This window comes from Loktanella sp. DSM 29012 (assembly GCF_900110705.1).
In the GTDB taxonomy this organism is placed as follows: domain Bacteria; phylum Pseudomonadota; class Alphaproteobacteria; order Rhodobacterales; family Rhodobacteraceae; genus Loktanella; species Loktanella gaetbuli.
The window spans coordinates 1-57,671 of record NZ_FOEJ01000007.1; the positions used below are offsets into that span (position 1 = coordinate 1).

General features: G+C 60.3%; 47 protein-coding genes, 1 tRNA gene and 4 pseudogenes (1 of these 52 running past the window's edge). 33 read left to right on the top strand and 19 right to left on the bottom strand.

The window, feature by feature from the left end; translation table 11 throughout:
* Positions 1–430: 430 nt before the first annotated feature.
* From BMX27_RS14520 to BMX27_RS16910, 3 genes and pseudogenes are all read right to left on the bottom strand, one after another.
* On the bottom strand, positions 431–2,041 hold the full coding sequence (locus BMX27_RS14520; RefSeq protein WP_090160746.1) for an AAA family ATPase: 1,611 nt from the start codon (positions 2,039–2,041) through the stop codon (positions 431–433).
* A 201-nt stretch (positions 2,042–2,242) separates the two neighbouring features.
* A pseudogene (locus BMX27_RS14525) lies at positions 2,243–2,407 on the bottom strand (integrase); the annotation flags it as partial.
* A 253-nt stretch (positions 2,408–2,660) separates the two neighbouring features.
* Positions 2,661–2,912 carry a hypothetical protein gene (locus tag BMX27_RS16910; protein WP_177172739.1) on the bottom strand — a complete coding sequence of 84 codons (252 nt, stop codon included), beginning with the start codon at positions 2,910–2,912 and terminating at the stop codon, positions 2,661–2,663.
* 60 nt (positions 2,913–2,972) lie between these two features.
* On the opposite strand from BMX27_RS16910, the pseudogene BMX27_RS14530 reads away from it, so the two are divergent.
* The 4 genes and pseudogenes from BMX27_RS14530 to BMX27_RS17140 all read left to right on the top strand — a co-directional run.
* Positions 2,973–3,257 (top strand): annotated as a pseudogene (locus BMX27_RS14530) (integrase core domain-containing protein); the annotation flags it as partial.
* A 182-nt stretch (positions 3,258–3,439) separates the two neighbouring features.
* Entirely contained in the window at positions 3,440–13,627 is a 10,188-nt protein-coding gene (locus tag BMX27_RS14535; protein ID WP_090160748.1) for a beta strand repeat-containing protein, read from the top strand.
* A 13-nt stretch (positions 13,628–13,640) separates the two neighbouring features.
* Positions 13,641–17,102 carry a TonB-dependent receptor gene (locus BMX27_RS14540; RefSeq protein ID WP_090160749.1) on the top strand — a complete coding sequence of 1,154 codons (3,462 nt, stop codon included), beginning with the start codon at positions 13,641–13,643 and terminating at the stop codon, positions 17,100–17,102.
* Between the two features lie 112 nt (positions 17,103–17,214).
* A pseudogene (locus BMX27_RS17140) lies at positions 17,215–17,302 on the top strand (IS5/IS1182 family transposase); the annotation flags it as partial.
* Positions 17,303–17,697: 395 nt separating this feature from the next.
* Here the strand turns inward: BMX27_RS17140 and BMX27_RS14545 are convergent.
* Genes BMX27_RS14545 through BMX27_RS14555 form a run of 3 tightly spaced genes read right to left on the bottom strand, consistent with a single transcriptional unit; the run spans position 17,698 to position 20,694 of the window.
* Positions 17,698–18,462 (bottom strand): ABC transporter ATP-binding protein, encoded by a 765-nt coding sequence (locus tag BMX27_RS14545; RefSeq protein WP_090160752.1) that lies wholly within the window; start codon positions 18,460–18,462, stop codon positions 17,698–17,700.
* Entirely contained in the window at positions 18,456–19,517 is a 1,062-nt protein-coding gene (locus tag BMX27_RS14550) for a FecCD family ABC transporter permease (RefSeq protein ID WP_090160754.1), read from the bottom strand. Before BMX27_RS14550 ends, BMX27_RS14545 begins: the two co-directional genes overlap by 7 nt.
* Positions 19,518–19,563: 46 nt before the next feature.
* Entirely contained in the window at positions 19,564–20,694 is a 1,131-nt protein-coding gene (locus BMX27_RS14555) for an ABC transporter substrate-binding protein (protein ID WP_090160757.1), read from the bottom strand.
* A gap of 123 nt (positions 20,695–20,817) precedes the next feature.
* On the opposite strand from BMX27_RS14555, the gene BMX27_RS14560 reads away from it, so the two are divergent.
* A complete protein-coding gene (locus BMX27_RS14560) occupies positions 20,818–21,579 on the top strand; it encodes a class I SAM-dependent methyltransferase (RefSeq protein ID WP_090160759.1) in 762 nt (253 codons plus the stop codon).
* A 267-nt stretch (positions 21,580–21,846) separates the two neighbouring features.
* Here the strand turns inward: BMX27_RS14560 and BMX27_RS17145 are convergent, their stop codons facing one another.
* A complete protein-coding gene (locus BMX27_RS17145; protein ID WP_090160761.1) occupies positions 21,847–22,218 on the bottom strand; it encodes an HNH endonuclease in 372 nt (123 codons plus the stop codon).
* Positions 22,219–22,247: 29 nt separating this feature from the next.
* Between BMX27_RS17145 and BMX27_RS17050 the strand changes: the two are divergent.
* Positions 22,248–22,470, top strand: a pseudogene (locus BMX27_RS17050) (transposase); the annotation flags it as partial.
* Between the two features lie 111 nt (positions 22,471–22,581).
* On the opposite strand, the gene BMX27_RS14570 reads toward BMX27_RS17050, so the two are convergent.
* Positions 22,582–22,656: transfer RNA gene (locus BMX27_RS14570), tRNA-Asn, on the bottom strand.
* A 203-nt stretch (positions 22,657–22,859) separates the two neighbouring features.
* Here BMX27_RS14570 and BMX27_RS14575 point away from each other — a divergent pair.
* The 3 genes from BMX27_RS14575 (at position 22,860) to BMX27_RS14585 (ending at position 27,680) form a co-directional block, all read left to right on the top strand.
* Positions 22,860–23,942 (top strand): TRAP transporter substrate-binding protein, encoded by a 1,083-nt coding sequence (locus BMX27_RS14575; protein WP_056036409.1) that lies wholly within the window; start codon positions 22,860–22,862, stop codon positions 23,940–23,942.
* A 108-nt stretch (positions 23,943–24,050) separates the two neighbouring features.
* Entirely contained in the window at positions 24,051–25,013 is a 963-nt protein-coding gene (locus BMX27_RS14580) for a TRAP transporter small permease subunit (protein ID WP_090160763.1), read from the top strand.
* 21 nt (positions 25,014–25,034) lie between these two features.
* Complete coding sequence (locus BMX27_RS14585) at positions 25,035–27,680, top strand: TRAP transporter large permease (RefSeq protein WP_090160765.1); 2,646 nt, start codon at positions 25,035–25,037, stop codon at positions 27,678–27,680.
* Positions 27,681–27,739: 59 nt separating this feature from the next.
* On the opposite strand, the gene BMX27_RS14590 is transcribed toward BMX27_RS14585, so the two are convergent.
* Positions 27,740–28,279 (bottom strand): CBS domain-containing protein, encoded by a 540-nt coding sequence (locus tag BMX27_RS14590; protein WP_090160768.1) that lies wholly within the window; start codon positions 28,277–28,279, stop codon positions 27,740–27,742.
* Between the two features lie 159 nt (positions 28,280–28,438).
* On the opposite strand from BMX27_RS14590, the gene BMX27_RS14595 reads away from it, so the two are divergent.
* The 10 genes from BMX27_RS14595 to BMX27_RS14635 all read left to right on the top strand — a co-directional run bounded on the left by BMX27_RS14595 (position 28,439) and on the right by BMX27_RS14635 (position 36,484).
* The gene (locus BMX27_RS14595) at positions 28,439–29,368 is read left to right on the top strand and encodes an ABC transporter ATP-binding protein (RefSeq protein ID WP_090160770.1); all 930 of its coding nucleotides are present in this window, start codon (positions 28,439–28,441) and stop codon (positions 29,366–29,368) included.
* On the top strand, positions 29,365–30,126 hold the full coding sequence (locus BMX27_RS14600) for an ABC transporter permease (protein ID WP_090160772.1): 762 nt from the start codon (positions 29,365–29,367) through the stop codon (positions 30,124–30,126). The genes BMX27_RS14595 and BMX27_RS14600 overlap by 4 nt, the downstream gene beginning before the upstream one ends.
* A gap of 38 nt (positions 30,127–30,164) precedes the next feature.
* A complete protein-coding gene (locus tag BMX27_RS14605) occupies positions 30,165–30,959 on the top strand; it encodes a S49 family peptidase (protein WP_090160774.1) in 795 nt (264 codons plus the stop codon).
* Positions 30,960–31,127 (top strand): hypothetical protein, encoded by a 168-nt coding sequence (locus BMX27_RS16915; protein ID WP_177172740.1) that lies wholly within the window; start codon positions 30,960–30,962, stop codon positions 31,125–31,127.
* Positions 31,124–32,080: a calcium/sodium antiporter gene (locus BMX27_RS14610; RefSeq protein WP_090160776.1), complete on the top strand. Its 957-nt coding sequence runs from the start codon at positions 31,124–31,126 to the stop codon at positions 32,078–32,080. The genes BMX27_RS16915 and BMX27_RS14610 overlap by 4 nt, the downstream gene beginning before the upstream one ends.
* Complete coding sequence (locus BMX27_RS14615) at positions 32,077–32,856, top strand: SDR family oxidoreductase (protein WP_090160778.1); 780 nt, start codon at positions 32,077–32,079, stop codon at positions 32,854–32,856. Before BMX27_RS14610 ends, BMX27_RS14615 begins: the two co-directional genes overlap by 4 nt.
* Positions 32,857–33,151: 295 nt before the next feature.
* On the top strand, positions 33,152–35,023 hold the full coding sequence (uvrC, locus tag BMX27_RS14620; RefSeq protein ID WP_090160780.1) for an excinuclease ABC subunit UvrC: 1,872 nt from the start codon (positions 33,152–33,154) through the stop codon (positions 35,021–35,023).
* Positions 35,024–35,134: 111 nt separating this feature from the next.
* Complete coding sequence (gene pgsA, locus BMX27_RS14625; RefSeq protein ID WP_090160782.1) at positions 35,135–35,797, top strand: CDP-diacylglycerol--glycerol-3-phosphate 3-phosphatidyltransferase; 663 nt, start codon at positions 35,135–35,137, stop codon at positions 35,795–35,797.
* 1 nt (position 35,798) lies between these two features.
* Positions 35,799–36,044, top strand: a complete 246-nt coding sequence (moaD, locus tag BMX27_RS14630) for a molybdopterin converting factor subunit 1 (protein ID WP_090160784.1) — start codon at positions 35,799–35,801, stop codon at positions 36,042–36,044.
* Positions 36,044–36,484, top strand: a complete 441-nt coding sequence (locus BMX27_RS14635) for a molybdenum cofactor biosynthesis protein MoaE (RefSeq protein ID WP_090160786.1) — start codon at positions 36,044–36,046, stop codon at positions 36,482–36,484. The genes moaD and BMX27_RS14635 overlap by 1 nt, the downstream gene beginning before the upstream one ends.
* Here the strand turns inward: BMX27_RS14635 and BMX27_RS14640 are convergent.
* Positions 36,471–37,040, bottom strand: coding sequence for a DNA-3-methyladenine glycosylase I (locus BMX27_RS14640; protein WP_090160788.1), 570 nt, complete (start codon positions 37,038–37,040; stop codon positions 36,471–36,473). The two genes, BMX27_RS14635 and BMX27_RS14640, sit on opposite strands and share 14 nt — an antisense overlap.
* Positions 37,041–37,122: 82 nt before the next feature.
* Between BMX27_RS14640 and BMX27_RS14645 the strand changes: the two genes are divergently transcribed.
* From BMX27_RS14645 to BMX27_RS14660, 4 genes are all read left to right on the top strand, one after another.
* On the top strand, positions 37,123–37,926 hold the full coding sequence (locus BMX27_RS14645; protein ID WP_090160790.1) for an EAL domain-containing protein: 804 nt from the start codon (positions 37,123–37,125) through the stop codon (positions 37,924–37,926).
* Between the two features lie 96 nt (positions 37,927–38,022).
* Complete coding sequence (locus tag BMX27_RS14650) at positions 38,023–39,198, top strand: acetyl-CoA C-acetyltransferase (RefSeq protein WP_090160792.1); 1,176 nt, start codon at positions 38,023–38,025, stop codon at positions 39,196–39,198.
* Positions 39,199–39,383: 185 nt separating this feature from the next.
* Positions 39,384–40,106, top strand: a complete 723-nt coding sequence (gene phbB, locus BMX27_RS14655) for an acetoacetyl-CoA reductase (RefSeq protein WP_090160794.1) — start codon at positions 39,384–39,386, stop codon at positions 40,104–40,106.
* A 72-nt stretch (positions 40,107–40,178) separates the two neighbouring features.
* Positions 40,179–41,042 carry an aromatic amino acid exporter YddG gene (locus BMX27_RS14660; protein ID WP_090160796.1) on the top strand — a complete coding sequence of 288 codons (864 nt, stop codon included), beginning with the start codon at positions 40,179–40,181 and terminating at the stop codon, positions 41,040–41,042.
* Here BMX27_RS14660 and BMX27_RS14665 read toward each other — a convergent pair.
* From BMX27_RS14665 to BMX27_RS14675, 3 genes are all read right to left on the bottom strand, one after another.
* Complete coding sequence (locus BMX27_RS14665) at positions 41,039–41,203, bottom strand: YdcH family protein (RefSeq protein ID WP_083484400.1); 165 nt, start codon at positions 41,201–41,203, stop codon at positions 41,039–41,041. The two genes, BMX27_RS14660 and BMX27_RS14665, sit on opposite strands and share 4 nt — an antisense overlap.
* 119 nt (positions 41,204–41,322) lie before the next feature.
* Positions 41,323–42,087: a tRNA1(Val) (adenine(37)-N6)-methyltransferase gene (locus tag BMX27_RS14670; RefSeq protein ID WP_090160798.1), complete on the bottom strand. Its 765-nt coding sequence runs from the start codon at positions 42,085–42,087 to the stop codon at positions 41,323–41,325.
* Complete coding sequence (locus BMX27_RS14675) at positions 42,084–42,299, bottom strand: putative signal transducing protein (RefSeq protein WP_090160800.1); 216 nt, start codon at positions 42,297–42,299, stop codon at positions 42,084–42,086. The genes BMX27_RS14670 and BMX27_RS14675 overlap by 4 nt, the downstream gene beginning before the upstream one ends.
* A 48-nt stretch (positions 42,300–42,347) precedes the next feature.
* Here BMX27_RS14675 and BMX27_RS14680 point away from each other — a divergent pair, with 48 nt between their 5' ends.
* Entirely contained in the window at positions 42,348–43,346 is a 999-nt protein-coding gene (locus BMX27_RS14680; protein ID WP_090160802.1) for a polyprenyl synthetase family protein, read from the top strand.
* Here the strand turns inward: BMX27_RS14680 and BMX27_RS14685 are convergent.
* From BMX27_RS14685 to BMX27_RS14695, 3 genes are all read right to left on the bottom strand, one after another.
* Positions 43,322–44,200: a 4-(cytidine 5'-diphospho)-2-C-methyl-D-erythritol kinase gene (locus tag BMX27_RS14685; RefSeq protein ID WP_090160803.1), complete on the bottom strand. Its 879-nt coding sequence runs from the start codon at positions 44,198–44,200 to the stop codon at positions 43,322–43,324. The genes BMX27_RS14680 and BMX27_RS14685 overlap by 25 nt on opposite strands.
* Positions 44,197–45,891: a tetratricopeptide repeat protein gene (locus BMX27_RS14690; protein ID WP_090160805.1), complete on the bottom strand. Its 1,695-nt coding sequence runs from the start codon at positions 45,889–45,891 to the stop codon at positions 44,197–44,199. The genes BMX27_RS14685 and BMX27_RS14690 overlap by 4 nt, the downstream gene beginning before the upstream one ends.
* 109 nt (positions 45,892–46,000) lie before the next feature.
* Positions 46,001–47,647, bottom strand: coding sequence for an electron transfer flavoprotein-ubiquinone oxidoreductase (locus BMX27_RS14695; RefSeq protein WP_090160807.1), 1,647 nt, complete (start codon positions 47,645–47,647; stop codon positions 46,001–46,003).
* Between the two features lie 188 nt (positions 47,648–47,835).
* Here BMX27_RS14695 and greA point away from each other — a divergent pair, with 188 nt between their 5' ends.
* The 8 genes from greA to BMX27_RS14735 are packed head-to-tail and all read left to right on the top strand — an operon-like array spanning position 47,836 to position 54,001.
* Positions 47,836–48,306 (top strand): transcription elongation factor GreA, encoded by a 471-nt coding sequence (greA, locus tag BMX27_RS14700; protein WP_056036460.1) that lies wholly within the window; start codon positions 47,836–47,838, stop codon positions 48,304–48,306.
* Between the two features lie 8 nt (positions 48,307–48,314).
* Positions 48,315–49,268: a hypothetical protein gene (locus tag BMX27_RS14705; protein ID WP_090160809.1), complete on the top strand. Its 954-nt coding sequence runs from the start codon at positions 48,315–48,317 to the stop codon at positions 49,266–49,268.
* On the top strand, positions 49,268–50,191 hold the full coding sequence (locus BMX27_RS14710) for an AEC family transporter (protein WP_090160811.1): 924 nt from the start codon (positions 49,268–49,270) through the stop codon (positions 50,189–50,191). Before BMX27_RS14705 ends, BMX27_RS14710 begins: the two co-directional genes overlap by 1 nt.
* Positions 50,192–50,239: 48 nt before the next feature.
* Complete coding sequence (gene fghA / locus BMX27_RS14715) at positions 50,240–51,067, top strand: S-formylglutathione hydrolase (RefSeq protein ID WP_090160813.1); 828 nt, start codon at positions 50,240–50,242, stop codon at positions 51,065–51,067.
* Positions 51,064–51,513, top strand: a complete 450-nt coding sequence (locus tag BMX27_RS14720) for a YaiI/YqxD family protein (protein WP_090160815.1) — start codon at positions 51,064–51,066, stop codon at positions 51,511–51,513. Before fghA ends, BMX27_RS14720 begins: the two co-directional genes overlap by 4 nt.
* Positions 51,514–51,525: 12 nt before the next feature.
* Positions 51,526–52,146: an HAD family hydrolase gene (locus BMX27_RS14725; protein WP_090160817.1), complete on the top strand. Its 621-nt coding sequence runs from the start codon at positions 51,526–51,528 to the stop codon at positions 52,144–52,146.
* Positions 52,143–53,045: an ornithine cyclodeaminase family protein gene (locus tag BMX27_RS14730; protein ID WP_090160819.1), complete on the top strand. Its 903-nt coding sequence runs from the start codon at positions 52,143–52,145 to the stop codon at positions 53,043–53,045. Before BMX27_RS14725 ends, BMX27_RS14730 begins: the two co-directional genes overlap by 4 nt.
* Positions 53,042–54,001: an alpha/beta fold hydrolase gene (locus tag BMX27_RS14735; protein ID WP_090160821.1), complete on the top strand. Its 960-nt coding sequence runs from the start codon at positions 53,042–53,044 to the stop codon at positions 53,999–54,001. The genes BMX27_RS14730 and BMX27_RS14735 overlap by 4 nt, the downstream gene beginning before the upstream one ends.
* Here the strand turns inward: BMX27_RS14735 and BMX27_RS14740 are convergent.
* On the bottom strand, positions 53,938–55,065 hold the full coding sequence (locus BMX27_RS14740) for a GGDEF domain-containing protein (RefSeq protein WP_090160823.1): 1,128 nt from the start codon (positions 55,063–55,065) through the stop codon (positions 53,938–53,940). The two genes, BMX27_RS14735 and BMX27_RS14740, sit on opposite strands and share 64 nt — an antisense overlap.
* Positions 55,066–55,194: 129 nt before the next feature.
* Between BMX27_RS14740 and zapE the strand changes: the two genes are divergently transcribed.
* The gene (gene zapE / locus BMX27_RS14745) at positions 55,195–56,259 is read left to right on the top strand and encodes a cell division protein ZapE (protein ID WP_090160825.1); all 1,065 of its coding nucleotides are present in this window, start codon (positions 55,195–55,197) and stop codon (positions 56,257–56,259) included.
* Positions 56,260–56,379: 120 nt separating this feature from the next.
* Here the strand turns inward: zapE and BMX27_RS14750 are convergent, their stop codons facing one another.
* Both BMX27_RS14750 and BMX27_RS14755 read right to left on the bottom strand, forming a co-directional pair.
* Positions 56,380–56,907: a hypothetical protein gene (locus BMX27_RS14750; protein WP_090160827.1), complete on the bottom strand. Its 528-nt coding sequence runs from the start codon at positions 56,905–56,907 to the stop codon at positions 56,380–56,382.
* A protein-coding gene (locus BMX27_RS14755; RefSeq protein ID WP_256212581.1) for a bifunctional folylpolyglutamate synthase/dihydrofolate synthase crosses the window boundary here: on the bottom strand, positions 56,894–57,671 show its 3' portion. The gene runs 488 nt beyond the window's last position; 778 of the gene's 1,266 nt are visible here — the last part of the coding sequence; the start codon falls outside the window, past its right edge; it ends in the stop codon at positions 56,894–56,896. The genes BMX27_RS14750 and BMX27_RS14755 overlap by 14 nt, the downstream gene beginning before the upstream one ends.

Genomic DNA, 57,671 nt, shown 5'->3' on the forward strand with positions numbered 1-57,671 from the left:
GGCCTGACACCGCGCGAATATGCTAACCGGTCAAACGAAGACCAAAACCTGAACAGAGCTAACTCATAAATGAGGACTCTCTGGGGAGCAGGTCATCTGCGGTCGCGAAGCACCCGCGCAGGCTGAACCGAACCAGACGTTCAGCTTTAACTGGCCGCTGAAAAAGTCAGGCGCAGCCCACGACACCGGCAAAACAGGGCGATTTTTCCGCTCTTTCGTCGAGCTGATGAAAACCTCTTGTGACCGGCATCGATCAGCACCACGAGAACAGCTGTTCAAAATCCTTTTTCAGCGGCCTGTAAACTAATTGTGGCACCATTCCGCTGCTCTGCAGGTCCATCTTGAGTCCATAGCAACGTAGTTGCGCTCGGCTCGAAATGACGTGATCTGTAATTAGCCGCTCTTTCCGGAACCCTGTTTCCGCCAATCTTCACCTATCCAATTGATCAAAAAGGTTACCAAAGAGACCTCGTACGAACGCCAATGCATCATTGTCTTGTGACAATAGGCGGCGAACCGCTTTCTCGTAGTCCTCGATCCTTCGGAAACCGAGTTTGCCTGAGATGTCGGCCAGCGCGGCGGATTCCCGAACTGGACATTTGGTGAGTATCGTCTCCCAGTCGTTGTCTGCCACCGCAGCATCAAGCTCCACCTTTCGTGCCGCGTGGATTGCTTGGGCGTCGTTGGCAATCGTGATTGTTTGGCCATCCATTAGATCATCGTCATTTGGTAGCTGGTCCAAGATCAACTTCCTGACCGCTTTCTTGGCTACCTTCTGACTTAGACGGTCTGTGTGATCGGCAATAGCAGCAACGCCGGCATTCAACGCTCTCTCGGCTATTATGGTTGGATCATCACCGGATACGTTCGCTTGGCGCGCAGCGATCCCCCTGATGATATGCGGATGAAAATAGATCGCCTCGACCGAATAAAACGGAAGTGCGTGAGTACCTTTTTGACGTTTGACTTTGATTTGATCTGGCGAGTAGCCATCGCCATCAGCGATTCCGAACGCCCGCAACCAGTGGAAGCCTTCTCCCGCTCGACTCCCGACGACAGCCTGCTCAACATCGCGGCAATTTCCTTTGGGGATAACAGAAACCATAGGGAAGATCAGGCTGTATAGGGGCTTGTCCAAGCTGCTCTCGGTTCCTTCAACGAACAGTATTTTCCGGCGCGCGCCAAGAAGGTCGCGTTTTAGGATGTCGTCAATCGGCGTCTCTGCGGGAAGTTCATCTGCCTCCCAGCCTTGGACGTTTTGACCGTCGAAGTTGCACGACCGTGGCAACAGCGTCCTCGCGCCCGTAACCTCTAAGGGTAGATCATGGTCGTGGGTTGAGATAACGAAGCCACAGTCGGATCGCCGTTCAAAGAGTTGGCTTAGGAGCGGGGAGATGATTGAGCGGTGCAGATGTCGCTCGGGTTCGTCGATAATCAGAAGTGTTCCAGGTGGAGCAGTCAAGACGTTACCTGCAATAAGCAATGCATTGCGTTCGCCGTCTGAAAGCTCTGCCGCGCTGTATTCGGGCCCGCCGTCCTTGCTCGCCATCACGCGCTCGTTTTTCTGGATACTGATTATAATCGGGATATTCGACTGCTTAAGCAATTCGTTAATGATTGCGATAGGCGCTTCCACCTTGGCAGCTTCCGCCAAACGGCCCATGTCTCCGGCATCGTAGGCGGCTTGCATTGAACGCGCGCGGACGTTTTCTGCGTCTATCAATTCATATATCGTCATGCTAGCGCGCTGTGCGGCATAATGATCTCGGTAACGGGCTTCTTGTGCCTGGTCCGTGTTCTTGATGCTTTGCTCAGTTTGGACCTTCTTGGCAGGCGTCATGTCCAACGCGTCTGTGTTCATCCATGTCTGGCGGTGCGCCGAAATTTTCCTAACGTTATTCCGATTTTGGCTCGCGAAGTGGTGCATCAAACTCGACTTTCCGGTACCGTTCGCACCAAGAACGAATAGCATTTGACCGGGCTCGAGTTGGAGCTGCGAGATCTCGGCGTTTTGAGCAGGGAAGTTCAGGTTGAACGGCATCGGATAACTCGAGGTGTAAAAAAGGTCTGCATAACATAAGGTGTATGGCTACCAATGGGAATCTCTAGTTAGCTGCCTAGAGCCGAGCTCTTTCACCATTCCTGGCGCATCGAATGGCAGGTCTGGTGATGCTGCGACGCTGCGTTGGACCTTTCCCTAAACGGCAGCTGTGGGCCGGCCGCGACAGCCGGCCCGCCCTGTTCAGATTTCCACCGCTTCGGCGATCGCGAGCGCACCTTCCAGCTCAACACCCAAGTAACGCACCGTGCTATCCATCTTTGTGTTTCCAAGGAGGAGTTGCACCGCCCGCAGGTTGCCGGTCTTCCGGTAAATCTGCGCGACTTTCATGCGCCGCGTAGAGTGGGTGTCGCCGATTGACTATGAAATGAAACAACAGAAAATGAACATGGCAGGCGTCTAGGAACCTAGGGGCACCTCAACCTTCGCATAGGCCCGCCGGGCATTCGGCTTACTGCGTCGCCGCAGGTCGGCTCTGGCTCCACTGCGTCCTCTTCGACGAAGTGGGTAATCGCCCCCCCGGGAAACGGTCTCGATGCCATACGACCTCCCATCCTCTTTCTCGTACGGTATCTCAGGCGCTTTCGATTTGCGGATGAGCTCACAGGGCTTCGACGGTTTCGGCCTCGGGGAAAACTTTAACAACGGTTCGTTTAAGACCTTGCATGCGACTGATAAGTTTCTCGCGGACATCGCAGGATACGACGAATGACGTGTTGAGATCGGCACAGGAAAGCGCAAACGTGACCTCTTGGCCAAATACATCATGGTCCGTGACCATAACCAAATGCTCATCGTTTCCTACCGCATCCATACGATCCTGACGGACAACGCGATCGAGTTCGCCGAGCATACCCGCAACCGCAATACCGCATCATCCAGGTAGATGCGGTTCGACATGATCTGCGAGGCAAATGAGATTGAGCATAGGCTCACCAAGCCCAACCACCCGTGGACCAACGGTCAGGTCGAAAGAATGAACCGCACAATTAAGGACGCAACCGTCAAACGCTATCACTACGACAGCTATGATCAGCTGCACACACCTCGCAGACTTCATGGCAGCCTAAAACTTACTCGCCGGCTCAAGACCCTCAGCGGGCTCACGCCCTGCGAATACATCTGCAAAATCTGGAAGTCAGAGCCAGACAGATTCATCGTCGATCCGATCCACCGAATGCCCGGACTGAACACCTAAGGCAAAGCATGGCGTTGCCAAAAGGAAACAGCAAATTTCACGTTGTGGGTTTTTGATTGAGCCAGACACAATTTTTTGCGCTACTGCCTTCGTCAGGTGCCATTTCAAGAGCACCCCAATGCAAGAGCGGCGTTGATGGCGGTGCGCACCGCCGGAGTTCTACAGGTAACGGATCAGTATCAATGTTGGAAAACCGCAAGGCGGATCTGTTTGTGCTTGTTAGCCGGATGATTGCGCTGCTGCTTTTGTCTCTGCTGTTTTTTGTGCCAACGATCGCCGCCGCGACACCCTTTACAATGACAGTACCAGGCACAGGTGTGCAGCTTCCGGCCGAATACCCAGAGGCCGGCGGCGTGGCCATCGTGATGACGGGCGTCAACGGCAACATCTATTACCAGTTTTCAAATCCGGACGGGGCGTTTGTTGGTTTCCAGAATGACGGCAATCCTGCGCGGTTTCGTGGCAACCCGTTTACTATCAACGATCCCATCGCGCTCGACTGTGGATTCCGCGATTGCAGCGGATATTTCGGTGGTGCCATCGCCCGTGTTGATATCCGATTTTCAGCCTTTGACGGCGACACCCAAGTCGGCGGATTTGATCGCAACGACATCTTTCTGATCCTCAATGGCTTCAATGTCGGCAATTGGTCGAATGTCACCACCCAAAGCACAAACGAGGCGGGCACAACCAGCTTTGGCCAGCAGCAGGGCTTTGGCAACGAGACATTTGATACAGGGTGGTTTTCCAGCACAAACGCGGCGCTTCTGGCGAATATCCTGCAAACGAACCAGACGCTGTCGCAGGTCTTTGACCGTGATCCCAATGACAACTTCTGGAACTTCACCTTTGGCGCATCCTTGCCGCGAGAGGACCTACGGACCGTCGCGCCGGGGTATGAATTCGAAAAAACGATTGATCCCGCCGATGTGACCTACAGCCAGGTCGGCGACGTCATCGATTACACCTATGTGGTGCGCAACATCGGGTCGGTCGATATCGACGACATTACGGTTCAGGATGACCGTATCCCGAACGTGGTCTGTCCTGCGCCGCCGCAGAACTCTTTGCGCCGAACGCGTGGCAACGATCCCGCCGCAAACGAGCTGACCTGTACGGGCACCTACACAATCACCCAGGCCGATATCGACGCTGGCACAGTCACCAATATCGCGACCGCGAACGGCACGCCTGAATTCGGTCAATTGGGCGCGGTCAGCGATACCGCGACGACGACCGGGCCCGCCCAGAATAACGCAATCACGCTGGAAAAGGTTGGCGCGCCAGATCCGTTTGGTCCGGTCGGGTCGCAGGTGACCTACACTCTGACAGCGCGCAATACGGGCAACACGACCCTGCGCAATTTGCTGATCACCGACCCCAAGACACCGGGGCAGACATGCGAATTCCCGACGCTTCTGCCGCTATCCGCAGATAACACAACGAACGCGGCCAGCTGTACTGTGACCTATACGGTCAAACAGGCGGACGTTGATGCGTTCAACAATGACGGTGACCCGCTCCAAAATACCGCAACGGTTCGCGCGACGCCGCCGGGCGGTGCCGCCATCACGGCCACCGCGTCAGAATCCTTACTTGGTCAAGTTGCGGTAGTTGATCTGACGCTGGTGAAATCAGCGTTGCAATCGACCTATGACGCCGTCGGCGACATGATCGACTATCGCTTTACGATTAACAACACCGGCACGGTCACATGGCCGGGACCTCCCACTGTGACGGATACGTTGACAGGCGGGGCGACCTGTCCGTCAGGTGTAGTGGCACCCGGTGGCACGGTCGTTTGCGAGGCGAGCTACACGATCCTTCAGTCTGATCTGGATAATGGCACGCGCCCGAACGAGGCGACAGCCAGCATTACCGTTGCCGGGCAGACCGCCAGCGCGGCCGATGACGTGACAGTCAATGCTGTTGTGACCACTGAACTGACACTGACCAAGGCGCTCTCTGCCAGCTCGCCCACGTCATTCACCGCACCCGGTCAGGTGCTGAGCTATGATTTTATTCTGACCAACACGGGCACCGTGACGCTGACGGCGCCGCTGGTTGACGACGCGACAACGGCACCTGCGGTGACGCCCGTTGCTGTGACATGCCCCGCAGGCCCGATTGCACCGGGCGGCACGCTGACCTGTACAGCAGACTACTCCGTCACTCAGGCTGATCTGGACGCCGGAGCCGTTTCGAACACCGCCACAGCAGAGGCCACCGCCCCCGCAGGTGTGGGTAGCGCGCAAGTCCTGTCCGACCCCCAAAGCCTGACCGTCACCGGCGAGCGGAACCCATCGTTGGCGATTGTGAAGACCGCGCCGTCGGTCACGCCACTTCAATTCGCAGGCGAGCCACTGGTCACCTATACCTACGATGTGACCAACTCGGGCAATGTCACGATACCTGGCCCGATCACGGTGACCGACGACCGCCTGACCCCCAACACCTTTACCTGCACCACCAATGCCATTGCCGTTGGCGCCGCCGCACAATGTACAGCCGATTATCAGGTGACCGAGGCTGATCTGGTTGCACAGCAGGTGCGCAACAATGCCTTTGCGACAGGCGGCGACGGCACAAATTCGAACACCGATTCCGCGATCATCCCGCAAGAAGGTACGTTCGATTTCCTTTTGGAAAAAACGGCAATTGATGCAGATTACGCATCCATTGGGGAAAACGTTGATTTTCAACTGACGTTCACCAATACGGGTGACACCACAATCTTCCCCAAGGCGCCAACGGACGGCACCTCGATCTTTTCGGGTGGATCTGGTGGACAAAGCCGTGACCTGTTCGTCTTTGACGATCCGGGTGTTACTCTGGTCGGTAACTGTAATCTTCCCAATCGTATCAGCCCGGTTGGGGCTAACGGTGGCGGACAAACGAGCTTTACTTGCACCGTGCGCCGGACCGTGACCCAGGCAGATGTCGATGCTGGCAGCTATACCAACACGGCAAATCTGACGCTGGTCTATAACGATGGCGACGCCGATGAGGAAACGCAGGTCGTGCCGCCTGCCTCGGCGACTGTGCCGCTGAATGCAGCTGTCGAACCCAGCTTTACCCTGACCAAAACGGCGACCAACGACTTTGCGGCGGTTGGTGATCTGATCAACTATGACTTCGTCGTCACGAACACGTCGGTTCTGACGCTAACGAATGTCGTTCTGACGGATCCCAAGATCGTGGCGATCACCTGTGTGGGCTCTGCGACATCGAATGAGACCGGGACGATTGCCCCCGGCGGCAACGTGCAATGTACTGGCAGCTATCCGGTGACGCAGGCCGATCTGGACGCCGAAGAGGTGTTGAATACTGTATCCGCGATCGCATCGACACAAGCCGCAGGGACCGTGTCCCAGACAGCGCAGGAAACGACCGCAATTGATCCTGCCGCCGCCATCCGCGCGCTGACGCTGACCAAATCTGTCACTGTTCAGGAAACGGGTGACGCGACCTTTACCGCCGCAGGTCAGACCGCTGACTATGTTTTTGCCGTTGAAAACACCGGCAATCTTACGTTGGACAATATATCGGTCGTGGACCCCGATCTGGGCTATACCTGTAGCATCGCAACGCTGGCCCCCGGTGCTGTGGACACGACCACCTGCGCCGCGTCGCGGGTGCTGTTGCAGGCTGATTTCGACGCTGGCAGCTATACAAACGACGCTGTCGCATCGGCGCCCGGCGCGGTCGATGCGCCCGCCAGTGCGACCGCTACCGCTGACGGACGAGTGGCGACATTTGTGTTCGAAAAAACCGCCCCGGCGAGCTTTGCCGCCGTCGGTGAGATCGTTGATTTCACGTTCAGCTTTGAAAACACGGGCAACGTTACGCTGACCAATATCACCATCGTCGACCCGCTGCTGGGTGCGACCTATTCCTGCGAGATTACAAGCGTTGCCCCCGGTGCGACCGATAACAGCTGCCGTGGCAGCTATACGGTGCAGCCTGCGGACGTGGACGCTGGCCAGATCGAAAACAACGCCAGCTTTACCGGGTCCGGTGTGGACGGCGCGCCGATCTCTGGCGCTGATACGGTCGTGGTGACGGGCCCGGCCGAAGCGCCCGCGTTGACAGTGACCAAGGTTGAGGACGATGCCACCGGCAGCTTTGACAACCTGCCTGCCACCGAAAGCTACAGCTTTACCGTAGCCAACACGGGGAATGTCACGCTGACGGGGCTGAGCCTTGTCGATGGGCTCACAGGTTTCACCTGTGCCTTGCCCGATCTGGCGGCTGGTGCGCAAACAACCCTCTGCGCAGATGGCGCGCCGCTGACCGATACCTATACCGTGGTGCAGGCGGATGTCGACGCAGGCACGTTGGAAAACACGGCGACAGCGACAGGTCGGACAACACGCGGGGCAGGGGCCCCTGTGACAGCGTCTGACACCGTCACGTTGCAGGGGCCTGACCAGCTGCCCGTTCTATCCATGGTGAAAACGGCGACAGCGGGGGCCGGGTTTGATACACTTGGCCAGAGCGTGAGCTACGACTACCTTGTCACCAACGACGGCAACATCACGCTGACTGCGCCGATCCGGGTGTCTGACGATCAGGTCGCTGTCACCTGTCCCTCGCTGCCTGTTGGCGGTCTGTTACCGGGCGATGATCTGCTGTGTACCGCCACCGATACGGTCGATCAGTCGGACCTTGATGCCGGTGAAATCGTGAACGTGGCCACCGCATCGATCAACCAACCGGTCACGACATCAGCGACCTATCCGATCGGTGTGGCTGCCGTGTCGTCAAATACTGAAACCGTCACCGTGACGGCCAACCAGCTGCCAGCGCTTGCGATCACCAAACGGGTGAAGCCGGGCACGGCCACCAGCTTTGACGCGCCGGGCGATCTGGCTGATCCGGCAAACCCTAACAACCTGGTCTACGAGTTCATCGTCGAGAACACCGGCAATGTGACCACGACAAACCCGATCACTGTCAGTGATCCGCTGATTTCTGCGACGCCGCTGACCTGTACGACGGCCCCGGTTGCGCCCGGCGGCACTGTCACTTGCGAGCTGCCCTACGCCCCGACACAAGCGGATGTGGACCGCGGGTTCTTTGCCAACAACGCTGATGCGGCGACGCAGTTCGACGGTGCCGCCGTCGTCACTCAGGTGCCAGGCACAGAAACCGTCAACGCTGTGCAGCGCCCAGATCTGACGATCGTCAAAACGCTGGATAGCCTTGCGATCTTTTCCCCGGGGCAAATCGCGACCTACCGGTTTGATGTGGCCAATACCGGCAATACGACGATCACTGGTCCGATCACGATCACCGACAATAAAATTGCGGGTCCGATTGATTGCGGTCTGAATGATCTGGCACCGGGCGACAGCACCTTTTGTACCGCGACCTACACCGTTACGGTTAACGATGTGAACGCAGGCAGTGTGACCAACAGTGCCCGCGCCAGCAACGGTGTGACCACCTCCGACCCGCAGTCGCTGACGATCCCGATCGGCGCAGAGCCAACCTTGTCGATCGCGAAAACGGCCACGAATGGCGCGTTCACGCAGGCGGGCGATGTCATCAATTACGAATTCCTGGTGACCAATACCTCTAGCGGTCCGATCCCGCCTGCCTTTGTGCAGCCTGTCGAGATTGTTGACGACAAGATCACGACGCCCATCGTCTGCCCAGTGGTGGACGGGGCCAACCCGCTAAATCCGGGTGACGACATCACCTGTACTGGCAGTTACACCGTGCAGCAGTCCGATATTGATGCGCTCCGTCCGGGGTTCACACGCGGTTTTGTCATCAACAATGCTTTTGCCCGGTCCGAATTTGCGGGCGAGGTGGTCGAGTCCCCCGTCGATCGGGTCGCGATTGAGGCGGGCTCGGTAGCCGTGCTGGTTGTGACTAAGACAGCCGAAAATCTGACTGACGCAGGTCAGGACGCCGACGCAGGTGATGTGATTCAGTTCACCATCGTTTCGCAAAACGACGGTCCACAGACGCTGACCGATGTGCGCGTCACCGATCCATTCGTTGGCGCATTGACCTGCGATATTGCGGCCCCCGTCACGCTCGCCCCGACCGAGGCGCTGACCTGCACGGGCAGCTATAACGTCACGCAGGCGGATGTCGACGCAGGTGATCCGATTGCCAACACCGCCAACGCAGCCGCAACGACGACACAAGGTACGCCCGTCACTGGCACGGATAGCACCACCTATCCCGTGGCATCGCCACTGCCCGCGATGCAGGTTGCCAAGGCGCTGGAACGCGGCAGCGGTCAGGACGATTTCAACAGTGTTGGCGAGCCTTTGACGTTCCGCGTGACGGTTACGAACAGCGGCAACATCACGTTGAACAATATCAGCGTGACGGATGATCTGGTGCCTGGCACCTGCCCCATTACGACCCTCGCACCCGGTGCGACCGACAAGTCTTGTATCTTTGTCTACACCGTCCAGCAGGGTGATATTGATCGCGGAGCAATCACCAACATCGCCACCGGACGCGCGCAACCCGCCAATCCCGGCGCGCCAGAGCTGGTTGAAACCGGTCAGTCCGACATCACGGGCCCCGCAGCGGAGCCGCGCATCGGCCTGTCCAAAACCGGATCAGGAGAGGTCACCGCCTCTGACGGGTCACCGACGTTCAACCTGCCGGGCCAGACCCTTAGCTACGTCTATGAGGTCGCGAACCTTGGCAATGTCACGATCAACCAACTGCCTGCGATCAGCGACGACCGCATCGCCACCGTGACCTGTGACGCGCTGCCAGTGGCAGGACTGCAGCCCGGTGAAGTGCTGATTTGTCGTGGCAGCGATACGGTTGACCAGACCGATCTGGACGCGGGTTTTGTCACGAACATAGCTGATGTTCTTGTCGCCAACGAATACGGCGGCTCGCCCCTGACAGCACAAGCAACCGAGACTATCACGGCCACGGTCAATCCCGACATCTCCATCACCAAGACACCGTCGGTGATCGCCGATGCCACCGTCGGGACCGAAATCATCTACACCTACCGTGTGCAAAACCCTGGCAATGTGACGTTGTCGGACATAACACTGGTTGATTTCCAGACCAGCGCTGCTGGAGTACAAACGCTGGCAGTCAGCGACGGTGGGGTGATCGCCTCGCTTGATCCGGGCGCAGAGGCAACGCTGACGGCGACCTACACAATTACGCAGGATGACATCGATTCCGGCAATGCGGTGCGCAACACGGTCCGGTTGACCTCGACCTTGCCGGGTGGTGATGCTGGGCCTGTCGGTATCGCGCGGGCGCGCGTCGATCTTGATCCGCAGCGGCCAGAGATGGTGGCGATAAAGACCATTTCTCTGGCCCCCGCCAATGCTGTGGCTGGCACAGAAATCCAGTTCCAGATCACGCTGACGAATACGGGCAACGTGACCTTGGGCGAACCCGTGCTGACTGACGAGGTCCGCCAGATCAATACCGACGCGTTGGTGGGCCAACCTGCGCTGGCCCTGACGGGCGGTGACAACGATGCCGTCGGTGTTTTCGAAATCGGTGAGGTGCGTAGCTATTCCGTCAACTACACGCTCACGCAAAGCGATATCGACGCAGGCGGGATTGCCAACAGCGTGACCGTAACGGCGGCTGATCCGCTGGGTGATCCGGTAACAGAGGTGTCCGACAACGGGGCGGGGGACGGTGACGACCCGACGCCATTCGCGATCGCCGCTGCGCCACAGCTGCAAACGACCAAAGTCATCGCGTCCCAACCTGCGGAATTGATCCCGGGTGAGGCCCTGACCTACCGCATTGAGGTGACGAACCTCGGCAATGTCAGCCTCGACCCGCCAGCCCTGACCGAGGATCTGCGCCGTCTCGACCCTGCTGCGACGCCCGTATCGCCACAGCTCTCCGCCGTGCGGACGGCCGATAGTGTGGGCACCGACAACGGCAGGTTTGATCCGACCGAAGTTTGGGTCTACGAGGTCACCCACACCCTGACGCAGGCGGATATCGACGCAGGCGGTCTTGCCAACAGTGTCACCGCAACCACGCAGGACCCGAACGGCACGCCCGTCAGTGACGTCTCCGACGACGGCAACGACACGGACGGGAACACGGTTGACGATCCGACGGAGCTGTTGATTGCGCCTGCCCCGGCGCTGGAGCTTGAGAAGATTCTGACGCAGGGCGGTACGGCTGTGGATGACACGCTGGTGTTTACGCTAACGGCGACGAACCTTGGCAATGTGACGCTGAGCGATCCTGTTCTGACGGATACGTTCACGCGGCTTGACGGCACGGCGATCACGGGTGTCGTCCCTGTGCTGGCCGATCCGGCCGTTGCGGGCACACCGCTGGCCCCGGGCGACACCCGCGTCTGGACGCTGGAGCATACACTGACTCAGGCGGACATCGACGCAGGCGGGGTGAGCAACACCGCGACGCTGACAACACAGACACCGGACGGCGACCCGCTTGCGGATGTCTCTGACAACGGCATCGACGGCGACGGCAACACCGCCGATGACCCCACCGTACAACTGATCGCGCCGACCCCGGCGCTGGACGTGACCAAGGTCATCACCCAGACCGCCACCGCCGTCGGCGACACCGTCATCTTCGAGATCACCGCAACGAACACCGGCAACGTCACTCTGTTCGATCTGAGTGTCACTGACACCATGACCGCGCTGGACGAGAGCACACGTGACCCCGGGCCAATTGTCCTGACCGCCGGCGATGCAGAGGACAGCCTGGACGTCGGTGCGATCAATATTTACGAGGTCCGATACGTGCTAACGCAGGCGGACATCAACGCCGGTGGACTGCAGAACCTTGCAGATGTCAGCGCGACGACGCCGGGTGGGGAAAACCTGCTGCGGGCCTCGCGCGATGATGACGATACCGACGGCAACCCAGAGGTCGATCCGACAGTGCTGCTGTTGGAGGGTGTATCCGCAATCGCAGTGACGAAAACAGCAGCGGTGCCGGTGCGTGTCAGCCCGACCGAGCTGCGCTACGATTTCGAGATCGCGGTGGAGAACACCGGGACGATCACGCAGACGAACCTACAAGTTCGCGATGATCTGCGCGCCTTTGCATCGCCTGCGCGTGTGGTGTCAGTCTCTGGGTTGACGACGCGCGGCATGACGGGCTCTGGCGGCATCGCGCGTGATTATGATGGGGTATCGCAGACAGAGACCCTGCGGGGTGACGTGCAGCTGGAACCGGGTGTGACGGGCATCGTTGCGTTTTCTGTCGTGCTCGATGTTGCCGACGGCGGTCCTGAACAACCCAACCGGGCCGAGGTGACGTCCGATACAGAGGAAAATGCTGTCGTTGGCAGTTTTATCGTGACCGCGCCACCACCGGCAGAGGTGCGTGTGACCAAGGTTGCGGATACGCAGACTGCACTTTTGGGTGGATCGGTTGGCTATACGCTGACGTTCACCAATGTGAACCGCACGTTTGAGACGGGCCTGACGTTTGTCGACGCCCTGCCTGCGGGTCTGTCCTACACGCCGGGCACGGCCGTGTTTGACGGGCGCGACGAATCCGAACCTGTGATCGACGGTGCCCGTTTGGAATGGCGCAATGTCACGCTGGGGCCGAACGAGACAATCACCGTGACCCTGTCAGCGCGTGTAACGGGTGGCGATGGTGATCTGGCAAACACGGCCTTTGCCCTCGACAATACCGGTGCGCTGATTTCGAACCGGGCTGAGGCTGTGATCGTGCGCAGACCAGAGGCGGTGTTTGATTGCGGCGACGTGATCGGCAAGGTGTTCGATGACCGCAACATGAACGGCTATCAGGATGGCCTTAACCCGGGTGATACGGCGGCCATCACCGACCAGACCTATAACGGTGGGAAATTCACAGCACCCAAAGAGGTTCTGCCGGGTGGCGAGCCGGGTCTGGCGGGTGTGCGTCTGTCGACGGTCAACGGCACTATCCTGACCACGGATGCCTACGGCCGGTTCTCTGTGCCCTGTGCGGAACTGCCTGCAAACATCGGGTCGAACTTTACGCTGAAACTGGACACGCGGACATTGCCGACTGGTTACAACGTGACGACCGAAAACCCCCGTACCATCCGTCTTACACCGGGCACGGTAGCGAAGATGAACTTTGGTGCCGCAATCGCCAATGTCGTACGGATCGATCTGACGGCGGCTGCCTTTGTCGGTGGCGGCACGGCCCCGGTGCCTGCGCTGTCGGACGGGATTGCAGCGGTGCTGGCGCAAATTCGCAATGTGCCGTCGGTGCTGCAACTGAGCTACTATACCGATGGCGAAGGCCGAAGCCTAGCAGGTGACAGGCTGGATACGGTCGACGATCTGATCCGGTCGCTCTGGGACGGGTCTGCGGGTTACAGCCTGATCATCGAACGTGCGATTAAGGCGGGGCAATAAGATGAGATACGCCATGATCACAGCACTGTTCCCGCGCCGCAGCCTGATGGTACTTTTGACCGCCACGGCGATATCCGCCGTGGGGCAGGGGGTCTGGGCTCAGCAATCCTGCGCCGTGGGCACGGTCCCGGTCCCCGATAATTGCGCACCAAAGGCACCGGCGCTGCCGGGCACCGGGTTTTCGATCACGCTGAACGGTGCGCCGGTTGCGGGTGATGCGCGGGTGGTCGAGGTCGCGCGCAAGGTCGATATCGTTCTGGCCAAGGCGGATATCCGCGTCACCTTTGACGGGCTTGGCGCGCAGCCGCGACTGGATCTGGAACAAGTGCCGGGCAGCGCGCCTGACAGCTATCTTCTGGGCTCTGCCCTGAACTATCCGGCATATGTCACGCGGGCCGAAATGCGGATCGTGCAACTGGATGCGCTGGGTGGCCCCCGCCTGATCGACAGCCTGCCCGTTACCCCGAACGGTCAAGTCAGCTACACGGCACCTGATGCTGGCGAATATGCCGTCGTGCACCGTGTCTACGACGCGCAGGGCCGGTTTGATGAGACACAGCCACAGCCGCTAGGTACGGATTTGCCCGCTGGAAGCGCCGCTGACATCGAGGAAGGCCGCGACACCATCGCACGGCGCGCCATTCCGGTCTTTGGCGGCGCTGTCACAGTATCCGGCGCGAACGTTATGCCCGGTAGCCGCGTGCAGGTTCTGGGCCAGACTGTGCGTCCCGATGCCTCTGGCCGTTTCGTTGTTCAACGGATCTTGCCGCAGGGCGGCTATGATATCGATGTGACTGTCACAGGACCGGTTCAAGCGACAGAGCTGGTGCGCGATATCGATATTCCCGCCGCCGACTGGTTCGCCGTTGGCACCGCCGACGTCACGCTGGGACTGCGCACCGATGGTCGCGATGGCAGTTCAGACAGCTATGCTGTAGGACGGCTTGCCGGGTTCATCAACGGGCGTACCGCCAGCGGCTATGAGATAACTGCCTCTGTCGATACTGGCGAAGGCCCGCTGGAGGATCTGTTGCGCGATCTGGATGAAAAAGATCCGCGTCAGCTGCTGCTGCGGATCGATCCGGATGATTACTATCCGACCTTTGGCGATGATGCAGAAATTCTTGATTTGACGCCGACCTCGGGCAAGATTTACGCCCGTATCGCGCGGGAAAACAATTTTGCTCAATTCGGGGATTTCGTGTCCGAAATGGGCGACAACGCCTTTGTGCGCAACGACCGGACGCTTTACGGTGCGCAGGCGCATGTGGAAACGCGGGTCCAAACCGCATTCGGCACACCGGTCGGGCGCGCTACGGTTCATGCGGCCCAACCCGACAGTATTCCCGTCCGTGAGGCGCTAAATGGCACCGGCGGGTCGGTCTATTTTCTCGCCAACCAGGATGTGTTGCGTGGCACCGAACAACTGTTCGTACAGGTTCGCGACCCGCAGTCCGACCGCGTCATCGAAAGCCGCGCACTGACACCAGGCGTTGATTACGACATCAACTATATTCAGGGTCTGGTGACCCTCTCAGAGCCTTTGCTCAGTAGTACCGGCGACGGCATCGGCGGCACGACCGGACCACGCCGAAACCGCGTGCTGCTGGTTGCGCAGTATGAATATGTGCCCGTGCTGGGCGATATCGACGGCTTTGCCAGCGGTGTCCGCGTTGAACGCTGGGTTGCGCCCGGCCTGCGGGTCGGTCTGTCAGGCACCCGCGACGATACCGGTATCCGCGACCATACGCTGGTCGGCGGCGACCTGCTGTTCGCGCTGACCGAACGGTCCTATCTGCGGCTTGATGCGGCCCGTAGCGAAGGGCAGGGGATTGATACACTTTTGTCCTTTGATGGCGGCCTGTCCACGAATACGCAGGATGCAGCCAGCGGTCAGGGAACGTCAGTCCGGGTCGAGGGCAGTGCTGATCTGACTGATCTGGGCCTGTCCCGAGAGGGCAAGATCAACGCTTATGTCGAACAACGCGAAGAAGGGTTTTCATCCCTCGACACGCAGGTCACCGCGCTGAACGGTGATGAGGACCTGTTCGGTCTGTCGGCCGACGTGCAACTGACGGATGCGACCGCGCTGCGCCTGTCGTACGACAGTTATAAAAGTGCGGCTGGCGACAGCGACAAAGAGGGCGTGGCCGCCGTCACGACAGCCCTGAACGACCGTCTGAGCTATACGCTGGGCGCTGAACGGATCGACCGCGACGCGCTGGGTGAACAGGGCAGCCGCATCGATGTGGCGGCACGCCTGACATATGCCTTTGACAATGCACGATCGGCGTATGTCTTTGGTCAGACGACTGTCGATCGCGACGGGCTGGAGGATAACGACCGTGTCGGTCTGGGCGTGGAACTTGGCACTGGCACCGGCTGGGGGTTCGAGGGTGAACTGTCCGACGGCTCACTTGGCGCGGGTGCGCGGGCCTATGCGGTCTATACCGACGCGGCGGGCGATACACAGTACATCGGCTATACGCTGGAACCAGGTCGTGAACTGAATGGCCTTGATCTGACCGGCGACGACAAGGGCCGGTTCGTCGTTGGTGGCCGCCGGACCCTATCCCAGACCGTGTCGGTATTTGGCGAAAATACCTACGATATGTTCGGCGAGCGGACCTCGCTGATTTCAGCCTATGGCGTGACCTACGCACCGATCGAGAAATTCAGCACGACGCTGGCTTTCGAGACAGGCGAGATCGATGTCGAAGGTTTAGAAACGCTTGACCGCTATGCCGTGTCGCTGGGCGTGTCCTATGCTACTGACGCCGTATCGGCCAAAGGGCGGTTGGAATACCGCAGCGAAGAAGGGTCCGAGGCAGGATCGCTGCGCGACACCGACACTGTCGTCGCAACCGCTGATCTTGCCTACAAGATCGACGAGACACAGCGCGTGCTGTTCAGCGCAGATACCGTGCAATCCAGTGGGTCCGAAACCGGGTTCCGCAATGGGGACTACGCCGACGTGTCAATTGGCTACGCCTTGCGCCCCATCGAGGATGACCGGTTCAATATGCTGGCACGCTATCGCTATCTGGATGACCAGATTGGTCAGCGCGTGGACGGGTTGGATATGCTTGGCCCCGTGCAGCGCAGCCATGTTGGCAGTGTCGATGCATCCTACGACGTGAACCAATATTGGACCCTGTCGGGCAAATTAGGCTATCGCGGTGGTGAATTTGCGCCAGTGCAGGGCGGCACCTTTACCCGGAATGACGCCATGCTGACCGTGATCGGCGCGCGCTATCATCTGGTTGATGATTGGGATCTCTTGGCAGAGGCGCGGCGGTTGGACCTAATAACCGCCGACGTGACGCGCGGCGGCGTTTTGATCGCTGCATTCAAGCAGCTGGGCAAAAATTTGCAGGTCGGTGGCGGATACAACTTTAGCAGATTCTCGGACGATCTGACGGATTTGACATACGATGATCGCGGTGTCTTCGTAAATATCGTTGGTAAGTATTGATTGAAACCTGCTCCCCTGAGAGTGGACTTGCTCGGCCTACGCAAGCTTGAACACTGACGAAAAAGCAGCCTAACTATTGAACCAGAAACTCTCCGGTAAAGGGGCGGTTCGTAAGGATTGGAGGCGCGCCCACCTACGACGATCGCTGCCCCAAAGTGTTCCTCTCAGCCATCGCCCTCGCGGCTCCCGTCATCTATTGATTATGAAACCTGACTCAAGACCGCACAGAGGTGGAGCGGGCTGAGAGGGGGAGATAGCGAATGTCGGCTTACATATTTGCATTCGCCTTTCTGGTCATGCTGCACGATGTCACGGATGACCGGTTTGCTGAAGCTGCGCCGCGGCGATAGGCGACACGGCGAATGTCCAGATTGGGCCGGAAGCGATGGTGTTGCCATTGGCGTCAGCCGTATGGCGCGCGGCGTTGCCGCATGCCTGCTTCGAGCCCTCTTTGCCCAACGCTGTTCTGCAGCATGATGCACGGGCCGGACATTCAGCCTGTCGCGAGTCTCCCGAACCGGACTTTAGTCTAAAACGCCTAGGTGGCCCGATACAGGACCCTGCTATCTGATGCGGGTCCGTCGATGTCGTTTAGTTACGCAGCATTCTGCTGCGCAGGCCCATCGACGATCATGATGGGACAACCGCGCGAACAGCGCTCGACCCGGCTGTCGATGCCGTAAAGCTGGCTGATCATCTGTGGCGTCAGCACTTCCAGCGTGGGGCCGGTCGCAATAATCCTGCCATGCGCAAGCGCCATCACTGTGGTGCAAACGCGCATCACCTGGTTGAGATCGTGCAGCGCAAGAACCACGACGGCCCCGGTGTCACGCGCATAGCGGTTTAGGGCGTCTAAAATCTCATACTGCCGGTAAAGGTCAAGGGCAGAAGTCGGTTCGTCCATCAGGACCACCTTGGGGCGCGTCACAAGTGTCTGGGCGATTGACACCGCCTGCCGCTGGCCGCCGGAGAGTTCCGGCAATTGCTGCTCTGCGAGATGGGCCACACCGAAGCGGTGCAGCGCGTCATCGACGGCGGACAGTTCCGATGCGGACAGCCGCCAGCCGCCGGCGCCCTGCTTGAGTGCCAGGATGATGGATTCATAGACAGTCAAAGCCGCGCTCATGCCGGTATCCTGCGGCATGTAACGCAGATCGTCTGCTGTGGCACCCGACAAGCGCATAGCACCGGAGCCCCGCAACTGTCCCGCGATGCGGCGGAACAGGGTCGACTTGCCCGCAGCGTTTGCGCCAACCAGCGCGGTCAGGCTGCCGCCGGAGATGTCAGGGGTGGAGGCATCGGTCAGAATCGTGCGCCGTCCATAGCGCGCGCCGATCTGGTCCAGTGCAAGCGTTACCATGATTTGCGTCCTTTGGTTAGGATGAGGGCGGCGAAGAAGGGCACGCCAACGAGGGCCGTGATGATACCGATGGGAAGCACCGCACCGGGCAGGATTGCTTTGGACAGGACCGAGGTCGCGGACAGGATCAATGCCCCCGACAGCATCGCGCCGGGGAGGAAGAACCTCTGATCTTCACCCAAGAGCAATCGTGCCATATGGGGGCCGACAATGCCGATGAAGCCAATCGTTCCAACGAAGGAAACTGGGATAGCGGCTAATAGCGATACAAGAAACAGCGTTTCGAGCCGCAGGCGCTTGACCGGCACGCCCATCGCCGCCGCGCGGATTTCGCCCAGACGGATCGCGGTCAGCGCCCATGCGCGGCGGGCAAAGAGCGGTGCGCAAACCGCAAGGATCGCCGCCGTGACGGCAACCTTGGCCCATGTCGCCTTGGTCAGGCTGCCCATGGTCCAGAATACCACAGCCGACAGCGCCTGCTCTGAGGCGAAGAATTGCAGGAGTGCCAGTGCCGCGTTGAAGGAAAAGACCAGCGCGATGCCCAGCAGGATGATGGTTTCCGTCGTCACGCCGCGCAGAGTCGACAGGCCAAAGATCAGCAGCGACGCCGCCATCGCCATGGCGAAGGCGTTGAGCGGAACCATCAGCGCGATGGCCGCAGGAAAGAGAGATACGCCCATCACCATGGCCAGCGCCGCGCCGAAGCTTGCCGCAGCGGATAGGCCGAGGGTGAAGGGGCTGGCCAGCGGATTGGCAAGGATCGTCTGCATCTGCGCACCCGCCAGCGACAGGCTGGCCCCCACGGTGACGGCCAGCAGCGCCATGGGCATGCGGATGTCCCAGACAACAACGCGCATCTGCAGGTCGGCAGCACCGGGGGCAAAGATCGTGTGCAATACCTCGCTCAGGGAATAGCGCGCGGGCCCAAGTGCGACGTCGACCGCCAGCGACAGCAGCAAAAGTGCGGTCAGGCCGGTCAGGATCACGATCCGTCGCGCGACCAATCCACGATAGCTGGCAGCATGGGACGCGACGTGTGGTGTCAAAGCAGTCATGGGATGGCTCCAAAGGGTGGGACGGCTCGCAAGCCGCCCCGTCAGCTCACTTGTCGGATGCATTCAGCGACACCCAGTAGCCGGGGTGGTAATCGATCGGCAGGAAGCGCGCATGAAGTTCCGCCAGCGTCGCCTCAGGGTCGAGGTCGGGGAACAGTTCGGGATGAATCCACTTTGCCAGCTGCTGCACGGCGACAAAGCTGTAAGGATTGTTGTAGAACTGGTGCCAGATCGCGTGCACCTGACTGTTTTCCACCGCTTTGACGCCGGTAAAACCGGGCCGCTGCATCAGGGCGGCCAGCTTGGTCCGCGCCTCGGCCTCGTCCGAGCCGGGCCCGACGCCAACCCAGTCCCCACCGGGCACGTAGGCTTCCCAATTGCCGCCTGTCACGATGATCTGGTCGGGGTTCGACGCAATAATCTGCTCGGCGTTGATCGTGCCGAAAGTGCCGGGGATGAACGGACCGGCCATATTCTCTCCCCCCGCGAGTTCCAAAAAGGTTCCGAAGTTGGCGTTGCCGAAGGACATGCAGCAATCCTCGGAATAGCCACCAGCGCGTTCGACGAAGACAAGCGGTCGGTCGAGGTTCGTCTGGGCGTCGATCACATCTGTGACGCGGGCGATCTGGGCATCGTAGAATGCATTGAACTCTGCGGCGCGGTCTTCCTTGCCAAAGATCTCGCCGATGATCTGCATCGACTGCGACGTGTGCACGAATGGCTCTTCGCGGAAGTCGACATAGACGATCGGGATACCGACTTTGGCCAGTTTCTCCTCGTAACCTGCCTCGTCCGTGGCAGCCTTCGCCTCGAGGTTGAGGATCATCACGTCGGGGTCAAGTGCCACGGCCTGTTCGATGTCGAAGGTGCCGTCCTTGAACCCGCCGAACGTGGGGATGTCCGCGATCTGGGGAAATTTCTCAGCATAAAGCGCGTAGCTTTCGGGTGACGCCTGAAGGAGGTCGTCACGCCAGCCGACCACCCGCTGAAAGGGATCTTCGCCGTCCAGCACGGCCGCGAAAAAAATCTGACGCCCTTCACCTAGGATCACGCGATCGGCAGGGCCATCCAATGTCACCTTTCGACCGGCGATGTCTGTCAGGGTGATGGGCTCTGCCAGCGCCAGGGTGGGAAGAAGGGTCAGCGCTGTCGCACCAAGCACGCGTCGAAGGGTCATGTCCGTATCCTATTTTTGGTAACTCCTCACGGCTTAAATTTATCCGACTAAATTAGTCAAGTTATAGGTTGATAAAAATAGTCGGATAAAGAAAAACCGGTTACAGATGAAGCGAGGGACACTATGACCGCGGCAAAAGCGACGAACAGAAACATCCGGGACGATATCCGCGAATACTGGTCCGACCGCGCCGCGACCTTCGATGACGACCCGGGCCACAAAATTTTCGAAGGTGCCGAGATGGCTGCTTGGACGGCGCTGTTTCGCCGGCACCTCGGCACGGCAAGGGGGCGGAGGTTGCTGGATCTCGCCTCTGGCACTGGCGAAATTGCGCGCCTTTGCAAAAGGATGGGCTTTGACACGACAGGTCTCGACTGGTCCGGACCGATGCTGGACCGCGCGCGTGCGAAATTGCCAGACATGACTTTCCTGGAAGCGGATGTCGAACGGACGACGCTGCCACCGGAAAGTATGGACGTGATCGTGACCCGCCACCTGGTCTGGACCTTGGTCGATCCGGCAGCAGCATTTGCAGAGTGGAAGCGGGTTCTCGTGCCGGGTGGGATGCTATTGATCGTGGATGGTGATTTCGTAACTCGAAGCTGGCTGTCGCGGCTGTCGAACCTGTTGGCACGCGCGGTCAGTGATGGGAACGCTGCACGCCACAAAGAGATTCTGTCGCAGGTCCATTTCTCGCGAGGCGCGCGGGCCGAGGCCGTTGCCAGCCTGCTGACCGATGCAGGGTTTGCGCAGGTCCGCATCGACCGCCGCCTTGGCCCGGTCCACAGGGCACAAGCGGCACAACTGGGCTGGCGAAAATCGCTCCTGCGCCGCTCGGAACACCGTTACGTGGTCAGTGCAATAAAGTCCGTTCGACCAAGGTAGCGATCAGAATCTGCAATCTCCGGCAAACCCGGCGCGGTTCAAGCCATTGCTTCACCGGGGCAACGTATGACAACTCCCCACTCAAGTTGATATCCGCTGCACCAGCACAACACAAACTTTGGCATCTGCAACGAACGGCAGGAGTGTCCGCTTTACAGGCCTTGGGTGCCTGAAAATGCCGCGCAATGCATTAATGGCTGTTCTGGGTAATCTGCATTGCAGCGTAGGGTCCGGCGATGAATAACCGCTAAGGGCCGATCTCTAAGTCTATTCGAAACCATGAAGTGAGCGGTGATGAATGAGGTAATATCTTTGCCGCTCGCTCAGAGAGACGTTCAGGGCCTCAATCCCTAATGATCTTCGGGAGGCTTCCGACAAGCGCTTAGAAATCAGCAGAGCGCCGCCATCCGCGAAGCTGATGAAGCCCTTATCGAACAGTGTGTCCCAGTTTGGTGAGAGCAAAAGAGCGTTGTCTGGATTCAAGCAATCGTCGGGATTTTCGCGGCAATCTCTCCACGGCTTTATGTGCGAGGCGACAAGTAGTGCGGTTTCGCTGAGCCCTGTAACTAAGCAGCGCTTGTAAGCCGTTAATACCCGAGGGTAATCCTCCCCAAAACTAAGGGGATGCGGATGTAGAATTTTTCAGCAAGATACGTGAGGAGATTTTGATTGAGATGACGAGATTTAACGAAACCCAGATCCTTTCAATCCTGCTCCAAGCTGAAGGCTGCGTGCCGGTGGCTGAGCTGTGCCGCGAGCATGACATATTTTAAGAAATGGCGCGCGAAGTATGGCGGCAGGGATGCGTCCATGATCAGCCAGATGAATAGCCTTAAAGACGAGAACCGCAGTCTGAAGCGTATGTTTGTTGATCTGAGCATGCAGTCTGATCATCGGGCGACAAAAAGCAATTCTGTTACCCTAAGTGTTACCCCACTGCCCATAGATCGTATCTTAAAAGATTAAAAAGCCCTCTAAGTCACTGACGTAGAGGGCTTATTATGGCTCCGACGGTAGGGATCGAACCTACGACCAATTGATTAACAGTCAACTGCTCTACCGCTGAGCTACGTCGGAAAACCTGCGGGCTCTATAGCGGTGTGGTTTTGGGGCGTAAAGCGGAAATCTGCATGTCGAGGCGAAGTTTTTGTCGGCCCTGCGACAAACCGGTCTTTGGCATCGATTGCCTAAAATTCATGCTGGACCGGTTGCGGACTGTCCTTATAGTCGTGCGAGGCGAAGGCCTGGAGGATGGGCCTGCCCAACAGGAGGAATTCTATATGAAACGCAGACAATTTCTGACGTCCGCTGCCATTGGTGGCGCGGCGACTGCGCTGGCCACACCGGCACTGGCGCAATCGGCGACCGAAATGAACATCGTGTCCACATGGCCGCGTGACTTTCCTGGCCTGGGCACGAGCGCGCAGCGCTTGGCCGCACGGATCGAGGCGCTGACCGAAGGTCGCATCGCCGTCAATTACTTTGCGGCAGGCGAACGCGTCGGTGCGTTCGACAGCTTTGACGAAGTCGCCTCCGGCAACTCTCAGGCCTATATCGGTGCCGACTACTACTGGAAGGGCAAGCACGCCGGCTGGTCGCCGTTCACCGCGATCCCGATGGGTCTGACCTATACGGAAATCGACGCCTGGATGAAATTCGGCGGCGGTCAGGAATTGTATGAAAAGCTGGGCGACGAATTCGGCGTCATCGGCTTTCCGGCGGGCAACACGGGCGTTCAGATGGGCGGCTGGTTCAACAAGGAAATTGAATCCGCCGATGACCTGCGCGGCCTGAAAATGCGTATCCCCGGACTGGGCGGCGACGTGATCGCCAAGCTGGGCGGCTCGCCTGTGTCCGTTCCCGGCGGCCAGATCTACGAAAACCTTGTCTCGGGTGCGATTGATGCCACCGAATGGGTCGGTCCCTGGAACGACTTCTTCCTCAAGCTCTATGAAGCGGCACAGTACTACTACTGGCCCGGTTTCCACGAGCCCGGCTCGCAGCTTTGCCTGGGGATGAACAAGTCTTGGTGGTCGGGTCTGTCGTCCATCGATCAGGAAATCATCAAGGTCGCCTGTGCCGAGGAAAACGCCGTGTCCATGGCAGAAGCCAATGCCAACAACGGTGTCTACCTCAACCGTCTGATCAACGAATACGGCGTGGAACTGCGTGAATTCAACGATGACGTCTACGAGGCCTTTGGTTCGGCCTCTGCCGAGGTGATCGAGGAAGCACGCGATCACAGCCCGCTGGCCGCCGAAATTTTCGACAGCCACCTGAACGCGCGCGCGTCGGTCGGTGCCTGGTCGAACCTTTCGGACGCACCCTATGTCACGAAGCGTAACCGCATTCTGGACATCTAAATCGTCCCACCGGGACTGACCCCGCCCGGTCTGGGGTGGGACAGATCAGGGCAGATATCATGTCTGCCCTGATCGGATATCAGACACAAATTTTCAGGAGACACTGGAATGGAAAAAGAGTCAGCGTCGCGTGCACTGGTCGCGCGCGGGTTCGGATGGCTGGTCTTGGCTGTGACGGCCGGATACATGGTCAACGTTGTTCTGAACTTCTGGTTCGATTTTCCGGGTGTCACCGCCGGGCTGGAAAACCCGCTGTCCCTGGTGCAGGTCGCAGTTTTTGCTGTGCTGGCAGCTGTCGCTGTTTTGTACGTGCTTCGCAGCCCTGACGTTAGTCTGCGGGCGGACGCGGCGCGGATCAGTGATTTCAACCGCTTTCTGGTGCGGGCCGCGTTCTGGGTGGTTCTGCTGGTCGGGATCGGGGATTCGATCCTGTCGTTCTTGCGCGTGCAGGGCTTTCTCGATGGGATTGTCGGCGATGACCTCGCCAGCAACCTCGCGCGGGCCGATTTCCGCGGCGTTTACCTACATGTGCCGCTGATTATTCTGGGTATCGTCATTGGTGCTGTGACCCGGGGGCTTGGGTTTACCTGGTTGACCCTGATGGTTGTGATTGCCGAACTGGCCATCGTGTTCAGCCGCTTTGTGTTTTCCTACGAACAGGCGTTTCTGTCGGACCTGGTGCGGTTCTGGTACGGGGCGCTGTTCCTGTTCGCCTCGGCCTATACCCTGCTCGAGGATGGTCACGTGCGCGTCGACCTGTTCTACGCCTCGATGCGGCGCGAAACAAAGGGACGCGTCAATTCTGTCGGTGCCGTCATCATGGGGATGACACTGTGCTGGACGATCCTGATCGTGGGCTTTGGCACGGCGAGCAGCGTGATCGTTGGTCCGATCCTGGTTTTCGAGGTGACGCAGGCGGGCTTTGGCCTCTACGTCAAATATTTCATGGCGGGTTTCCTCGCTGTCTTTGCGATCACGATGATGGTGCAGTTCGTGGCGCAATTCATGGATTCCATCGCTGACAAACGCGGTGAGCCGGGCGGGCGCGACGCGCACGCCGGCACGATGTAATCGCATCCAAGGGATACTGATATGGAACTTTTCTTCCTTTTGATGCTGGTCGTCATCATGGCCGGGGCGCTTGGGTCGGGCTATCCGGTGGCGTTCGCGCTGCCCGGTGCCGCCATCCTGACAATCGGTGCTGCCGCCGCGACGGGCTACGTCTTTGACGGTGATACATCGGTGTATTTCTCGAACTCTGGGCCGTCACAATGGCTGTCGGCGGGTGTTACGAACCTGCGCGGGGTCTATTGGGAACCCGAACGGGATACGCTGATCGCCATTCCGCTGTTCATTTTCATGGGGATCATGTTGCAGCGGTCCAAGATCGCCGAGGATCTGCTGGTCACCATGGCGCAGCTGTTCGGTCCGGTACCGGGTGGTCTGGGCATTTCGGTCGTTGTCGTCGGTGCGCTGCTGGCTGCAACCACGGGTATCGTGGGGGCGACGGTGGTCGCGATGGGGATGATTTCCCTGCCAGCGATGATGCGCAACGGATATTCCAATGCGCTGTCCACGGGTACGATTGCGGCCTCGGGGACATTGGGACAGATCATTCCGCCATCCATCGTGCTGATCATTCTGGCCGACCAGTTGGCCAGTGCCGTCGATCAGGCCGGGCAGGCGCGTCAGGCCCTGTACCGGTCGTCGACCGGCGAGTTGTCGATGCCGACGGAATTCGCGGTCAGTTCCACATCCGCCGGTGACATGTTCCTGGGGGCCATGATCCCCGGCCTGCTGCTGGTCCTGCTTTATATCGTGTTCATCCTCGTGGTGGCGATCGTGCGGCCCAAACTGGCACCCGCCGTTCCCTACGAGGGCAAATACGACACGGCGTTCCTGGGCAACGTGCTGCTGGCGATGATCCCGCCGCTGGCGCTGATCCTGCTGGTGCTGGGGTCGATCATCGCGGGTATCGCCACGGTCAACCAGGCCGGGGCCATCGGTGCGGTGGGTGCCATGATCATGGCCGGATATCGCCTGCATCCCGAAGGGCGCGGTCAGAGGTTCACGCCCGCCATCATTGCCATCGTCGGTCTGGGTGTCGTGACCTACGCCCTGTCCAACTACGACACCAACGTGCTGAACATGCAGACCGCAGAGGACCGCACCGGTGTCACCATCGCGGCCGTCGGCGTTGCTCTGCTGACGATCTCGATCATCTGGTCGGGTATCCGTGCATTCTTTAACGAAGACGCGCTGCGCGGTGTCATGGTCGAAACGGCCAAGACGACATCGCTGGTGTTCATCATCCTGCTGGGTGCGGCCATGCTGACCGCGGCCTTCCGCGCCTTTGGCGGCGAGGAACTGGTCAAACACTTCCTCGAAGGTCTGCCGGGGGGATTCTGGACGAAATTCATCATCGTCATGGTGGTGATCTTTGTGCTGGGCTTCTTCCTCGACTTTATCGAGATCGCGGTCGTCGTGGTGCCGATCGTGGCACCGATCCTGCTGGCCGACCCGGAGGCGAATATCACGGCCGTCTGGCTGGGGGTGATGATCGGTCTGAACATTCAGACGTCGTTCCTGACACCGCCGTTCGGATTTGCACTGTTCTACCTGCGCGGTGTCGCACCAGCGGCGGTCAAGACCATCCAGATCTACAAGGGGGTCGTGGCCTTTATCGGCTTGCAGCTTGCGGCATTGGTCATCGTGGCGTTCAACCCGCCGCTGGTGAACTATCTGCCCGCCCGGACCTCGCTCATATCGGAAAACGCGCCGCCTCCGGTGAACCCGGCATTGCAGTATTGCATCGAGGAATTCGTGGCCGAACAATTCGCGGCGAATTCAGCGACGATTTCTTCGGCGATCCAGCAGGCGCGTGCGTTGGACGTGTCCTATCTGCCGGAGGATCTGATTGACGACTGGACCGATGGTCTGGACAAGGCCGAACAGGCGATGCCGATGATGCAACGCATCGTGGATGCGACCGCAGCACAGTACGCTGCCGCCGAGGACTACCGCGAGCCGCATACCTTTGTGCGGGCACTGGAACGTGACGCCCGCATGCTGGAGCCCGAAATCGAAGATCTGCGTTTGCGGGCCTCGCGTGGGTTCGGCGACCCAGAGGCACAGTTGGCCCGCGCCGACATGCTGGAGGCAGAGCGCGATGCGCTGCTGGCACAGATCCCGGAAACCTGGCCCGAAACGCAAGAAGCCTATGCCGTGCTGAACCGGGAAAACCAGACGGCGCGCAATATTTACCGCCGGACTGTCGACCAGGCCTATGAACCGGTGCCGGAACTGCGCGCCATCATCGCCTCGGTTGACGCGCTGGCGGCATTGGGTCCGCAGATCGACGCGCTTGCCGCTGATGCGCTGACGATGGATGCGGAAACCGCCGATGTCCGGTTCCGCGAAGTCGAGAGTGCGCTGGGCGATGTCGAGGGTGCCCGCGATATCCGGGGCCTCTTGTCGGATGCCCGCAACGAGATCGACGACAGGTCGCCCGATCCCGAGCGCGGTCTGGAATACGTGGTCGAGGCCCAGGAACTGTTCGCGGCCGAAGTCGCATGGCGGACCCGCGCTGCGACCGAGCTTTTGCCCGGCCTGATTGCCTATGACGAGGCGATCCAGGGGACCATCGGTCTGCGTCAGCAGTCACGTTTGCCCCGCGAGACGGCACTGTATGTCGCGGGTTGTTCCGCGCGGCACCGGGATATCTCGCTCAACTTCTGATGGGCAAAGGGCCGGGGGAAAATCCCCGGCCCTTTGGTTTTGGACGTTCCCGGCAGGTGTCAGAGCATGCTGACGACGATCACCATGATGATGGAATACAGCGCGATACCACCGCCGATCAGGTAGTAGGGGAAATTGCGCGTCACGTTCGCCGTTGCCATCGAGCGCGCCTGATAGATCAGTTCGGGCCAGCTGTAGGACACAAAGTCGCCCTGGGTGAAGACCACCTTGATCCGGCCTTCGGCGTCGACGACGGGCAGGCGGCGGAACCGTTCATTCGACATCTGGCGCATCCAGTCAGTCACGTCGTCTGTTTCCACCGCCAGTCGCGGGTTGGCGGTCATGATGTCCGACAGCTTGGTCGTCTTGGCGTCCATGCCCTTGCCAACCAGTTTGTTCATCACGTCGCGTTCCGTCACGACGCCGATTACCTTGTCAGCGGCATCGACCACCATCACAGAGCCATAATTCTTGTCCGACATTGCGGCCACGGCATCAAAGACCGTGGTTTCGGGGCTGCGCGTCAGTGGCTTTGGCTTGGACTTGTATTCAGGCCGATCCATCAAGCGGCTGCCGGGTCTTTGTGTTGACTGTGCCATTGCGCGATCCTCTGTTTGTTACTGTGTCATTTGACCTAATGCAGCTTGACCATAGGGCAAGTTGGTGCGCGTCAGCTGTGCTGCGACTGTGCGGCATTGCAGCTTTGCCATTGGTGAGCGCCTGTGTAGTGTGCGGCAAATTGGCAAAGGACGTCCCCGATGAATGCCATCGTTTCCATCAAGAACCTGCACAAGGCCTACGATAGTGGATTTGTCGCACTGCGCGGCGTCGATCTGGATATCGCCGAGGGCGAAATCCTGGCGTTGCTGGGGCCGAACGGTGCGGGCAAGACCACGCTGATTTCGACCGTTTGCGGCATAACCGTCCCGACGGCGGGAAAAATCATGGTCGGTGGTCATGACACGGTGACGGATTACCGCGCGGCCCGCAGTCTGATCGGCCTGGTGCCGCAAGAGATCAATCTCGAACCCTTTGAGACGGTCGAAAACACCGTATCGTTTTCGCGCGGGTTGTTCGGCAAGAAAAAGGACCCGGCCCGTGTGGCGGAGGTTCTGAAAATGCTCAGTCTCGATGACAAGGCCAAATCCAAGATCAAGGAGCTGTCGGGCGGCATGAAACGCCGGGTCCTGATCGCCAAGGCGCTGGCGCATGAACCAAGGGTCCTGTTTCTGGACGAACCGACAGCCGGTGTCGATGTCGAGCTGCGCAAGGACATGTGGAACGTCGTGGCCGACCTCAAGGCGCATGGCGTGACGATCATCCTGACCACGCATTACATCGAAGAGGCCGAGGCGATCGCCGATCGTGTGGGCATCATCAGCAAGGGTGAAATCCTGCTGGTCCAGAACAAGGACGAAATGATGTCGCAGATGGGCCGCAAGGAGTTGCGTGTTGATCTGGTCGAACCGGTAGAGACCATTCCGGACGCATTGATGAAATATGATCTGGTGCTGGCCCCGAATGGTCGGGCCGTCACATATACCTATGACACGCGCGCCGAACGGACCGGTATCCGCACCGTGTTGAACGACCTCGACGCAGCGGGCCTGCGGATGGCGGACCTGCAAACCCAACAATCCAGCCTGGAAGAAATCTTTACCACGCTGGTCAAGGAGCAAAGCGCATGAACTGGACCGCGATCCGCGCCATCTATGTGTTCGAGATGGCCCGCTTTTTCCGGACACTGACGCAGTCACTGATCAGTCCGGTGCTGTCGACGTCGTTGTATTTCGTGGTGTTCGGCACGGCCATCGGCAGCCGGATCGAAACGGTCGAGGATGTCAGCTATGGCGCGTTCATCGTGCCGGGGCTGATCATGCTGTCGGTCATGACGCAGGCGACCAGCAACGCCAGTTTTGGCATCTATTTCCCGAAATTCATCGGCACGATCTATGAACTGCTGTCGGCACCCGTGAATTTTCTGGAAATCACCTTGGGCTATGTGGGGGCTGCGGCGACCAAGGCGTTGTTCATCGGTGTGATCATTTTTGTCACAGCGTTCTTTTTCGTCGATATCACGGTGCAGCATCCGTTCGCGATGATCGCGTTTTTGTTGATGACCTGCGTCAGTTTCGCCCTTCTGGGGTTCATAATCGGCATCTGGGCGGGGAATTTCGAACAGCTGCAACTGATCCCCTTGCTGGTGATCACGCCACTCGTGTTTCTGGGCGGGTCATTCTATTCGGTCACGATGCTGCCGCCGGTCTGGCAGACGATCACGATGTTCAACCCGGTGGTCTATCTGATTTCAGGGTTCCGATGGGCATTTTTCGGAACGGCGGATGTGCCTGTGGCGATCAGCCTTGCAGCGATCGCGTTTTTCATGGCCGCCTGCATGGCTGCGATATGGTGGATTTTCCGCACTGGCTGGCGCATCCGCCAGTAAGCCTTGTCGGCGGACCGTCGGGAGCCTAGATCGGGGGGATGAAAAACATCCTCCCGTTTATGAAATCCGATCCCGTGGTGAATGTGGTGCGCCTGCAAGGCGCGATCACGACCACCGGGCGTGGTCTGGACGACCCCAGCCTCGCGGCAGTGCTGCAAAAAGCCTTTACCAAGGGCAGTCCCAAGGCCGTTGCCTTGCAGATCAACTGTCCAGGCGGCAGCCCCGTGCAGTCATCGTTGATCGCAGCACGGATCCGGCGGCTGTCGCAGGAAAAGAACGTTCCGGTCTATGCCTTTGTCGAGGACGTGGCCGCCTCTGGCGGTTACTGGCTGGCCTGCGCTGCGGATGAAATCTATGCCGATCAGGGCAGTATCGTGGGGTCCATCGGCGTGATTTCCGCAGGCTTTGGCCTGCATGACCTGATCGGGCGCTACGGCGTGGAACGTCGGGTGCATACGGCGGGGACGTCGAAATCCATGCTGGACCCGTTCCGCCCCGAAAAAGAAGAGGACGTCACTCGGCTGAAGGGCTGGCTGGACGATCTGCACGGCATTTTCATCGACTACGTCAAATCCCGCCGCGAGGCGCATCTGGACGATGATCCTGCGATCTTTTCCGGCGAGGTCTGGATCGGGCAAAAGGCGGTGGACAAGGGTCTGGTCGACGGTCTGGGTCACCTGATCCCGGTGATGAAGGCTGAATTCGGCGACAAGACGCGGTTCCGCCGCTATGGCCCGAAAAAGTCGCTGTTTCAGCGTCTGGGCGCGCGGATCATTGGCGACGCAATCGGCACGGTCGAGGACCGCGCCGCATTTGCACGGTTCGGTCTGTAGATGATCATCAAGGCGGTCGCCATGTTTCTGGTCGGCATGGTCGTGCTTGGCATTTTCGGCAAGCTGCGCTTTCCGGGGCAGCAACGGCTGGCAGACGCCAAATGTAAAAACTGCGGTCGCTACCGCATCGGCAAGGGGCCTTGCCCCTGTGAAAAAGGGCATCCCTGATGGAATGGATTCTTGTCGTCGTGGGTCTGGTAATTCTGCTGTTTGCAGGTGACGCCTTGGTCAAGGGCGCGGTCAACCTGTCGCTGCGGCTGGGTGTGCCCGCGCTGATCGTGTCGCTGACAATCGTGGCGTTCGGCACATCCGCGCCAGAGCTGCTGATTTCCGTGAAATCCGTGATCGACGGTGTGCCGGGGCTGGCGCTGGGCAATGTCGTGGGGTCGAACACCGCCAACATTTTGCTGGTTCTGGGCGTGCCTGCGTTGCTGGCAACGATGCACACGGCGGAACATGACACACGGTCCAGCTACGTGCAGATGCTGGTCGCCTCTGCCTTGTTTATCGCGTTGTGCTTTCTGGGTGTGCTGACCTGGATTTCGGGTGTGATCCTGCTGGTGGGCCTCGCTCTGATGCTCGGCTGGTCTTTCCAGCAGGCGCGCCGCGCGCGTGCAGCAGACGCCGCTGCCGCGGCACTGGACGATACCGACGATCTCGAGGGTGCAGACCCAGAGATGAGTGGGACATTGATTGCGGTGTTCCTGATCGCCGGCCTCATCGGTCTGCCGGTCGGTGCTGAAATGCTGATCCGGGGTGCCACCACGATCGCGAAGGATTTCGGCCTGTCGGACAGTGTGATCGGGCTGACGCTCGTGGCGCTTGGCACGTCTTTGCCCGAACTGGCGACGACCGTCATGGCGGCCCTGCGCCGCCAGGCCGATGTGGCCCTGGGCAACGTGATCGGGTCAAACATGTTCAACTTGCTCGCCATCATCGGCATTGCGACGCTGTTCGGACCGATCCCCGTGGATGCCCAATTCCTGCGGTTCGATCTGTGGGTCATGGCCGGTGCGTCCTTGCTGCTGATCCCGTTCGTCTTCATGCGGATGAACATCACCCGGATCTGGGGCGTGGCGCTGACGCTGGGCTATATCGTCTATGTCTGGTCGCTGCTGTGACCCGTGCGTTGGTGACAGGCGGGGGCGCGCGGCTGGGACGTGCGATGGTGCTGGGGCTGGCTGCTCGGGGTTATGACGTGGCTATCCACTACAATACCTCGGCGGATGCCGCGCAAGAGGTGGCGGACATGGTCCGCGCCATGGGCCGGCAGGCGGTCTGCCTGAGGGCCGATCTGCTGGACGACGGGCCGACCGCGGCGTTGATCCCCGATGCCGCCCGCGCATTGGGCGGGCCGCTGACGGTGTTGATCAACAATGCCTCCATCTTTGAGGGTGACGATTTTGAAACCGCCACGCGCGAGAGTTGGGACCGGCACATGGGCAGCAATCTGCGCGCGCCGTTCGTCCTGACCCAAGGGTTTGCAGCCCAGGTTGCGGAACCGCAACCCGACGATCGGGGCGAGCCGCTGGCGCAAGGTCTGATCGTGAACATGGTCGACCAACGCGTGCTGAAACTGACGCCCCAGTTCACGACCTACACGCTGGCCAAGGCGGCATTGTGGACCCTGACCCAGACTAGCGCACAGGCGCTGGCCCCCCGCGTCCGGGTCAACGCAATCGCACCCGGACCGACGTTGCAGGGCGCACGGCAATCTTCGTCGGATTTCGCGCAGCAGCGCGCCGCAACGGTGCTGTCGCGTGGCGCAAGTCCGCAAGAGATCGTCGCAGCGCTGGGTTACCTGCTGGACGCACGCGCCGTCACGGGGCAGTTGATGACCGTGGACGGCGGTCAGCATCTGGGGTGGGAAACGCCCGATGCGATGGTGTCAGAGTAGCCTGACACTTGAGTTGTGCACTTTGGCTTGCAGCCTTCCGTAGCGTTAATAAATTCTGTTTAACAACAGCAGTTTACAAATCTGTAATAAATAATGCATTTAATTTCAATGTGTTAAATCTGTGCCTCAAAATAAGGCAGGTTGCTGAAGTCGACGTAATCGTTAACTTTTTCCCACCTCACAGGCTTTTGCCCACGGAGTTATCCACAGAAACGGTGGATGCCTTTAATCTTGCGATGGCGCGGTTATCGTTACACGGCGGCCTCGAATCGCGGACCATCTGACGGACCCTGGAATGACCGACGCCAAGAGCAAACCCGCCAAGACTGGCTATGAACTGATCGCATCCTATCTGCGGACGCTGGATTCCTCGCCCGGTGTTTATCGCATGCTCGATGACGAAAGCCGGGTTCTGTATGTCGGCAAGGCGCGCAATCTAAAGGCGCGGGTGAGCAATTATTCCCGACCGTCGCCGCAGCATTCACGCCGGATCGCGCGGATGATCCAGGAAACGTCGTCGATGATGTTCCTGACGACCAAGACGGAAACCGAGGCGCTGCTGCTGGAGCAGAACCTGATCAAGCAGCTCAAGCCGCGCTACAACGTGCTGTTGCGTGACGACAAATCCTTTCCCAACATTCTGGTCACGACAGGCCACGCCTATCCGCAGATCAAGAAACATCGCGGAGCGAAAAAGGAAAAGGGCGACTATTACGGTCCCTTTGCGGGTGCTGGTGCCGTGAACCGCACGCTGAACCAGTTGCAGCGCGTGTTTTTACTGCGCAACTGCACCGATCAGGATTTCGAGACGCGCACGCGACCTTGCCTGCAATACCAGATCAAACGGTGCAGCGGTCCTTGTGTCGGGCATATCAGCCCTGAGGACTACGCACGGTCGGTGAAGGACGCGCAGGCATTTCTGCAAGGCCGGACCAAGGGGATTCAGGAAAAACTGGCCGCGGACATGAATGCCGCATCCGAGGCGATGGAATTCGAACGCGCCGCTGCCATGCGCGACCGGATCAAAGCGCTGACGCAGGTGCAATCGACCCAGGGCATCAACCCCAAGAATGTCGAAGAAGCCGATGTCATGGGCCTGCATATCGACGGCGGGCAGGCCTGCGTGCAGGTGTTTTTCATCCGCGCCGGTCAGAACTGGGGCAATCACGACTATTACCCCCGGATCAGCGGCGACGAGGACCCGTCAGAGGTGATCGAAGCCTTTGTCGGGCAATTCTATTCCGACCGTGACCCGCCGCGCGCGCTGATCCTGAGCCACGGTCTGGATAACGATGACCTGATGGTGCAGGCGTTGTCCGACCGCCTGGGCCGCAAGGTCGAGATCATCGTGCCGCAGCGCGGTGAAAAGGCCGACCTTGTGCAAGGTGCGCTGCGCAACGCCCGCGAAAGCCTGGCCCGCAAGATGAGCGAGACGGCGACGCAAGGCCGGCTGTTGAAAGGCGTCGCCGAAGCATTCGATCTGCCAAAGGTGCCGCAGCGGGTCGAAGTTTACGACAACTCTCATATCCAGGGGGCGCATGCGGTGGGTGCGATGGTTGTCGTGGGGCCAGAAGGGTTCGAGAAAAACCAGTACCGCAAGTTCAACATCCGCGGCGATGACCTGACGCCCGGTGATGATTTCGGCATGATGAAAGAGGTGCTGACCCGCCGGTTCCAGCGCCTGCTGAAAGAGGATCCTGACCGGCAGGCAGGCAGCTGGCCCGACCTGTTGCTGATCGACGGCGGGGCAGGGCAGGTCAGCGCCGTGCGCGAGATCATGGAAGAACTCGGCGTCGGCGATGTGCCTATGGTCGGGGTGGCCAAGGGCATCGACCGCGATGCCGGCAAGGAAGAATTCCACCGCACTGGCAAACCTGTCATGGCGCTGCGCCACAACGATCCGGTGCTGTATTTCATTCAGCGGATGCGCGACGAGGTGCACCGTTTTGCCATCGGCACGCACCGCGCGAAACGGTCCAAGGCGATCGGGGCCACGCCGCTGGACGACGTGCCCGGCGTGGGTGCCGGGCGCAAGCGTGCGCTGCTGGCGCATTTCGGATCGGCCAAGGCGGTGGCGCGCGCCAATGTCTCTGATTTGCAGGCCGTTGATGGTATCAGTCAGAATATCGCCCAGACGATCTACGATTACTTTCACGAAAACGGGTGAGGGGGCGCTGCCCCCCGGCCTGCGGCCGTCCCCCGGGATATTTCGAAAACAGCGATCACTGACCCGCTGCGTGATCTGGCGTATGTGGGCAGGTCCGGCTATGACTACGCCATGACCTTGAACCTGCCGAATATCCTGACGATCTTGCGTCTGCTCGCGGCACCTGCCGTGGCGATCATGTTTTTGTATTTCAACCGGCCTTGGGCGGATTGGTTCGCGCTGTTGTTGTTCAGTAGCGCAGCATTGACGGATTTTCTGGACGGCTATCTGGCGCGGGCCTGGGGGCAGGAAACCAAGCTGGGTGCGATGCTGGATCCGATCGCGGACAAGGCGATGGTGGTGATTGCCCTGGTCGTAATTACCGGATTTTCAGGCATGAATCCGTGGATCCTGTTGCCTGCCACGCTGATCATTTTCCGTGAAGTTTTCGTATCGGGCCTGCGTGAATTTTTGGGGGATACCGCCGGGACGCTGAAGGTGACCCAGATGGCGAAATGGAAAACCACCGCGCAGATGATCGCGATTGCCCTGCTATTCGCAACGGGCGCGTTCGAGCACTATCTCGGGATGCAGACCTTTGGCATGGATGCCCAGACCCGTGACGCGGTGCTGACGGGTGATCTGCCGGACGAGCTGGGCCTGGTCTGGAAATACTGGGGCATGATGCTGTCATGGTATGCGGGGATCACGGGATTGTGGATCGCGGCACTGCTGACATTGCTGACGGGATGGGATTACTTCCGCAAGGCATTGCCCTATCTCAAGGACAGCTGACATGGATATCTTGTATTTTGCATGGGTGCGCGAACGCATCGGCCTGCCACGCGAGACGATCCAGACCGAGGCCGCGACTGTGGCCGATCTGGTGGCGGAACTCTGCGCCCGCGAGGACCGGTATGCGGCGGCCTTTGCCGATGTCACGGCGCTGCGGGTGGCGCTGGATCAAGAGCTGACCGGTTTTGATGCGCCTCTGGCCGGTGTGCGCGAGGTCGCTTTCTTTCCGCCGATGACGGGCGGCTGATGGCGGTCCGCATTCAAGAGGCGGCATTTGGTGCCGGTGCGGAACTGGACCGGTTCACGGCCGATGCGCCCGGTGCCGGGGCCGTAGTCAGTTTCACGGGCGTGGTGCGCGATGTGGACGGTGGTCTGCGGCACATGTTGATCGAACACTATCCCGGCATGACGGAACGCGCGATTACCGCACTGGTGTCCGAGGCAAAGGCCCGCTGGAACCTGACCGATGCGCTGGTGATACACCGGTTCGGTCAATTGGCCCCCGGCGATCCGATCATGATGGTTGCGACAGCCTCTGCACATCGCGCCGATGCCTTTGCCGCAGCCGATTTTCTGATGGATTACCTGAAATCCCGCGCGCCGTTCTGGAAAAAGGAAGTGACTGCCGACGGTGCGGATTGGGTCGCCGCCAAGGATGCCGACGAGGACGCGCTTAGCCGTTGGTAAGTGCTGAGTGACGATGGCAATCGACAATGTGATCGTTGACTAACCCGCACGCCTGCATGAACGCATAGACGATCGTCGGCCCGCAAAACGTAAAGCCCGCCTTTTTCAGGTCCTTCGAGACCTGTTGCGACAGCGGCGTCTGCGCAGGCACGTCGGCCATGGTCGCACGATAGGTTTGCAGCGGCTTGCCATCGACATAGGACCACAGGAAATTGCTGAAACCCTGATCCGCCTCGATTTTCTGGTAGGCGCGGGCGTTCTTGATCGCGCCCTCGATCTTGCCGCGGTGGCGCACGATCCCAGGATCGGCCAGCAGCCGCGCGACCTCTGCATCGCCCCAGGTGGCGATGATGTCAGGATCGAACCCGGCAAAGGCGGTGCGAAAATTGTCGCGCTTTTTCAGGATGGTGATCCAGGACAGCCCGGCCTGAAATCCGTCCAGGATCAGCTTTTCGAACAGGGCGCGGCTGTCGTAGTCCGGCACCCCCCATTCAGTGTCATGATAGGCCTGATAGACAGGGTCATGCCCGGCCCAGTCGCAGCGTCGTAGGATCATTTTGCGGTCCTCGGGTCGCATTAACGCAATCTTAGCCCGTGTTGCGTCAGGATGACATCACCCAAAACCGGACAACGCAGCCATGCTTGCCATCATCGACGCCAACGGGGGCGTACCTGAATTTTCGGATCCGCTTGTCGCGGCTTTTGCCAGTCGTGACGCGGACATCCAGACTCTCGTGTCCGAGGCGCTGGATGCGGGCCGTGCGCGGCTGGCGTTTCAGCCTGTGGTCTCGGCGACGACAGATCGCCGGGTCTGCTTTTACGAGGGTCTTATCCGTTTGCTGGATGATGGTGGGCGTATCTTGCCAGCGAAGCAATTCATGCCGCAGGTGGCCGATACCGACGCCGGGCGTCGCATCGACACGCTGGCGCTAAAACTGGCGCTGCGATTGCTGTCGGAAAACCCGCATGTGCGTCTGTCCATCAATGTCTCGGCCCGGTCGCTGGCAGATTGGCGATGGCGCAGCACGATGGCCGATGCGCTGGCGGCGCGGGGCAATCTGGATGACCGACTGATTCTGGAAATCAGCGAACAATCCGCGATGCTGCTGCACGAGGTGGTGATCAGGTTCATGATCGAATTGCAGCCGCGCGGCGTGTGTTTTGCCCTGGATGGGTTTGGTGGCGGGCTGACATCATTTCTGCATCTGCGGGATTTCTGTTTCGATCTGGCCAAGGTGCACAAGGGATTTACCGCGCAGTTGGCGCAGCATCCCGAAAATCAGGTTCTGGTCGAGGCGCTGACCACGGTCGCCCGTCAATTCGAGATGTTTGTCGTGGCAGAGGGGGTGGAATCGGAACGCGACGCGCAGATCCTGACCCGGATCGGTGTGGATTGCCTGCAGGGGTATCATACCGGTGTGCCCAATTTCCGTCTGCTGTGACCGCTTTTGGTTTGCCTCTGGTTTGTTGTCGCCATACCGTTCAGCGGAAATGCGCGCGCGCGTGGTGCGCGGGCAGTCCAGTGAAAGAGGTATGAAATGACCAATGTTGTGATCGCATCCGCAGGGCGGACCGCCGTCGGCAGCTTTAACGGGGCGTTTGCCAATGTCCCAGCCCATGATCTGGGAACTGCGATGCTGGAAGGGATCGTCGCGCGCGCCGGTATCGACAAATCGGAGGTGTCTGAGACGATCCTGGGGCAGGTGTTGACCGCGGCGCAGGGACAGAACCCCGCGCGTCAGGCCCATGTCAACGCCGGGCTGCCGATCGAATCCTCGGCGTGGAGCATCAATCAGGTCTGCGGGTCCGGTTTGCGTGCCGTGATGCTGGGCGCGCAGCACATTCAGCTGGGTGATGCGCATATCGTGGCAGCGGGTGGTCAGGAAAACATGTCATTGTCCCCACATGCGGCCCATCTGCGCGCCGGCTACAAGATGGGCGATGCGAAATTCGTGGACACCATGATCCGCGACGGTCTCTGGGACGCGTTCAACAACTATCACATGGGTCAGACCGCTGAAAACGTTGCTGAAAAGTTCGAGATCACCCGCGACGCCCAGGACGCCTTTGCTGCGGCTTCCCAGAACAAGGCCGAGGCCGCGCAGAAGGCCGGCAAGTTCAAGGACGAAATCCTTCCGTTCACCGTCAAGACGCGCAAGGGCGACACGATCGTCGAAGAGGATGAATACATCCGCCACGGCGCGTCGGTCGAGGGGATGCAGAAACTGCGCCCCGCGTTTACCAAGGACGGGACAGTGACGGCCGGCAATGCGTCAGGCCTGAATGACGGTGCGGCCGGTGTGATCCTCATGACCGATGCCGAGGCTGAAAAGCGGGGCATCACACCGCTTGCGCGGATCGTATCCTATGCGACCGCCGGTCTGGATCCCACGATCATGGGCGTGGGCCCGATACATGCGAGTCGCAAGGCGCTGGACAAGGCCGGATGGAAAGCGTCGGACCTTGACCTCGTCGAGGCGAACGAGGCGTTTGCCGCCCAGGCATGCGCGGTCAACAAGGAAATGGGCTGGGACCCCGAAATCGTGAACGTCAACGGCGGTGCCATCGCGATCGGTCACCCGATCGGGGCATCTGGCGCGCGTATTCTCAACACCTTGCTGTTCGAAATGCAGCGTCGCGGTGCCAAAAAAGGCCTTGCCACGCTGTGCATCGGCGGCGGCATGGGTGTCGCGCTTTGCGTCGAACTTCCCTGACGGCGGATCGGGGCACGACCCCGATTGAATTGAACGTTATCCGGCCGTCAGTCCTCTGGCGGCCGGATTTCGTTTAAAGGTGCAGCAAAAACCTAAATTTCCCATGTACTTGCCCATAAGGTGATAGACCTGATGGGCTGAACCACTACGATAGGTGCGGAGATCGACTCAAGGGAGGAAGAAACATGGCGAGAGTAGCACTCGTGACTGGTGGCACGCGTGGCATTGGGGGGGCGATCAGTCACGCCCTCAAGGCGGCGGGATACACGGTCGTCGCGACCTATGCGGGCAACGACGAAAAGGCAAAGGCCTTTACCGATGAAACCGGGATCAAGACCTATAAATGGGACGTGGGCAGCTATGACGCCTGCGCTGCTGGCCTGCAAAAGGTCGCAGAAGAGGTCGGTCCCATCGAGGTTTTGGTTAACAATGCCGGCATCACCCGCGACGCGCCATTTCACAAGATGACGCCAGACCAGTGGAATGAGGTGATCGGCACCAACCTGACCGGCGTGTTCAACATGACCCACCCTGTCTGGCCGGGCATGCGCGAACGCAAGTTCGGTCGCATCATCACCATTTCTTCGATCAACGGCCAGAAGGGGCAGTTCGCACAGGCAAACTATGCCGCGGCCAAGGCCGGCGACATCGGTTTCACCAAGGCGTTGGCACAGGAAGGCGCGCGCGCGGGTATCACAGTAAACGTCGTCGCACCGGGCTACATCAACACCGACATGATGAGCACGATCCCCGAAAAGGTCATGGAAAGCATCGTTGGTGCAATTCCCGTGGGTCGGTTGGGTGAAGCCGAAGAGATCGCCCGTGCGGTCGTGTTCCTGGCCTCTGATGACGCAGGGTTCATCACCGGGTCGACGATTACGGCCAACGGTGGCCAATACATGACCTGACGCTTTCGCAGGCGTACCGCATATGCCAAGAGAGCCGGAGGACAGACCCCCGGCTCTTTTGCATTTGGTTTCATGACACGTCGCACTGCCACCTTGACCGGTTTCGTCGCCGTCCTGCTTTGGGCACTTTTGGCGTTGTTTACGGTTGCGACCGATCCGGTCCCGCCGTTCCAACTGACCGCACTGACCTTTGGCATCGGGGCCGGTGTCGGGCTGGCCTGGGGCTGGGGCAGCGGCACCCTGAGCCAGTTGTCCCGGGTGCCTGCGCGCATCTATGTCTTTGGCACCGTGGGATTATTCGGCTATCACGCGCTGTATTTTTCGGCCCTGCGGCTGGCCCCACCAGCAGAGGCAGGGCTGATCGCCTACCTGTGGCCGCTGCTGATCGTTCTGTTTTCTGGTCTTCTGCCGGGCGAGGTGCTGCGACGGGGGCATATCGCCGGGGCGATATTGGGATTCGCCGGGGCCGCGCTGATCATCGGGGCAGGGCGCGGCACACCGGGTAGCGGGGCGTTTGTCGGTTACGGTCTGGCGCTGCTTTGCGCGTTGTTCTGGTCTGGCTATTCGGTTCTGTCACGCAGGTTCGGTGATGTGCCGACGGTCAGCGTCACCGTCTTTTGCGCAGCGACGGCGGTGTTGTCGGGGGGCGTGCACCTGCTGGCGGAAAGCTGGGTCACACCAACGATCAGCGGATGGCTGGCGATCGCAGGGCTGGGGCTGGGGCCTGTCGGGGTCGCGTTTTTTGTCTGGGATGTCGGGATGAAACGCGGCGACATTCAGGTTTTGGGTGCTGCGTCCTATGCCGCACCGCTGTTATCGACAGTTGCCCTGGTTGTTGCGGGCTTGTCGCCCGCGACATGGACACTGGCGGGCGCGACCGCCCTGATCATGGCCGGGGCGGCGCTGGCAGCACGGGCCAGCGCCGCGCGAGGTTAGGCCGAAAGGCGGGAAATTTCCTCTTTCAGCATCAGTTTTTCTTTTTTCAGGCGGGCGATTTCCAAGTCATCCGAACCGGCACTGCGCTGTAACTGTTCGACACTGTCCGACAGGGTTTGGTGCTTCTTCTTCAACTCTGCAATGTGGGAAGTGAGGCTCATGATCCGCTCCTTTGGTTGATTTAGAACAATGTCAGTTCAGCACAGCGTCATCGATTTGTCATCTGTTTCGTGAGATGCGTTGCGTAGGACCAGCCTGCTGCGCAATTCTTGCCAAATTATTAATCCTGCATCGGCAATTTTGTGCCGTCCCGCAGGATTGCGGCGATCTGCGGGGTGTAATCCGGGCGATCGTCCTTATGTATCGCGCCGGCATGCAGGACGAGAGGTGCCGCCAGCGCAAGCGGCGCACGACCACCGTGACGGGCCTGAACGATGACCAGATTGGGGGCGCGACCAGCCCGTGCTGACAGCGGCCTGACCTGCATGGATCCCAGTCGTCCGAACAGTGTCGACAGGATCAGGTCCAACTGCCCGGCAGGATGGATCACCGTTAACGTGCCCTTGGGTCTGACCCTGCGGATACCGCAGTCCAGCCAGGCGGACAGTCCGACGGGGCCACCGCGCCCCAGATCCCGCCCCGGATCGGCGGCGGCCGCGCCGGCACCACGATCGAAATAGGGCGGATTCATGATCACATGATCATAGGTTTGCTGGCGCACGGCATCCGGCAGGTCTGTCAGATCGGCTGTATGCACCACGGCATCTGCGTTGTTGTCAGCGGCGTTCAGACGCGTGAGCGCCGCATAGTCCGCCTGCACCTCGACCCCCGTCAGCGAAAGGTCCGGTACACGCGCATGCAGGCACAGCATCGCCGTCCCGACGCCGCATCCCACGTCCAGAATGCGCTGACCCGGTGTGGCGGGAACACTGGCGGCCAGTAGCACGGGGTCGACCCCTGCGCGGTATCCTTGCCGAGGCTGACGCAGCGTCAGACGCCCCCCGAGAAAGGCATCGTGGGTCACGCCCGTGTCGGCGTCGGTCATGGCGATGTGTGGATCTCTGCGTCACGCATGACGGCGCGTGCCATGAACAGATCCCGGTCGGCGACCATGACCCGCTGTGGCAAGATGCCCAAGCTGCCGTCCAGCACGCTCATGTTTACGTCGAAGGTGAAACAGGGTATCTCCTCGACCTTGAGCAGGGCCGTGGCGAGGGCGATGACCGTGGGGTCGTTTGTGCGCAGCAGTTCCTTCATGACGCCACCATAGCCGCATCTGCGCCACCCACAACACGGGAACACGACATGAGCCTCGACCACGCCGCCACCAAGCCGCACGAACGCCTGGCGCAGGCCCTGTCCGCGGACCTGTCTGCGGTGAACGACATGATCGCGGCGCGCATGGCGTCGGAAAACGCCCCCCGCATCCCCGAGGTGACCGCCCATCTGATCGGTGCAGGTGGCAAGCGTTTGCGCCCCATGCTGACGCTGGCTGCGGCCAATCTGTGTGGCTATGCGGGACCCTATCACGTGCACCTGGCGACGACGGTGGAATTCATCCACACCGCCACGCTGCTGCACGACGACGTCGTGGACGAAAGCGACAAGCGCCGCGGCAAACCGACCGCCAACCTGCTGTGGGACAATTCCAGCTCGGTTCTGGTCGGGGATTATCTGTTCGCCCGCAGTTTCCAGCTGATGACGGAAACCGGCAACATGGACGTGCTGCGCATCCTGTCGAACGCCGCCGCGACCATCGCCGAAGGCGAGGTGCTGCAATTGACCGCCGCCCGCAACATTGCCACGACCGAGGACACATACCTCAAGGTGGTGCGCGGCAAGACGGCAGCGCTGTTTTCCGCCGCGACCGAGGTTGGTGGTGTGATCGCGGATGCGCCCGTGGATCAGGTAAAGGCCTTGTTCGACTATGGCGACGCGCTGGGCATTGCGTTCCAGATTGTTGACGACCTGCTGGACTGGCAGGGCGGGGCGGGCATCGGAAAGAACGTGGGCGATGATTTCCGCGAGGGCAAGCTGACCATGCCGGTGATCCGCGCGATTGCGGCAGGCGATACGAACGAGCGCGTGTTCTGGACCCGCACGCTAGAAAAGCGCGTGCAAGAAGACGGCGATCTGGCACAGGCCCAGGACATTCTTGCGCGGCATGGTACGCTGGACAGCACAAAAGAGACTGCAATCGCATGGGCCGCGCGTGCGAAATCGGCGCTGGACCCGATCCCCGATCACGAGATCAAGGGAATGCTCGTCGATCTGGCCGATTACGTGGTGGAACGGCTGGTCTGAAACACTCCGCCCGGTGCGACCCACCAGCGCGGATGCCGTAGCTGCATGGATTTCGCCGCCAGTTTCGCATCTGCCGTATGCGCGACAAGTCCCCAGCAGGTCGCACCTGATCCGGACATGCCCACGGCCTTGACCTGTGGCAGGCTGCGTAGATCCGTCAGCGCCTGCGCAATCTCGGGGGCCATGGCCTTTGCCGGTGGCAAAAGGTCATTGCGCTGCGTTTCCAGCCAGTCTGCGAAACCCGCGAAATCCAACCCCTGTGGCACTGCGTCCATTGGCGCGAGGTCCGTCCGGTCCAGCGCGCCAAAGATTGCGGGCGTCGGCACATCGACATCAGGCCTGACCAGGACGAGCGCGCAATCCGGCAAGCGCGGGACGCTGGACAGATCCTCGCCGATCCCGCGCATCCGCATCGGGGCTGGCCCCGCCAGACAGACCGGCACGTCCGCGCCAAGGCCAAGGATGTCGTCGCGTGTCAGCCGGGCAAGGTCGACTTTCCAGAAATCAGCCAGCAGATGCAGCGCCAGTGCGGCATCGGCCGATCCGCCGCCAATTCCCGCAGGATGCGGCAGGATCTTGTCCAGGGTCAGTGCAGCGCCACGTGTCGTGCCCGTTACCTGGGCCAAGAGGCGGGCCGCGCGCACCACAAGGTTGCGTTCGTCGGTCGGCACGCCGGGTTTGAACGGTCCGGTCACCGACAGGCGCAGGTCCGGTGCAGGGCCAACCCGCAGGCGGTCGCCCAGATCGACGAACACGACAAGCGAATCCAGCAAATGATAGCCGTCATCGCGGCGTCCTGTCACATGCAGGGTCAGATTGATCTTGGCCGGGGCCAGTGCCGCGTTCGGAATCATTGGGTCGGATCGTCTGCCAGTGTGATGGGGGGTTGGCCTTCTGCAGCACGGACGGCATCCAGACCGTCCGCCAGTTTCGCCCTGATCCGCGAGGCCAGCGCCTCGTCCGGGTCAAAGGACAGGGCGCGCTGCCACTGAAACCGTGCCTCGCGTTTGCGACCCACCGCCCAATAGGCATCACCCAGGTGATCGTTGACGATCGGATCGGTCGCTTCGAGCGCTGCGGCGGTTTCCAGCGGTGCGACGGCCTCTTCGTAGCGGCCAAGCGTGAAATAGACCCATCCCAGCGAATCGATGATGGCACCGCTGTCAGGCCGCCCCTCGACCGCGCGTTCGATCATGTCGAGTGCCTCGTCCAGTTTTTCGCCGCGCTCCACAAGGCTGTATCCCAGGTAGTTCAACACCTCGGGCCGGTTCGGTTCCAGTTCCAGTGCCGCGCGGAAATCGGCCTCGGCGGCAGGCCAGTCGTCGCTGTCGAACGACACGACGGCGCGCGAATAATAGACGATCCAGAGATTGGGGTCGTCCTGCGGATAAAGATCGATGGCGCGGGTATAGGCGTCATGGGCTGCATCCAGTTGGTCATTGTCCCGCAGGACATCACCCAGCCGGGACTGCACAAAGGGCAGATCAGGGTGCGCCCGTGCGAGGGCTTGTGCGACTTCGATCGCGGCCTCGTCCCGGCCGGACAACCGCAAACTGTCGATGCGGCCCAATTCGGCAGATGGATAGGCCGGATCGTCGGTGGGGACGGTGGCAAACGCCTCTCCGGCCAGATCGTAGCGGCGCATTTCCTGCAAGAGAGCTGCGGTCAGCATGGCCGCATCGACGTTGTCGGGTGCCATGAACTGCGCCATCCGGGCATATTGCAGGATATAGTCGTCGCGCGCCTCACCTGCGAGCAGGCTGCCGATCATGAATGCGACCTCGCCCAGACCCTCTGCGGCGCTGGTCACGACATCATAGCCCAGCGTTTCGCCAGCGGCCAAACGGCGCTGCATGTCCACGATGCCCGGATCCAGCGTCGCGCCGAACACGTCAGTCAGCGCGGCCGCGGCATCATCGTTTCGGTCCAGCTGGGACAGGATCTGCGCCTGCGCGATGGCGGCCCGGGGGCTGAATGCGCTGGTGCCGTCACCAGGGTTTGCAAGAATGGCCAGCGCGCCTTCGTAATCGCCGACCGTCGCCAGTGCATAGGCCTTGTGCAGCAGGCCATAGCTGCGCATGCCGTCGGTGTCGGCCACCGCGTCAAAGGCAGTCAGCGCGTCCGTCATCTGCCCCGTGCCGACCAGCGCCCACGCCCGGGCGAGCGCGTCGAACAGCGGGCTGACACCCAGCGGGTCCGCGTCCAATATCGTATCCCAGTTGCCATTGACCGCGTTGACGCTGACCGTGATCGCAGCACCGACCTGGCTGCTGATACCTGCCTCGCGCAGACGATCCGCAAAAATGGCCGCGCGTTCGAAATCGCCCAGCGCGACAAAGGACACTGCTGCACTTTCCAACAAGGCGACGTTCTGGGGATCCTCGACCAGGGCCTGTTCGTAAAATTCTGCGGCGGGCGCATAATCACGCACGCCAGCCGCACTGCGCGCGGCCAGATAGGCACCCGGATCGACCTGTGCCTGCGCTGGCGGGCCGAACGACATGAGACCCACCACAAGGGCCGCGATAGAAATGCGTTTCGTCATGACACTCGCCTGCAAGAACGTTTGGACCTGCACCGTAGGCGCAGGTCCAATGGCGTGCAATCAATCACATGTCACGAGCGGTTGAACGTGCGGGTCACCGCCGCAATGATCACATGTTGGGATAGTTCGGTCCGTCGCCACCCTGCGGCACGGTCCAGACGATGTTCTGGCTGGGGTCCTTGATATCGCAGGTCTTGCAGTGGACGCAGTTCTGGAAATTGATCTGGAACTTGGTCTCGTCCCCTTCGCCCACGAATTCGTACACGCCGGCCGGGCAATATCGTGCGGATAGGCCTGCATATTTCGGCAGGTTCACCGCGACAGGGATCGACGGATCCTTGAGCTTGAGATGCGCGGGCTGGCTTTCTTCGTGATTGGTAAAGCTGAAGGCCACGTTCGTCAGGCGGTCGAACGACAATTTGCCATCCGGCTTGGGGTAGTCGATGACCTTGTGCTGATCTGCGGGCTCCGTGGCCTCGGCATCGGATTTGCCGTGCGACAGCGTGCCGATGACCGAAATACCGGTCAGCGTGTTGGTCCACATGTCAAAACCACCCAGCGCAAGCGAGGTCGTCAGCCCGTAACGCGACCAAAGCGGTTTCACGTTGCGCACCTTTTTCAGGTCGATGCCGACGGGGCCGGTTTTCAGCACCTTGTCGTAGTCGGTCAGTGTGTCGCCGCTGCGTCCAGCCTGCATCGCCTCGATCGCGGCTTCGGCTGCGTGAATGCCCGACAGCATGGCGTTGTGGTTGCCCTTGATGCGGGGGACGTTCACCAGCCCTGCGGAACAGCCCAGCAGGCAGCCGCCGGGAAACGCCGTCTGAGGGATGGACTGGAATCCGCCCTCTGAAATCGCGCGCGCGCCATAGGCGACACGCTTGCCACCTTCCAGCAATTCCTTGACCATCGGGTGATGCTTGAACCGCTGAAATTCCATGTAGGGGAATGTGTGCGGGTTCTTATAGCCCAGGTGCACGACGAAACCGACATACACCTGATTGTTGTCGAGGTGGTAGATGAACGATCCGCCACCGGCACCGGATTCGTTCAGCGGCCAGCCCATCGTGTGAACGACCGTGCCGGGCTTGTGTTTCTCTGGGTCGATTTCCCAGATTTCCTTCATGCCGAGACCGTATTTCTGCACGTCACTTTTGGCGTCGAGGTCGAATTTTTCGATCACCTGCTTGGACAGCGATCCGCGCACGCCTTCGGACAGGAACACGTATTTGCCCAGCAGTTCCATTCCCGGCTCGTAGCCCGGTCCCTCGGTTCCGTCGGGGTTGCGCCCGAATTCACCGGCTACAACGCCCGACACACGGCCATCGTCGCCCCAGACCAGTTCGGAACAGGCCATGCCCGGGAAAATCTCGACGCCCAGTTCCTCGGCCTGTTCGGCCATCCAGCGACAGACGTTGGCCATGCTGACGATGTAGTTGCCGTGGTTGTTCATCAGCGGTGGCATCAGCATGTTGGGCACGCGGATTTTCCCGCCCTCGCCCAGCATGTAGAAATGATCGTCGGTGACGGGGACATTCAGCGGCGCGCCGCGGTCCTTCCAGTCAGGGATCAGGCGATCCAGGCCCGATGGATCCAGAACGGCACCAGACAGAATATGCGCGCCGACCTCGGACCCTTTTTCCAGGACGACGACATTGCAATCGGGGTCCATCTGTTTCAGGCGAATGGCCGCCGACAGCCCGGCAGGGCCGGCGCCGACGATGACAACATCATATTCCATTGATTCGCGTTCAGCCATGATCCATCCTTTTGCATGTGCAGCAATAAAGTTGCGCGAAGGGTTACAGGACGCGCCGGGGCGTCGCAATCACAACGATGCGTCAAAGGCGCGGTTCCGCCGCGGCGTTTTGCCGGGCGCTTGACTTTACCACGCGCGAATACGCTATGAACGTGCGATGAATTCGCACAGGCCAAGAGGGTGCCAACATGGACAAGATTCCGCTGACCGCTGCCGGTTTCAAAAAACTGGACAATGAGCTCAAGCACCTGAAGTCGGTTGAACGCCCGGCCATCATTCGCGCCATTTCCGAGGCGCGCGAACACGGTGACCTGTCTGAAAACGCCGAATACCATTCCGCCAAGGAAAAACAGTCGTTCATCGAAGGCCGGGTGAAGGAGATCGAAGGCGTGCTGTCGTTGGCGGACGTCATCAATCCGGCCAAGATGTCAGGCAACGTCAAATTCGGCGCGACCGTGCATCTGGTGGACGAGGACACGGACGAGGAAAAAACCTATCAGATCGTCGGCGAATACGAGGCCGATATCGAAAAAGGTCTGCTGAACATGAAATCGCCGCTGGCCCGCGCCCTGATCGGCAAGGACGAGGGCGACAGTGTCGAAGTCCGCACGCCAGGTGGCGAACGGTCCTACGAAATCCTGAAAATCGAATACAAGTAGCAAACACCATGCCGCAATTTCGTCCAGAGCCAGAGGAATCCGGTGTCGCCGGATCCCTTCTGGCCGGGCTGGGCGTTGCCTGGATCGTCCTTGTTCTGGTGCTATGGGTATTGCAGCCAGCCACCCCCGAGGGTTTCGGTGGGGCCATCACGCTGTTCTACCTGCTGGCGCTGATCCTGCCGCCTGCCGTGCTGGTGGTGTGTCATCTGATCATGGACGCGCAGCGCGAAACCAAACGGCGCATCAACCGTTTGGATGATGCATTGGCGGCACTGCGTGTCACGCCGCAATCGTCGGCCATGTCCCCCAAGACGGTCGAGGCACGGCTGGAGGAAATCGCCCAGACAGCGCGCAAGACCGAAGCGACGGTCGCGACGTTTACCAGTTCGCGGGATATGGCGCGGTCCAAGCTGGCGATCACCTCGATCAAGACGGTACCGGACGATCAGCCAACGCTGGCGCTGGGCACCTCGGCCGAGGACATGGCCGTTCCGCTGGAAACGGCCGAGCTGATCCGCGCCCTTAATTTCCCCGAGGACGAGCGCGACACCGCCGGTTTCGGCGCATTGCGCCGCGCGCTCAAGGATCGGTCGGCTGGCAAGCTGATCAAGGCCAGCCAGGACGTGCTGACACTGCTCAGTCAGGATGGCATCTACATGGATGACCTGAAACCGGACCGCGCAAAACCCGATCTGTGGCGCAGGTTCGCGCAGGGTGAACGGGGCCGGGCGGTCGCGGCGCTGGGTGGCATTCGGGACCGGTCCAGCCTTGCGCTGACGGCAGGACGGATGCGCGAGGACGTGATTTTCCGCGACGCCGCACATCATTTTCTGCGGTTGTTCGACCGTATGCTGGCGCAGGTCGAACCGGATGCCAGTGATGCCGAGATGATCGCGCTGGCCGATACGCGGTCGGCGCGGGCGTTCATGATCGTGGCGCGTGTCAGCGGCGTGTTCGACTGATGATCGCGATTTTCATTCAGACACTGCCATTCTTTGCCATCATCGGGTTGGGCTATGCCTCCGGGCGGTCAGGTTTTTTCAGCGCCGAGGCGACGGCCTATCTGACGAAATTCGTGTTCTATTTCGCGCTGTCGGCGATGCTGTTCCGGTTTTCCGCGAACCTGTCGCTGGCGGATGTTTGGGACTGGTCATTCGTCGCGGCCTATCTGTGCGGCACGATGTTGATCTACGTGCTGGCCACCATCGTCGCCATGATCCGCCGATTGCCCGTGGCAGAGGCGGCAGTCGAGGCGCAGGTCGCCGTGATCGGCAACGTGGGTTTTCTGGGCATCCCGATGCTGACCTTGCTGCTGGGACCTGCCGCGATCGGACCGAACATGATGGTACTGGCGGTCGATCTGATCGTGTTCGGCAGTCTGATTGTCATCCTGATCACCGGCAGCCGCGACGGGCGCATCCAGCTAGGTGTTTTGAAAACCGTTGCGCTGGGATTGCTGGCCAATCCGATGATCGTGTCCATTGCGCTGGGGCTGACCGTGTCAGCGCTTGCGTGGGACCTGCCAAAGCCCGTCAATGAATTTGTGACCCTGCTGGGTGGTGCAGCAACGCCCGGCGCACTCTTTGCCATCGGTGCCTCACTGGCGAGCAAGTCCGCCGAGAAATTGTCGGTCGCGTCATGGCTTACGTTTTGCAAACTGGTGCTGCATCCGGCTGCGGTGGCCGTCTTTGCGCTGCTGATCTTTACGGTGGATGCCTATGAGGCCAGCGTGATGATCGCGCTGGCGGCGCTGCCTGTGGCTGGCAACGTCTATATGCTGGCGCAGCATTACCGGGTCGCGCCCCAGCGCGTGTCAGCGGCAATCCTGGTGTCGACGACGCTGTCGATCATCACCGTGTCCGTGGTCATCGCGCTGGTGACGTGACACCGGGCCGGGGGCGCGTTAGCACTGGTGCAAACCAAGGAGACGACGATGGATACCATTTCGGAAAACAAGTGTTTCGGCGGGACGCAGGGCGTCTATTCTCATGCGTCGGCGGCCACGGGTGGCACCATGACATTCGGCCTGTTCCTGCCGGAAGAGGCCGCGAACGGCCCTGTGCCGGTCCTGATCTATCTGTCGGGTCTGACCTGCACCCATGAAAACGCAATGACCAAATCCGGCGCACAGGCCTTTGCTGCCGAACAGGGCATTGCGCTGGTTTTTCCCGATACTTCGCCGCGCGGCGAGGACGTGGCCGATACCGACGGATTCGACATGGGGTTGGCCGCCAGTTTCTATTTCGATGCGACGCAGGACCCGTGGAAGCCGCATTACCAGATGGAAACCTACATCACGCGCGACCTGATGCAGGCGCTTGCTGATTTCCCGCTGGACATGGACCGTGTGTCGATCACGGGTCATTCGATGGGTGGTCATGGTGCCCTGACGCTGGCGCTGAAACACCCCGACATGTTCCGCAGCGTCTCGGCCTTTTCGCCGATCTGCCATCCCACTGCGTCAGACTGGGGCCAGCGTCAGTTCGAAGGCTATCTGGGGTCCGACAAAAGCGCTTGGGCAGGTCACGATGCAACATCGCTGATGCGGTCCAGGGGCTACGACAAGCCGGTTCTGGTGGACCAGGGCACCGCAGATCAGTTCTATGACAAGCTGAACACAGGCGATTTCGCGGCGGCCTGTGCCGATGCCCGTGCAGACGCGCAAATCCGCCTGCAAAGCGGGTATGACCACAGCTACTTTTTCATCGCGTCATTTATCGCCGATCACGTCGATTTTCACGCGCAGGCTCTCTACGCATGAGCATCTATGTCGACGCTGATGCCTGCCCGGTCAAGGCAGAGGTCGAACGCGTCGGCACACGGCACAAGGTGCAGATGTTCGTGGTCAGCAACGGCGGTATCCGTCCTTCGCAAAACCCGCTGGTGCAGACCATCGTGGTGCCGGACGGGCCGGACGTGGCTGACATGTGGATCGCGGACAGGGCCGGGCCGGGCGATGTCGTCATCACGGGTGACATTCCGTTGGCGGCCCGCTGCGTGGAAAACGGTGCGCAGGTGCTCAAACACAATGGCGAGCCGCTGACCCAGGCCAATATCGGAAACGTGCTGGCGACGCGCGATCTGATGGCTGACATGCGCGCCGCCGATCCGTTTCGTCAGGGCGGTGGTCGTGCATTTTCCAAGGCCGACCGGTCCCGTTTTCTGGACGTGCTCGAACGCAGCCTGCGCAAGGCCGCCCAATCCTGAAAGGACTCCCCCATGCCTGTAGAGGCCGTCATCTTTGACATTGGAAACGTGCTGATCGAATGGCAGCCGGAACGGTTCTATGACGCGCAGATCGGCGAGGAACGTCGCCGCGCGATGTTCGCCGCCCTTGACCTGCACGGCATGAATGACGGTGTGGACCGTGGCGACAACTTTCTGGAGGCCGTCACGGCCTTTGCCGCGGCCAATCCTGCCTGGCATGCCGAAATCATGATGTGGCACGATAACTGGGCGCAGATGGCCAGCCCTGAAATCCCCCATTCGATTCGGTTGCTGCACGCCCTGCGCGCGGCAGGGGTTCCGGTGTTCGCCCTGTCCAATTTTGGCATTCAGACCTTTGCGATTGCCGAAAAGGTGTATCCGTTCCTGAATGATTTCGACCGTCGTTATATTTCCGGCCATATGGGCGTCATTAAACCTGACGCCGAGATCTACCGCCGGGTCGAGGTGGATTGCGGTGTCGATCCTACGGTCCTGCTGTTCACCGATGACCGCGTCGACAATATCGCTGCTGCGGCCGAACGGGGCTGGCAGACGCATCTGTTCGATGGTCCTCAGGCCTTTGCAGATCGTCTGGTGTCCGAAGGGCTGCTGACCGCAGAGGAGGCACAATGACCAAAATGATTGGACCAGAGGCCGAGGCAAAGCTCGACTGGATCGGGCTGACGGATGCGCTGGCCGCGGGCCACGACCTGCCGCCGGCAGAAATCAAGGATGTGTTCCTGTACCAGGGGAACCGGACGCTGCTGAACCGGTCCGCGTGGATCGCGGGGTTGGGCGTGCTGGTCAAGGCGGCAACGGTGTTTCCAGATAACCCTGCGCAGGGGCGTCCGATGGTCGGCGGTGCAGTGAACCTGATGTCGGATGCGGATGGCAGTCTGTCAGCCGTGCTGGATTTCGGGTTGGTCACGAAATGGAAAACAGCCGGGGACAGCCTGCTGGCCGCGAGACGACTGGCCCGCCCGGACAGCCGCAATATCCTGATCATCGGCGCAGGGACCGTGGGTGCGTCGCTGGTGCAGGCCTATGGTGCCGCCTTTGCGCATGCGTCGTTCACGATCTGGAACCGGTCCGCTGACGGGGCCGCGCGGTTTGCCCGCGATCACGGGGCGCAGGTGGCTGATGATCTGGAAACCGCCGTGCGGGCCGCCGATATCATCTGCTGTGCCACGATGACGACCGAACCGGTTCTGTGCGGTACATGGCTGCAGCCCGGCCAGCATGTCGATCTGATAGGGGCCTATCGCCCCGACATGCGCGAGGCCGATGACGCGGCCCTGCGGCGTGCGCGGATATTTGTCGATAATCGCAGCACGACGATGGACCACATCGGCGAGTTGCGCGATCCACTGACGCGGGGTGTGATCGGGCCGGATGATGTTCTGGCGGATTACTATGACCTTGACCGGTTTGAGCGGAAACCAGGGGATATCACCTTGTTCAAGAACGGCGGTGGCGCGCATCTTGATCTGATGACGGCGCATTACATTCTGGGTCAGGTCGGCGCGGCATGATCTGGCTGATCGTCCTTGAGATCCTCCTGCTGTTTCTGGCGTGCTGGCCATTCCTCAGCGAAGCGCGCAAGCCGCCTTTGACTGCGGATATTCGCGGGACCGGCACATGGGCTGCGTTGTCACAGGGGCGCACTTGGTATCGCTGGACCGGTCCTTCGCGTGGTCCTGTGGTCGTGGCAATCCATGGACTGACGACACCCAGCCCCGTGTTTGATGATCTGGCGGGTCACTTGGCGCAGTCAGGTTATCGCGTGCTTTGCTATGATCTGTACGGTCGGGGACTGTCTGACGCTGTTGCAGGGACGCAAGATGGTGCCTTTTTCCTGAAACAGCTGGATGATCTGCTGCGCGATCAGGATGTGACAGGCCCCGTGACGCTCGTTGGCTATTCCATGGGCGGCACGATCGCGACGCTCTTTGCGGCGAAAAACGCGGCGCGTGTCGAGAGGATCGTCCTGCTGGCGTCGGCGGGTATGGGGCTGAACCTGACGCCATTCTGGCGGTTTGCGCGTGATACGCCTGTGATCGGGGACTGGCTGGCGCGTGGGTTTGGTGCGGGCGATCTGCGTCAGGTCGCGGCGACGGGTACGGCGATCGGTCGGGTGCAACACGATCAACTGACGCGCAGGGGATATCTGCCCGCTGTTCTGTCCAGCCTGCGGGGCGCGTTGTCAGCCCAGATGCAGGATGCCCATCGTGCCGTCGCCGCTGCCGAAATCCCGGTTCTGGCCATCTGGGGCGGCATGGATTCGACGATCCCGGCCGTCGCGATGGGACAACTGGCACAATGGAACCGAAAGGTCGTGCACGAGGTCGTGCCTGACGCAACCCACTCGCTGCCCTGGCAACACGCTGATGTCGTTGCGGAATTGATGCGGGACTGGATGGATGGTCAGGCTGTTGCGTCCAGTGAAACGGCTGCTGGCACCAAAAGCGGTGATCCGACACAGGTATAGTTCCGTCCATTGCGTTTCGCGTGATAAAGCGCGTGATCCGCGCTGGCACTATGATGGTCGAAACTCGCCTGAAGCGGGGTCCATGAGACACCGATCGACACGGTCAGATCGAGGGTCAGATCGTCAACTCTCAAGGCCGTACCGCTGATGGCCATTCTGCATCTGTTGGCAATGATTTCCGCTGTGCCTGCGGCCGTATCCGGCAGCAGGACGGAAAATTCATCACCCCCAAGGCGGCTGAACAGATCGCCCTCGCGCAGGCAATCTCGGATCCTTTGGACAAATTGAACCAGGACGGCATCGCCGACCGGGTGGCCATAGGTGTCGTTGATGATTTTGAACCGGTCGATATCCATCAGCAGCAAGGCACGCCCGCGCGGGGCCTGTGGCCGGCTGTTCAGGCCGTCGACGAACTCCCGAATGGCGGCACGGTTCAGAACACCTGTCAGCCCGTCCGTCTGACAGGCCGTTTGCAGGGTCTGCACCCGGATGATCTGTAGCCGTTCACGGGTCAGCAACAGGCCCAGGGCCAGTGTCCCGACAAACTGAACCACAAAGGAAAATGGCGCGATATTGGCCATGTAGATTTGTCGCGCCGCCTGTGGCAGCAGCAGACCAATCAGCGCATGCATTGCGACCACGGTTGCCAGCAAGAGGGTCGCAGCGACGTTCGGGACGCCCCTGGACCGGATCAGTTTCGACCACGCCAGGCCGCATGCCGCGACCGAACACATCGCGGTCAAGCCGATAGTCATGCCGTCCCCGCCAATCGCGAAACGGGTCAAACCCGCAATGACAAGCGCGATGATGCCACCCTGCACATCGAAATAGGCGAAGGCCAGTGCAACGAACACGAGCCTGGAATCAATGAGGAAACCATCCGAAATTTCGACCGGAGACGACATCGATGCGACCGCCGCGAGCCCCAGCACCAACCCCATGATCGGACGGACAGCGACTCCGTCCAGTTTGCGGCGGGCGATCAGCCCGTAAACATAGGCCATCGAGAGCGCGATCCCGACCGGCTGAAACAGCGTCATGAAAATTCGGATAAGTTCGGTCATGGGTCCCCTCGTGAGCCTGAGCGGACAATCGCTGCGAAAACTGTAGAAATATTTAATCGAACCCGACCGGTTTCGACGGGCCACAAGACCTGTTTGTCAATTCATCGGACGCGGCGTATTTCATGCAGCATGAGTGTTTCAGATGCCTATGATGCAGCGGTCCGGGACGGCACGCTGAATGACGATCCGGCCCAGCGTGCAGTACTGCCCGAATTGGATCGGATTGCGGCGGCACTTGCCGTGCCAGCCAAGCGGGGCCTGTTCCGCCGTGCGCCAGACCCTGTTCCGGGGCTGTATATGTGGGGTGGCGTCGGGCGCGGCAAATCCATGTTGATGGATTTGGCCTATGCGCAGATTGATGCGCCAAAGTTGCGCCGCCACTTCCATGCCTTCATGCAGTGGGTTCACAGCGAAATCGCGCAGGCCCGCAGGCAGGGGGTCGATGATGCGATCAAACCCGTGGTTGCCACGCTGGTGGATCAGACGCGGCTGCTGTGTTTTGACGAAATGCAGATCACCGATATTACGGACGCGATGATCGTGGGTCGACTGTTCGAGGGGTTGTTTGCCGCCGGCGTGACAATCATCACCACATCGAACAGGCCGCCTGACGACCTGTACAAGGACGGTTTGAACCGCCAGTTGTTCGTGCCGTTCATCGACCTTCTCAAGACACGGCTGGTGGTTCACGAATTGGCCGCCGAAACGGATTATCGACAGGGTCGGCTGGCGGGCACTCCGACCTATTTCACACCTGCTGACGCAGCGGCGCGCAGCGCAATCGCAAAGGTCTGGCAGGACCTGACCCAAGGTGCGGACAACCCGCTGACCCTGCACGTCAAGGGACGCGAGGTCGTCTTGCCCGGGTATCACAATGGTGTCGCGCGGGCGTCGTTTTTTGATCTGTGTGGGCGGCCGCTGGGCGCTGCGGATTACCTTGCGCTGGCCGATGCCGTGCGGGTGCTCATCCTCGAGGACATTCCGTCATTGGGGCGTGACAATTTCAACGAGGCCAAACGTTTCGTGACCCTGATCGACGCCCTGTACGAGGGGCGCGTGCGCCTGATCTGTTCTGCCGCGGCCGCGCCGGAATTTCTGTACCGCGAAGGCGAGGGCAGTTTCGAATTCGAACGCACGGCCAGCCGGTTGCGCGAAATGCAAAGTGATGGATGGGGTGAAAACCCAGCGGCCTGACACGAAAAAGCAGGCCATAAGCCTGCCCCTCGCCCTGCCAAGATCGCCGGGCCTGCGTGACATTCACTGCCATTCTGCCCCGTTGACACTTTTGTGAATCATGACTGATTCGCAGTCAATCTATTTTTCAGTATTGTTTGTCTTGCTGAGTGGCATGGCGGCTTGGCAACGGGGTGATACAGCCGCGCGGGTGGCCCGCAGGGGCGTTGCGGGGTCGATCGAACTGTCCGCGACATAGACTCCGTTCAGGCAGATATCCTGCGCGTAATTCCCTGAATTGAAACCAAAACCGGGATTTCCGCAGTTTTCGACGTTGCCGTCGGCATTCCAGCCTTGCGAATTTGTCCCCGAAAAACTGCCGCCCGTCAGAAATGTCAGCGACAATGGATCAAACCGCAGGTGCCAAGTGGCAGAGGGCGCGCGCGTTGCCATGTCCCATGTGCCCAGCAGCTGGCCGCGGTGATAGCCTGCGATCTTGAACCCGGTCACATCGCGTTCCGTGACGATGGTGCGGGCCATCGCGGTTTCCGCAATCGTCATGCGTCCGGTCATCGTATAGCCGTTCGCACCGGTCCAGCAGAAATTCAGGGTCTCGGCGGTGGCGGGTCCCGCCAAAAGCGCAAGGGCAAACAGACTAACCCGCATCATTCAAACGCATCACATGCCCTGCAAGGTAGAGCGACCCGCAAATCAGAATACGGACCGGATCGCCGCCTGCGAAACCGGTCAAGGCATCCTGCACGCTGTCGGCGCTGCGTGCCATCATCCCGACTGATTCAGCGATGCGGGCCGTTTCATCTGCTGGAATTGTATTCGCCTCGTCGGGAATGGACACGGCTGTCAGGCTGTCCGCAACCGAGGCCAGCGGGGACAGATAGCCTGCGATGTCCTTGGTGTTCAGCATGCCGCAGACCAGATGCGTGGGTTTGCGGGGCAAGGCGGCCAGCGTCTGTGCGATCATCCGACCGGCGGCGGGGTTATGGCCTCCGTCCAGCCACAGTTCTGCAGGGGCGGCCAAATCGACAAGCGGGCCTGTCGTCAGCCGTTCCATCCGGGCCGGCCAATAGGCGCGGGTGACAGCGGCCTCGCAGGCGGCATCGGTCGCCCCAAGGTGACGCAGTCCCGCGATCGCGGCCCCGGCATTGGTGATCTGATGCGGTCCGGGCAGGTGCGGCAGCGGCAGGTCCAGCAGCCCGGTTTCGTCCTGATAGACCAGCCGGTCGCGTTCCACGCCAACATGCCAGTGTTGCCCGTAGGCCAGCAACGGCGCACCCAGCCGGGCGGCACGTTCCTCGATCACCTCCAGCGCCTGAGGATGTTGAGGGCCGACAACGCAGGGGACGCCGCGTTTCAGGATACCTGCCTTTTCGCCGGCGATCTGCGCGATGGTGTCGCCAAGAAACGATTGGTGA

Excerpts from the sequence above, each read along its gene's own strand:
- BMX27_RS14520 (WP_090160746.1), bottom strand. The coding sequence starts at position 2,041 with ATGCCGTTCAACCTGAACTTCCCTGCTCAAAACGCCGAGATCTCGCAG.
- BMX27_RS14645 (WP_090160790.1), top strand. The coding sequence starts at position 37,123 with ATGCTTGCCATCATCGACGCCAACGGGGGCGTACCTGAATTTTCGGAT.
- BMX27_RS14710 (WP_090160811.1), top strand. The coding sequence starts at position 49,268 with ATGATCGCGATTTTCATTCAGACACTGCCATTCTTTGCCATCATCGGG.
- fghA (WP_090160813.1), top strand. The coding sequence starts at position 50,240 with ATGGATACCATTTCGGAAAACAAGTGTTTCGGCGGGACGCAGGGCGTC.
- BMX27_RS14650 (WP_090160792.1), top strand. The coding sequence starts at position 38,023 with ATGACCAATGTTGTGATCGCATCCGCAGGGCGGACCGCCGTCGGCAGC.
- moaD (WP_090160784.1), top strand. The coding sequence starts at position 35,799 with ATGGATATCTTGTATTTTGCATGGGTGCGCGAACGCATCGGCCTGCCA.
- BMX27_RS14605 (WP_090160774.1), top strand. The coding sequence starts at position 30,165 with ATGAAAAACATCCTCCCGTTTATGAAATCCGATCCCGTGGTGAATGTG.
- BMX27_RS14665 (WP_083484400.1), bottom strand. The coding sequence starts at position 41,203 with ATGAGCCTCACTTCCCACATTGCAGAGTTGAAGAAGAAGCACCAAACC.
- BMX27_RS14735 (WP_090160821.1), top strand. The coding sequence starts at position 53,042 with ATGATCTGGCTGATCGTCCTTGAGATCCTCCTGCTGTTTCTGGCGTGC.
- BMX27_RS14535 (WP_090160748.1), top strand. The coding sequence starts at position 3,440 with ATGTTGGAAAACCGCAAGGCGGATCTGTTTGTGCTTGTTAGCCGGATG.
- BMX27_RS14720 (WP_090160815.1), top strand. The coding sequence starts at position 51,064 with ATGAGCATCTATGTCGACGCTGATGCCTGCCCGGTCAAGGCAGAGGTC.
- BMX27_RS14585 (WP_090160765.1), top strand. The coding sequence starts at position 25,035 with ATGGAACTTTTCTTCCTTTTGATGCTGGTCGTCATCATGGCCGGGGCG.
- BMX27_RS14555 (WP_090160757.1), bottom strand. The coding sequence starts at position 20,694 with ATGACCCTTCGACGCGTGCTTGGTGCGACAGCGCTGACCCTTCTTCCC.
- BMX27_RS14560 (WP_090160759.1), top strand. The coding sequence starts at position 20,818 with ATGACCGCGGCAAAAGCGACGAACAGAAACATCCGGGACGATATCCGC.
- BMX27_RS14690 (WP_090160805.1), bottom strand. The coding sequence starts at position 45,891 with ATGACGAAACGCATTTCTATCGCGGCCCTTGTGGTGGGTCTCATGTCG.
- pgsA (WP_090160782.1), top strand. The coding sequence starts at position 35,135 with ATGACCTTGAACCTGCCGAATATCCTGACGATCTTGCGTCTGCTCGCG.
- BMX27_RS14705 (WP_090160809.1), top strand. The coding sequence starts at position 48,315 with ATGCCGCAATTTCGTCCAGAGCCAGAGGAATCCGGTGTCGCCGGATCC.
- BMX27_RS14580 (WP_090160763.1), top strand. The coding sequence starts at position 24,051 with ATGGAAAAAGAGTCAGCGTCGCGTGCACTGGTCGCGCGCGGGTTCGGA.
- BMX27_RS14675 (WP_090160800.1), bottom strand. The coding sequence starts at position 42,299 with ATGAAGGAACTGCTGCGCACAAACGACCCCACGGTCATCGCCCTCGCC.
- phbB (WP_090160794.1), top strand. The coding sequence starts at position 39,384 with ATGGCGAGAGTAGCACTCGTGACTGGTGGCACGCGTGGCATTGGGGGG.
- BMX27_RS14750 (WP_090160827.1), bottom strand. The coding sequence starts at position 56,907 with ATGATGCGGGTTAGTCTGTTTGCCCTTGCGCTTTTGGCGGGACCCGCC.
- BMX27_RS16910 (WP_177172739.1), bottom strand. The coding sequence starts at position 2,912 with ATGCTCGGCGAACTCGATCGCGTTGTCCGTCAGGATCGTATGGATGCG.
- BMX27_RS14725 (WP_090160817.1), top strand. The coding sequence starts at position 51,526 with ATGCCTGTAGAGGCCGTCATCTTTGACATTGGAAACGTGCTGATCGAA.
- BMX27_RS14680 (WP_090160802.1), top strand. The coding sequence starts at position 42,348 with ATGAGCCTCGACCACGCCGCCACCAAGCCGCACGAACGCCTGGCGCAG.
- BMX27_RS14600 (WP_090160772.1), top strand. The coding sequence starts at position 29,365 with ATGAACTGGACCGCGATCCGCGCCATCTATGTGTTCGAGATGGCCCGC.
- BMX27_RS14730 (WP_090160819.1), top strand. The coding sequence starts at position 52,143 with ATGACCAAAATGATTGGACCAGAGGCCGAGGCAAAGCTCGACTGGATC.
- BMX27_RS14545 (WP_090160752.1), bottom strand. The coding sequence starts at position 18,462 with ATGGTAACGCTTGCACTGGACCAGATCGGCGCGCGCTATGGACGGCGC.
- BMX27_RS14695 (WP_090160807.1), bottom strand. The coding sequence starts at position 47,647 with ATGGCTGAACGCGAATCAATGGAATATGATGTTGTCATCGTCGGCGCC.
- BMX27_RS14590 (WP_090160768.1), bottom strand. The coding sequence starts at position 28,279 with ATGGCACAGTCAACACAAAGACCCGGCAGCCGCTTGATGGATCGGCCT.
- BMX27_RS14660 (WP_090160796.1), top strand. The coding sequence starts at position 40,179 with ATGACACGTCGCACTGCCACCTTGACCGGTTTCGTCGCCGTCCTGCTT.
- BMX27_RS14595 (WP_090160770.1), top strand. The coding sequence starts at position 28,439 with ATGAATGCCATCGTTTCCATCAAGAACCTGCACAAGGCCTACGATAGT.
- BMX27_RS14670 (WP_090160798.1), bottom strand. The coding sequence starts at position 42,087 with ATGACCGACGCCGACACGGGCGTGACCCACGATGCCTTTCTCGGGGGG.
- BMX27_RS16915 (WP_177172740.1), top strand. The coding sequence starts at position 30,960 with ATGATCATCAAGGCGGTCGCCATGTTTCTGGTCGGCATGGTCGTGCTT.
- uvrC (WP_090160780.1), top strand. The coding sequence starts at position 33,152 with ATGACCGACGCCAAGAGCAAACCCGCCAAGACTGGCTATGAACTGATC.
- BMX27_RS14640 (WP_090160788.1), bottom strand. The coding sequence starts at position 37,040 with ATGATCCTACGACGCTGCGACTGGGCCGGGCATGACCCTGTCTATCAG.
- BMX27_RS14550 (WP_090160754.1), bottom strand. The coding sequence starts at position 19,517 with ATGACTGCTTTGACACCACACGTCGCGTCCCATGCTGCCAGCTATCGT.
- BMX27_RS14740 (WP_090160823.1), bottom strand. The coding sequence starts at position 55,065 with ATGACCGAACTTATCCGAATTTTCATGACGCTGTTTCAGCCGGTCGGG.
- zapE (WP_090160825.1), top strand. The coding sequence starts at position 55,195 with ATGAGTGTTTCAGATGCCTATGATGCAGCGGTCCGGGACGGCACGCTG.
- greA (WP_056036460.1), top strand. The coding sequence starts at position 47,836 with ATGGACAAGATTCCGCTGACCGCTGCCGGTTTCAAAAAACTGGACAAT.
- BMX27_RS14685 (WP_090160803.1), bottom strand. The coding sequence starts at position 44,200 with ATGATTCCGAACGCGGCACTGGCCCCGGCCAAGATCAATCTGACCCTG.
- BMX27_RS14635 (WP_090160786.1), top strand. The coding sequence starts at position 36,044 with ATGGCGGTCCGCATTCAAGAGGCGGCATTTGGTGCCGGTGCGGAACTG.
- BMX27_RS14575 (WP_056036409.1), top strand. The coding sequence starts at position 22,860 with ATGAAACGCAGACAATTTCTGACGTCCGCTGCCATTGGTGGCGCGGCG.
- BMX27_RS14540 (WP_090160749.1), top strand. The coding sequence starts at position 13,641 with ATGATCACAGCACTGTTCCCGCGCCGCAGCCTGATGGTACTTTTGACC.